The 57,671-nt window shown below is 37.6% G+C and carries 48 protein-coding genes (1 of these 48 running past the window's edge); 19 read left to right on the plus strand and 29 right to left on the minus strand.

Annotated features, from left to right (window positions below; genetic code table 11):
• Positions 1 to 243: 243 nt before the first annotated feature.
• The 6 genes from G440_RS0112290 to G440_RS0112320 form a co-directional block, all read right to left on the minus strand.
• On the minus strand, positions 244 to 2,025 hold the full coding sequence (locus tag G440_RS0112290) for a DGQHR domain-containing protein (protein ID WP_026451578.1): 1,782 nt from the start codon (positions 2,023 to 2,025) through the stop codon (positions 244 to 246).
• Between the two features lie 10 nt (positions 2,026 to 2,035).
• The gene (locus G440_RS0112295; protein ID WP_034259489.1) at positions 2,036 to 3,295 is read right to left on the minus strand and encodes a DNA methyltransferase; all 1,260 of its coding nucleotides are present in this window, start codon (positions 3,293 to 3,295) and stop codon (positions 2,036 to 2,038) included.
• Between the two features lie 239 nt (positions 3,296 to 3,534).
• Positions 3,535 to 4,113 carry a cytochrome b/b6 domain-containing protein gene (locus tag G440_RS0112300; protein ID WP_026451580.1) on the minus strand — a complete coding sequence of 193 codons (579 nt, stop codon included), beginning with the start codon at positions 4,111 to 4,113 and terminating at the stop codon, positions 3,535 to 3,537.
• 548 nt (positions 4,114 to 4,661) lie between these two features.
• Positions 4,662 to 5,828: an efflux RND transporter periplasmic adaptor subunit gene (locus tag G440_RS0112310; RefSeq protein ID WP_034259491.1), complete on the minus strand. Its 1,167-nt coding sequence runs from the start codon at positions 5,826 to 5,828 to the stop codon at positions 4,662 to 4,664.
• A gap of 10 nt (positions 5,829 to 5,838) precedes the next feature.
• Positions 5,839 to 10,170 (minus strand): CusA/CzcA family heavy metal efflux RND transporter, encoded by a 4,332-nt coding sequence (locus G440_RS0112315; RefSeq protein WP_026451582.1) that lies wholly within the window; start codon positions 10,168 to 10,170, stop codon positions 5,839 to 5,841.
• 155 nt (positions 10,171 to 10,325) lie between these two features.
• Positions 10,326 to 10,724, minus strand: a complete 399-nt coding sequence (locus G440_RS0112320; protein ID WP_026451583.1) for a hypothetical protein — start codon at positions 10,722 to 10,724, stop codon at positions 10,326 to 10,328.
• Between the two features lie 162 nt (positions 10,725 to 10,886).
• Between G440_RS0112320 and upp the strand changes: the two genes are divergently transcribed.
• Positions 10,887 to 11,543: a uracil phosphoribosyltransferase gene (gene upp, locus G440_RS0112325; protein WP_026451584.1), complete on the plus strand. Its 657-nt coding sequence runs from the start codon at positions 10,887 to 10,889 to the stop codon at positions 11,541 to 11,543.
• A 91-nt stretch (positions 11,544 to 11,634) separates the two neighbouring features.
• Here upp and G440_RS0112330 read toward each other — a convergent pair whose 3' ends face one another.
• The 9 genes from G440_RS0112330 to G440_RS0112375 form a co-directional block, all read right to left on the minus strand.
• Positions 11,635 to 12,087 (minus strand): methyltransferase family protein, encoded by a 453-nt coding sequence (locus G440_RS0112330; protein WP_084426757.1) that lies wholly within the window; start codon positions 12,085 to 12,087, stop codon positions 11,635 to 11,637.
• A 342-nt stretch (positions 12,088 to 12,429) separates the two neighbouring features.
• Positions 12,430 to 13,020 carry a methyltransferase domain-containing protein gene (locus G440_RS0112335; RefSeq protein WP_034259493.1) on the minus strand — a complete coding sequence of 197 codons (591 nt, stop codon included), beginning with the start codon at positions 13,018 to 13,020 and terminating at the stop codon, positions 12,430 to 12,432.
• 238 nt (positions 13,021 to 13,258) lie between these two features.
• Positions 13,259 to 13,759, minus strand: a complete 501-nt coding sequence (locus G440_RS19945) for a c-type cytochrome (protein ID WP_051285356.1) — start codon at positions 13,757 to 13,759, stop codon at positions 13,259 to 13,261.
• 114 nt (positions 13,760 to 13,873) lie between these two features.
• The gene (locus G440_RS0112345; protein WP_026451587.1) at positions 13,874 to 14,506 is read right to left on the minus strand and encodes a Crp/Fnr family transcriptional regulator; all 633 of its coding nucleotides are present in this window, start codon (positions 14,504 to 14,506) and stop codon (positions 13,874 to 13,876) included.
• Positions 14,507 to 14,551: 45 nt separating this feature from the next.
• Positions 14,552 to 15,517 carry an MlaD family protein gene (locus tag G440_RS0112350; RefSeq protein ID WP_026451588.1) on the minus strand — a complete coding sequence of 322 codons (966 nt, stop codon included), beginning with the start codon at positions 15,515 to 15,517 and terminating at the stop codon, positions 14,552 to 14,554.
• Between the two features lie 4 nt (positions 15,518 to 15,521).
• Positions 15,522 to 16,274 (minus strand): ABC transporter ATP-binding protein, encoded by a 753-nt coding sequence (locus G440_RS0112355; RefSeq protein ID WP_026451589.1) that lies wholly within the window; start codon positions 16,272 to 16,274, stop codon positions 15,522 to 15,524.
• Positions 16,275 to 17,057 (minus strand): MlaE family ABC transporter permease, encoded by a 783-nt coding sequence (locus tag G440_RS0112360; protein ID WP_026451590.1) that lies wholly within the window; start codon positions 17,055 to 17,057, stop codon positions 16,275 to 16,277.
• Between the two features lie 148 nt (positions 17,058 to 17,205).
• A complete protein-coding gene (locus tag G440_RS0112365; protein WP_026451591.1) occupies positions 17,206 to 18,429 on the minus strand; it encodes a metallophosphoesterase in 1,224 nt (407 codons plus the stop codon).
• A gap of 600 nt (positions 18,430 to 19,029) precedes the next feature.
• A complete protein-coding gene (locus tag G440_RS0112375; protein WP_026451592.1) occupies positions 19,030 to 19,872 on the minus strand; it encodes a universal stress protein in 843 nt (280 codons plus the stop codon).
• 184 nt (positions 19,873 to 20,056) lie between these two features.
• Between G440_RS0112375 and G440_RS0112380 the strand changes: the two genes are divergently transcribed.
• Both G440_RS0112380 and G440_RS0112385 read left to right on the plus strand, forming a co-directional pair.
• The gene (locus G440_RS0112380) at positions 20,057 to 20,836 is read left to right on the plus strand and encodes a patatin-like phospholipase family protein (RefSeq protein WP_034259496.1); all 780 of its coding nucleotides are present in this window, start codon (positions 20,057 to 20,059) and stop codon (positions 20,834 to 20,836) included.
• Positions 20,837 to 20,841: 5 nt separating this feature from the next.
• Positions 20,842 to 21,450 (plus strand): hypothetical protein, encoded by a 609-nt coding sequence (locus G440_RS0112385; protein WP_026451594.1) that lies wholly within the window; start codon positions 20,842 to 20,844, stop codon positions 21,448 to 21,450.
• A 405-nt stretch (positions 21,451 to 21,855) separates the two neighbouring features.
• On the opposite strand, the gene G440_RS0112390 is transcribed toward G440_RS0112385, so the two are convergent.
• From G440_RS0112390 to G440_RS0112415, 6 genes are all read right to left on the minus strand, one after another.
• Positions 21,856 to 22,173, minus strand: a complete 318-nt coding sequence (locus G440_RS0112390; protein WP_026451595.1) for a YtxH domain-containing protein — start codon at positions 22,171 to 22,173, stop codon at positions 21,856 to 21,858.
• 216 nt (positions 22,174 to 22,389) lie between these two features.
• On the minus strand, positions 22,390 to 23,154 hold the full coding sequence (locus G440_RS0112395) for an exodeoxyribonuclease III (protein ID WP_026451596.1): 765 nt from the start codon (positions 23,152 to 23,154) through the stop codon (positions 22,390 to 22,392).
• A gap of 69 nt (positions 23,155 to 23,223) precedes the next feature.
• On the minus strand, positions 23,224 to 24,765 hold the full coding sequence (locus G440_RS0112400) for an acyl-CoA carboxylase subunit beta (protein WP_026451597.1): 1,542 nt from the start codon (positions 24,763 to 24,765) through the stop codon (positions 23,224 to 23,226).
• 77 nt (positions 24,766 to 24,842) lie between these two features.
• On the minus strand, positions 24,843 to 26,282 hold the full coding sequence (gene accC / locus G440_RS0112405) for an acetyl-CoA carboxylase biotin carboxylase subunit (RefSeq protein ID WP_026451598.1): 1,440 nt from the start codon (positions 26,280 to 26,282) through the stop codon (positions 24,843 to 24,845).
• Positions 26,278 to 26,769, minus strand: coding sequence for an acyl-CoA carboxylase biotin carboxyl carrier protein subunit (locus tag G440_RS0112410; RefSeq protein WP_026451599.1), 492 nt, complete (start codon positions 26,767 to 26,769; stop codon positions 26,278 to 26,280). The genes accC and G440_RS0112410 overlap by 5 nt, the downstream gene beginning before the upstream one ends.
• Positions 26,770 to 27,384: 615 nt before the next feature.
• A complete protein-coding gene (locus tag G440_RS0112415) occupies positions 27,385 to 32,913 on the minus strand; it encodes a CHAT domain-containing protein (protein ID WP_026451600.1) in 5,529 nt (1,842 codons plus the stop codon).
• Positions 32,914 to 33,652: 739 nt separating this feature from the next.
• Here G440_RS0112415 and G440_RS0112420 point away from each other — a divergent pair.
• From G440_RS0112420 to G440_RS0112440, 5 genes are all read left to right on the plus strand, one after another.
• Complete coding sequence (locus G440_RS0112420) at positions 33,653 to 36,013, plus strand: TonB-dependent receptor (RefSeq protein ID WP_034259499.1); 2,361 nt, start codon at positions 33,653 to 33,655, stop codon at positions 36,011 to 36,013.
• Positions 36,014 to 36,016: 3 nt separating this feature from the next.
• Positions 36,017 to 36,817, plus strand: a complete 801-nt coding sequence (locus tag G440_RS0112425) for a DUF4249 domain-containing protein (RefSeq protein ID WP_026451602.1) — start codon at positions 36,017 to 36,019, stop codon at positions 36,815 to 36,817.
• Between the two features lie 78 nt (positions 36,818 to 36,895).
• On the plus strand, positions 36,896 to 37,711 hold the full coding sequence (murQ, locus tag G440_RS0112430) for an N-acetylmuramic acid 6-phosphate etherase (protein WP_026451603.1): 816 nt from the start codon (positions 36,896 to 36,898) through the stop codon (positions 37,709 to 37,711).
• Positions 37,704 to 37,931 carry a DUF6095 family protein gene (locus G440_RS0112435; protein WP_026451604.1) on the plus strand — a complete coding sequence of 76 codons (228 nt, stop codon included), beginning with the start codon at positions 37,704 to 37,706 and terminating at the stop codon, positions 37,929 to 37,931. Before murQ ends, G440_RS0112435 begins: the two co-directional genes overlap by 8 nt.
• A 230-nt stretch (positions 37,932 to 38,161) precedes the next feature.
• Positions 38,162 to 38,458 (plus strand): helix-turn-helix domain-containing protein, encoded by a 297-nt coding sequence (locus tag G440_RS0112440; protein ID WP_026451605.1) that lies wholly within the window; start codon positions 38,162 to 38,164, stop codon positions 38,456 to 38,458.
• A gap of 82 nt (positions 38,459 to 38,540) precedes the next feature.
• Here G440_RS0112440 and G440_RS20755 read toward each other — a convergent pair whose 3' ends face one another.
• Both G440_RS20755 and G440_RS21240 read right to left on the minus strand, forming a co-directional pair.
• A complete protein-coding gene (locus G440_RS20755) occupies positions 38,541 to 39,185 on the minus strand; it encodes a DUF6266 family protein (protein ID WP_051285358.1) in 645 nt (214 codons plus the stop codon).
• Between the two features lie 63 nt (positions 39,186 to 39,248).
• Complete coding sequence (locus tag G440_RS21240; RefSeq protein ID WP_157417975.1) at positions 39,249 to 39,392, minus strand: hypothetical protein; 144 nt, start codon at positions 39,390 to 39,392, stop codon at positions 39,249 to 39,251.
• Between the two features lie 704 nt (positions 39,393 to 40,096).
• Here G440_RS21240 and G440_RS0112455 point away from each other — a divergent pair.
• From G440_RS0112455 to G440_RS0112490, 8 genes are all read left to right on the plus strand, one after another.
• The gene (locus G440_RS0112455; protein WP_026451607.1) at positions 40,097 to 41,977 is read left to right on the plus strand and encodes an ABC-F family ATP-binding cassette domain-containing protein; all 1,881 of its coding nucleotides are present in this window, start codon (positions 40,097 to 40,099) and stop codon (positions 41,975 to 41,977) included.
• Positions 41,978 to 42,209: 232 nt separating this feature from the next.
• Positions 42,210 to 43,394: an aspartate aminotransferase family protein gene (locus G440_RS0112460; protein ID WP_026451608.1), complete on the plus strand. Its 1,185-nt coding sequence runs from the start codon at positions 42,210 to 42,212 to the stop codon at positions 43,392 to 43,394.
• A 140-nt stretch (positions 43,395 to 43,534) separates the two neighbouring features.
• Positions 43,535 to 44,935, plus strand: coding sequence for a tetratricopeptide repeat protein (locus G440_RS0112465; protein WP_026451609.1), 1,401 nt, complete (start codon positions 43,535 to 43,537; stop codon positions 44,933 to 44,935).
• A gap of 35 nt (positions 44,936 to 44,970) precedes the next feature.
• Entirely contained in the window at positions 44,971 to 45,966 is a 996-nt protein-coding gene (locus G440_RS0112470) for a DUF368 domain-containing protein (RefSeq protein ID WP_026451610.1), read from the plus strand.
• A gap of 60 nt (positions 45,967 to 46,026) precedes the next feature.
• Complete coding sequence (locus G440_RS0112475; RefSeq protein WP_026451611.1) at positions 46,027 to 47,052, plus strand: DUF368 domain-containing protein; 1,026 nt, start codon at positions 46,027 to 46,029, stop codon at positions 47,050 to 47,052.
• Complete coding sequence (locus tag G440_RS0112480) at positions 47,045 to 47,776, plus strand: shikimate dehydrogenase family protein (RefSeq protein ID WP_026451612.1); 732 nt, start codon at positions 47,045 to 47,047, stop codon at positions 47,774 to 47,776. Before G440_RS0112475 ends, G440_RS0112480 begins: the two co-directional genes overlap by 8 nt.
• A 102-nt stretch (positions 47,777 to 47,878) precedes the next feature.
• A complete protein-coding gene (locus tag G440_RS0112485; protein ID WP_034259503.1) occupies positions 47,879 to 50,200 on the plus strand; it encodes a DUF349 domain-containing protein in 2,322 nt (773 codons plus the stop codon).
• Positions 50,201 to 50,212: 12 nt separating this feature from the next.
• Positions 50,213 to 50,464 carry a hypothetical protein gene (locus G440_RS0112490; protein ID WP_026451614.1) on the plus strand — a complete coding sequence of 84 codons (252 nt, stop codon included), beginning with the start codon at positions 50,213 to 50,215 and terminating at the stop codon, positions 50,462 to 50,464.
• A 331-nt stretch (positions 50,465 to 50,795) separates the two neighbouring features.
• On the opposite strand, the gene mazG is transcribed toward G440_RS0112490, so the two are convergent.
• The 4 genes from mazG to ruvX all read right to left on the minus strand — a co-directional run bounded on the left by mazG (position 50,796) and on the right by ruvX (position 53,550).
• Positions 50,796 to 51,569, minus strand: a complete 774-nt coding sequence (gene mazG, locus G440_RS0112500) for a nucleoside triphosphate pyrophosphohydrolase (protein ID WP_026451616.1) — start codon at positions 51,567 to 51,569, stop codon at positions 50,796 to 50,798.
• Between the two features lie 210 nt (positions 51,570 to 51,779).
• Positions 51,780 to 52,340, minus strand: a complete 561-nt coding sequence (locus G440_RS0112505; RefSeq protein WP_026451617.1) for a DUF5606 family protein — start codon at positions 52,338 to 52,340, stop codon at positions 51,780 to 51,782.
• 65 nt (positions 52,341 to 52,405) lie between these two features.
• Complete coding sequence (gene def, locus G440_RS0112510; protein ID WP_026451618.1) at positions 52,406 to 52,996, minus strand: peptide deformylase; 591 nt, start codon at positions 52,994 to 52,996, stop codon at positions 52,406 to 52,408.
• A gap of 143 nt (positions 52,997 to 53,139) precedes the next feature.
• Complete coding sequence (gene ruvX, locus G440_RS0112515) at positions 53,140 to 53,550, minus strand: Holliday junction resolvase RuvX (protein ID WP_026451619.1); 411 nt, start codon at positions 53,548 to 53,550, stop codon at positions 53,140 to 53,142.
• 177 nt (positions 53,551 to 53,727) lie between these two features.
• Here ruvX and G440_RS0112520 point away from each other — a divergent pair, with 177 nt between their 5' ends.
• Both G440_RS0112520 and G440_RS0112525 read left to right on the plus strand, forming a co-directional pair.
• A complete protein-coding gene (locus tag G440_RS0112520) occupies positions 53,728 to 54,543 on the plus strand; it encodes a 2,3,4,5-tetrahydropyridine-2,6-dicarboxylate N-succinyltransferase (RefSeq protein ID WP_026451620.1) in 816 nt (271 codons plus the stop codon).
• A gap of 58 nt (positions 54,544 to 54,601) precedes the next feature.
• On the plus strand, positions 54,602 to 55,114 hold the full coding sequence (locus G440_RS0112525) for a hypothetical protein (protein ID WP_026451621.1): 513 nt from the start codon (positions 54,602 to 54,604) through the stop codon (positions 55,112 to 55,114).
• A 79-nt stretch (positions 55,115 to 55,193) separates the two neighbouring features.
• Here the strand turns inward: G440_RS0112525 and G440_RS0112530 are convergent, their stop codons facing one another.
• Positions 55,194 to 55,943: a lipopolysaccharide kinase InaA family protein gene (locus tag G440_RS0112530; RefSeq protein ID WP_026451622.1), complete on the minus strand. Its 750-nt coding sequence runs from the start codon at positions 55,941 to 55,943 to the stop codon at positions 55,194 to 55,196.
• Between the two features lie 150 nt (positions 55,944 to 56,093).
• Between G440_RS0112530 and G440_RS0112535 the strand changes: the two genes are divergently transcribed.
• A complete protein-coding gene (locus G440_RS0112535; protein ID WP_026451623.1) occupies positions 56,094 to 57,170 on the plus strand; it encodes a glycosyltransferase family 9 protein in 1,077 nt (358 codons plus the stop codon).
• Positions 57,171 to 57,265: 95 nt separating this feature from the next.
• On the opposite strand, the gene G440_RS0112540 is transcribed toward G440_RS0112535, so the two are convergent.
• Positions 57,266 to 57,671, minus strand: partial view of a glycosyltransferase family 2 protein gene (locus tag G440_RS0112540; RefSeq protein WP_026451624.1) — the final stretch only. Its footprint extends 416 nt past the window's final position; 406 of the gene's 822 nt are visible here — the last part of the coding sequence; the start codon falls outside the window, past its right edge; its stop codon occupies positions 57,266 to 57,268.

The following is a 57,671-nucleotide window of genomic DNA, read 5'->3' on the forward strand; positions in this document are numbered from 1 at the left end:
ACCATGATAAAATACTTTTTCAAGCAATTTATGAATCTTAAAAGTGTAAACTATGTCCCTTTAACTTTGTAAAGGATGTCCCTTTACCGTACCTTGCTTACTGGTAACGTTTGGTATAAGCGTAGTAGCGGGATTAACGTACTGATTTTTAATTTTATGGCTGAACTTTGTTTTATAAATTTATTTTTAATTAAGCCCTAACTCCGCTATTGCGTTTATACTCGTGTTAGGCAAAGTTTTTTATCAGAAATATTCCTTATAAATGGCTTCTCCCATTTTTCGATATTGGCTAGATTTATATTTTTTAAATTCAAATTTGTTAATGTTCTTTAGCTTTAATTTGTAATTTTCAACTGTAGAAACTTTATTATTTTCTATTAGCAATCTCAAAATATTCAATACGCCATTTATAAAAGTTACAGTTAGTAAACCTTTTGGATTTCCTGGACTATAAGTTTTCCATTGATCAGTATCCAAATTCCCTTTTAATGCTATTAATAAATCTCTAATTTTTTCTACTGAGAACATTATGTAATCATCAAGTAAATCAAATTGATTATTATCTTTTTGTTTTAATTTCTGTTTATCGGGATGGTTCCAAATAAAGTAAATACTATCTTTAGCCTTTATATCTTCAATTTTTATCAAAGGTCTTAATCCAAAACTAACGATTGAAGCGGTTTTAATTTTTCCCTTTTCGTACCAATATTGTTCTATTAAATTTACTAGCGGACCACTTTTATTTAAACCTGTCAATATTCTTTTGCCAATTGCAACGGATGAAAATGGACTAATCATCAATTCTATTTCTTGTTTTAGTTGAGATTTTACATTGGTTTGATTAGAATTAATTTCTAAGAATAAATTGGCTTCAAATTTTAATCTTGCTTGCTTACTTTCAACCTTAGGGAAAAGTATTCCTGTGACTAACAAATTTTGAATAGTTCGCATTTTAGATATCTTAGTCTCATATTGATCGTCTCCTTCGTGATAGGCATAAGTTCTGTGTTGTCCATCAATCAAACCAATAATATTACATTCGTCATTAATTTCGATTAAGGCCGGAGTCACTTCTGTTGCATTTTTCCCTATAAATTGACCATTTTCATTTACTGAAAGAAGATTGTCTTCTTTGTCGTAGAGTTTGATTTTATCAATTGATATTGTAGAAATTATATTATTTATAAAAACTCTATTCTTTTCAGTTAAATATCTTCTCATACTGGATATTTTCTTAGCTTCAAACATACGCTGATAGTGACCAATATTTTCAATATCTCGCCAGCCGTTTTGTCTTAAAACATATGATCTTTTAAGTAAAGAATCGGCATCTATATAAAATGATACTATTTTATAACCTTCATCAAAAGAGCTTTTTTCTTCTGGAAGTATGTGTCCTGAAAATTTATTAGAGGATCCTAATGATGAATTTTTAATATTTAAGCCGTAATCTTCAACTGGAATGTTTATAAATTCTAGAAATTCATATTTACTTGATTTTTTGATTACTTTAGTTAGACTTTTAAAGTACTGTACAATGTGGTAATCGAAAAATATCACATCAACTATTACATTTTTATGTTCTTCTGAAACGCTTTTTTTGGAACAATAAAGAATTTTTAATCTCAATTCATTTTTTGAATAATTACCGTTAATATTTTCTTCGTAGAACTTTTTGAAACTTTTTAGTTTTTCTTCATTTAATAAAAAATCTATAAAAGTTCGCTTATCCTGATTGACTTTATCATAGAATATCTTTTTTGAGAATAAATGATCTTTAGGGTCGCCTATTGTATATTCTACTAGCAGAATAACATTTTCACTTATGAAAATGTCATCCATTTCTGTTTTCCGATTATCATACTCAAAATGCTTTCCATCAATATATGGCAATCTTTGAAAACCAATATTTTTCAGGATGGTTGAGACTTCATTTCTTTGATCCCTTTTTTCCTTTCTTACAGCCTTTTCTTGTGGAGAAAGTTTTTTCCTAGTTACTTTTTTTTTAGTTTTACCTTTAGCCATAAGTGAAAGTTTATAAGTAATCATTTTCATTTAAGTCAACACAAATCTTGCTTATGACTTTTATTTTAGGCGAATTAAGATCAGCGTTTTTTACATATGAATACGTATTAGTTTTTGTGTAACCAAAATGATCTTTATTATTGAATTTTTTAGAAATTACAAATTTGAATATTGGCTCAATACCAAATTTCGATAAAGGTGCTTTGTTAATTAACTTTTTTGCTTCATTTAAAAAGATAGTTTCATCAATTTGTCCAATAATTTGATATTCCACTCGAAGTAGTTTGTTTTTTATCTTACTAGCTTCTTTTGGAACAACAAATATTTTAAAATTATCAAAGTCGATATTCTTCTCAATATTATTACCTAGAACACGTGCAAATTTCAAGGACCTTAAATTAAGAATACGTTTTTCGAAATCTCCTTGATCTTTATTCTGAGAAAATTGATCATACTCTTTTCGATATTTAGAAAATGTTTTTTCTAAATATTCTTCGAACATTGAAATGTATTTTTCATTTAATTCAAATCCAATATAATTTCTGTTCATATAGGCAGATTGTGATAGAACTGTTCCACTACCCGCAAAAGGATCAAGAATATTATCATTCTCATCGGTGCTTATTTGAATCATTGTTGCTACCATATCTTGGGGTAACGGACAAAAATGTCTGATATATTCGTCTCCCCAAGAACCTTGAGTTGGAATAGGAAATTCCCAGACTTCATCTAAAGCCTTCCCTTTTGGATTATATCTTTCGGGATATTTTATCCACCATTTCTTTAGTTGTGAAGTATCATAAACTCGAACGCTATCCTTATTGGATTTGTAATTTATGCTTTTCGAGAAGAATAAGATGTATTCAAATTTTCGTTGCATAAAGCCATTAGTGGACCAAGGAACTGTTTTATCTTTCTTCCAAATAATAACATCTTGTAAAAGCCAACCAACTTCTTTTAATTTGTCAGAGAGATCAAATGGTAGTGTGATTACTTGATTATTTCGTTTAAACGTATCGATTATTATCCATAAAGTACCGTTCTCTTCTGTGATTTCAAATACACCTGCAAAAATCGATTTTAAATCTTTCAAGTAATCTTCATAAGTTTGTCCGTAGCCTACTTGATTGTCAGAATCATAGTCTTTCATATCATAGTATGGTGGAGATGTAATAGTTGTAGTAACCTTTGTCTTAGACCCAATGGATTCCAAAATATTTCTAGCGTCTTGGTTATAGATTACGTTTAACAATTTTTTCTTAGTTTTCAATTTTATATAATATATATGCTTTATTTTTTTCAAATTTTGCCTAACATTTATATATAAACCATCGACGTATATACAACATAAGAATGACGTATATATTCCTAATATATCCTCTTAAAATGTTAATCAAGCCAAATATAACAGAAATTCGCAATGCAAGTTTACGGAATACCACAATTGAGGTAAAATTTTTAGAGTTTTTTAAAGAAGAGCTAATAAAACCCTAAGAAGTCTCACAATTTTCACTTCATCCTCTTTCCTCCATTTATTATCCTTGAAACAATTCCTTTCTGGTCCGTGAGTTCCGCGATTATGATCCCTGATATATGGACTACAATAAATGCCACCAAATAATAAATTCCCAGCACGTGTACTTCTTCCAAGGGTTTTTTCCAATCTTTTGGACCCCATTCAATCAAAATACCGGTTATTAAGGATATTATAACACAGACATAAAAAATAAGATAAGTCCATTTTTGCATCTTTTGTTTTGTTGTCAAACCAGTGGTAAAGGGACTTTGAAAATTCATCTCCCCAAACAAGGGAAGTATAAAGCGGATGCTAAATAATCCCGTTAAAACGTAGCCTAAATAAATATGCCAGTCCCACATAGGCTTTCTAATCTGTTTTGCTAAGACGATAAGCTGCTCACGCGAAAGGGATTGATCAGTACCACTGAGATACGCCCCAATGATATCTGCCATATTGTTTTTGTTCATCCAAGTCAACCGCAAAAAGATGGTGACCAACAGAAGCAGAAAAGTAATCGCCACTGCCCAATGGATGATTCGGTAAATTCTGGAATAGGTTGTTGTTTTCATCTATTATTATTTATTGTTATTTTTTATTAATATTCAAGAAAGGGAGGAATTGCAAAAAGCAAATTCCAAATACCAAATACCAAATAACAAATTCAAAAAACAAAATTCAAAAAGTGTAGAGCAGTTAATGGACTTTGGTTTCGGTTTCCCTTCTATGTCGTGATTCGCTTCAGTCGTGGTTCAAACCATCATTCGTCGCTCGTACTTCAACTTTCGTATTTCGTATTTCAACTTTCGCATTTCAATTTTTCGTCGTTCGTCGTTCCCTTCCCTTCAGTCGTGATTCCCTTCGGTCGTGGTTCAAACCGTCATTCGTCGCTCCTACTTCAACTTTCGTATTTCGTATTTCAACTTTCGCATTTTAATTTTTCGTCGTTCGTCATTCATCGTTCCCTTCCCTTCAGTCGTGGTTCAAACCGACATTCGTCGCTCGTACTTCACCTTTCGTATTTCAAATTTCAACTTTCGAATTTCAATTTTTCGTCGTTCGTCGCTCGTCATTCGTCGTTCCATTCCATCCTAGTTCACAACGTCTAGACTCATCTGAATCAATGACTATGCCCCCCGCCTCCTTCTTCTTGCAACAAAACAAAACCACCTTTGGTTAAAAAGCGGTCGTTTGCTTTAAATTGAGAAGCGTTTTCAATGGCTGTAAACCCATTGTAAGTGGTGCCGATTTTTACTGCTACCGGATGGATTTCAAATTCGTCATCGGTTTCATTTTCAATTAAAAGCACAAAGTTTTTGCCTTCATTTTCCACTACCGCGTCTTCGGGAAGTGCCATATGCTCTGAAGTGCCCGTTACAATTCCCGCTTCCACAAACATTCCAGCGGTGAAGTTTTGCTCATCTTTTTCGCCTATATGCCCGTGAATCATTGCATTTCTTTTGTTTGGATCAATGGAAGTGCCCACCAAATGCACCTTGCCTTTAAAAGTTTCTTTGGACGCTTCGGGTACTGTAAACAGTATTTCCTGATCCTTTTTAAGTTGGAGTAAATCCTTTTCAAAAACCTTTAACTCCAAGTGAATATGATCTGTATTCATAATTTCCATAATCTTATCAGCTGGCGAAACATAGGTGCCCGTGTTTACAAATACCTGCGTTACATTCCCGTCAATGGGACTGTAAATATTCACTTGTGAAACAATATTTCCAGCAGCAACGGAAGCTGGGTTTATGTTGAGCATTTCAAGGTTCTTTTTTAAGCTATTGCTCCGCGCCAAAGCCGTTTTATATTCGCTTTCTGCTTTTAGAAAACTTTTTTGCGAAGTGATTTTTTCGTCCATCATTATCTGCTGCCGTTCGTATTCCGAATTAAGGTAGGAAAGTTGCGCCACGGTTTCTAAATAACTTTGTTGCATCGCGATAAACTCAGGGTTTTCCAGCGTTACCAAACGTTGCCCTTTCTTGACTTTATCGCCAATCAACAAAGGCGTGTTTTTTATATATCCACCGGAAAAAGCACTTATCACCGCACGACTATGTGGCGGCACGTCAATAATTCCGCTGGTTTGTACCGTTTCGGCAAAAGGTTTTTCTGCGAGTTTGCCTATCTCCATCGCAGCATTTTCAAATTGCGCTCGGGAAAGATGGATGATGTCGTCGTGAGATTCTCCTGCGGTTATTTCCGCCGTATCTCCTTCCTTTTCTGAATTGTTGCAGGCCGTTAAAACAAGGGCCAAAAGCAACAACAATGATTTTATATAGTTCATAATTAATATTTTAAAGCGTTAAATAGTTGATAGCGATTACCGCTTGGTTGTAATTGTTTAGGTTTTCGAGATACTGCAGTTCAATTTCATAAGCGTTTTCAAGGCTTTGGATATATTGAAAGAAATCTATCTCGCCGTTTTTAAAACTGATATTCGCCGTTTTTAAAATTTCTTCGGAAAGTGATTTCCCCTCCGTTTCATAATATTTAAGGGCTTCTTCATATTTTGAAACCTCATTGAGCAACTGCGCTCTTCTGGAATTTAGGTGAACCTCATAATCTTCGGCTTGCCTTTGGCTGACGTCCGCTGCGATTTTCGAAGCCTTTATTTTTGAAGCGTTACCACTAAAAAACAAGGGGATTTTAAGTCCGATCTGATACGCGTATAAATTCTGACTCAAGCCTGAATTACTACCCAAGGAATAAGAAAAACTGATATCTGGGAGCAGGTTTTGCTTTTCAAGACTGCGTTTTGCCTCAAAAAATTCATTCCTGTTATCATAATAATCTATGGCTGGATGGTCTTCCAAACCAAGCAGCGAAAGTTGCAGTTTTTCCAATGCCTGTTCTGAAACCAACAAACTATCTTCAGACTGAACCACCGTTTTTAATCGTTCCATCGCAATCTGCACATCTTCTTTGATCTGCCTATAATCGGTTTCCAATTGTCGTTGTTTAGCACGGGCGGTTATTTTTTCCAAATAATTGGTTTCCCCAAGTTCAAACCGGCGCTCGGCGGCGTGGGCAAAATTCTGATATAAACTGTCCAGACTTTTATAAACACGCTCCTGATTTTTCTCAAATAGAAATTGATAATAGGCCGCTTCCACCAAACCTTGCGTTTTTCGTTGTTCTACTTCAAACTGACTGCTTTGCATTTCATATTGACGTTGGTTTACAGCTTTTTCAGCAAAATAAACCGTGGGAAACAGGATGCTTTGCTCTACCCCAAAAATGTTTAGTGGCATATTGTTTGGCCCCATATTATTTTCGTCAAACTCATAATACACCTTTGTTTTTTCGAAATTGAAAGCGCTTCCTATTAAGGCTTTCGCCTCGTCCTTTTGTAGTTCTGAAGCTTTTAGTCCGGCGTTGTTTTCCAAAGCCATTTGTTGTAAATCCCGCAAGGTTTTAGGATTTTGCTGAGCAAACCCCGTCACTCCAAGAAGTAGTAAGAGAAAGGTAATTGGCAAAGCCTTCCCAAGTTTTCTAGGTGATTTTTTCTTTTTATCAGAATCAAAAATCGAATACAACACTGGCAAAACGATCAAGGTCAATATAAATGCGCTCGCCATCCCACCGATTACTACGGTTGATAAAGGTCGTTGCACTTCGGCTCCCGCTCCAGTGGAAATCGCCATTGGCAAAAAGCCCAGCGCAGTAGAAGCAGCTGTGAGCAATACTGCCCGCAATCTATCCTTAGAACCTTGAATAATCATTTTGTTCGTGTCTTTCATCCCTTCTTTTTTAAGTTCCTTAAAGTGCTCTATCAAGATAATTCCGTTTAATACTGACACTCCAAAGAGCGCGATAAACCCAACGCCCGCCGAAATACTCAATGGCATATCTCTTATCCACAATAACAACACGCCACCCACCGCAGATAACGGAATGGCCGAATAAATCAGCAGGGCTTCCTTAACGGAGCGCAGCCCGAAATACAGCATCACAAAAATTAACAACAAGGCGATTGGCACGGCTATGAGCAATCGTTTTTTCGCGCTTTCCAGGTTTTCAAATTGTCCGCCATAATCAATTGTATAGCCTACGGGAAGTTTTACGTTTTCGTCTATCACAGTTTGCACATCGTCTACAACGCTTTGTAAATCGCGGTTTCGCACGTTGACGCCCACCACAATTCTACGTTTTGTATCGTCTCTGGAAATCTGTGCGGCACCTTTTGAATATTTAATTTCGGCCAGTTCACTTAAAGGAATTTTATTTCCAGAAGGAGTGTCCACATATAAGTTTTGCAAATGGGAGATATCATTTCTATGATCTTCGTCAAATCGCAGCACCAGATCAAAGCGCTTTTCGCCTTCAAAAACACTACCTGCAGCTCTACCCGCAAACCCCATCGCAATGGTTTGGTTTAAATCCTCTATATTAAGTCCATAGCGTGCAATTTTTGCTCTATCGAATTTGACATTCATCTCTGGCAAACCGACTACTTTTTCCACGGTAATATCATCAGCGCCATCTATACCTTCAATCAACTCCTTAATCTCGCGAGCTTTTTTATCGAGTATATCCAAATCCTCTCCAAAAATCTTGATGGCAATATCGGCGCGAACCCCTGTAATAAGTTCATTAAAACGCATTTCAATAGGCTGACTAAACTCCACTTCCATACCTGGAATTACGGATAAAGCCTCCTTAAATTTATCTGCCAGTTCATTTTTGCTCTTGGCAGAAACCCATTCGCTTTTAGGCTTTAGCGTAACCATTACATCCGTTTGCTCCATAGACATCGGATCCGTAGGGACTTCCGCCGCTCCTAAGCGGGTTACTGCCTGATCTACCTCTGGAAAGTTATCAACCAGTATTTTTTCTATCTGGGTGGTTATTTCGATAGTATTGCTCAGGGAAGTTCCCGTTTTTAATACGGGTTGAATCACAAAATCCCCTTCGTCCAAAGTGGGAATAAACTCGCTTCCCATCGTGGAAAAAACAAATCCGGTAATGATTAACATTAAAACAGCAATGCCTATTACTAATCGCTTAGCGCCCAAGGCCCAACGAATAATAGGATCGTAAACCCGATTGAGAAAGTTCATTATCCGAACCGAAATATTTTTCGGCGATACTTCCGTAGGTTTTAGAAACATAGCTGCCGCTACTGGCACATAAGTGAAGCACAACAACATTGTTCCCAGCATCGCAAAGCTGAAAGTCAGCGCCATAGGTCGGAACATTTTTCCTTCTACACCGCTCAAGGAAAGAATAGGGATAAAGACGATTAAAATGATCAACTGCCCAAAAATGGCGGCATTCATCATTTTAGAGCTCCCTTTTTCAGCAATACTTTCTTGGGCAATCCTTCTCTCCGCGGGGGGAAGTGCCTTTAGTTTTAGTACGTTTCTGTTGATCTGAAAGGCTACAAATTCAACTATAATAACGGCTCCATCTACAATAATTCCGAAGTCAATTGCCCCTAAACTCATCAGGTTGGCATCTAACTTAAACAGATACATCATTGAGAGGGTAAACAGCAGCGACAGCGGAATAACCGATGCCACAACCAAGCCTGATCTTAAATTCCCCAACAAAAGAACCACCACAAAAATCACGATCAATATTCCCAGGATTAGGTTTTCGGCAATTGTGTGCGTGGTTCTCTCTATCAATTCACTTCTATCTACAATTGGGTTGATATAAACACCTTCGGGCAGGGATTTCGAAACCTCTGCCACCCTTTTATGTACGGCGTCGATCACCTTATCAGAATGACCGCCTTTGATCATCATTATCTGGCCCATTACTTTTTCGCCTTCGCCATTCCCCGTAATAGCACCAAAACGCATCGCGCTTCCAAATTGCACTTTTGCAACGTCCTTTATATATATGGGAAATCCATCTTGGGTTTTAACAGCGATATTTCCAATATCCTCAAGAGAAGTGACCAAGCCTTCCCCGCGAATAAAATAAGCTTGGTTGCTTCTTTCAATATACCCACCGCCTGAAATACTGTTGTTTTTTTCTAAAGCGGTATAGATTTCGCCCGCGGTAATGCCCATCGCATTGAGCTTATTCGTGTTTATGGCGACCTCATATTGTTTTAGATTTCCACCCCAAGTGTTGACTTCCACGACTCCAGGAATTCCTGAGAGTTGTCTTTTAATAATCCAATCTTGGATGGTCCTAAGGTCGGTGAGGCTATACTTATCCTTATGTTCAGGCTCAACGTCCAGAATATATTGATAGATTTCTCCCAGACCTGTGGTAATCGGGCCCATCTGTGGCGTGCCAAATCCCTCTGGGATATTCTCGGCTGCAGATTGTATTTTTTCGGCGATAAGCTGCCGCGGCAAATACATTCCCATATTCTCTTCAAAAACGATGGTAACCACTGAAAGTCCAAATTTTGAAGTGGAACGGATCTCCAGAACGCCCGGTAAATTCGCCATCTCCAGTTCTACGGGATAGGTGATGAATTTTTCCATATCCTCGGTGGAAAGATTTCGCGAGGTGGTAATAACCTGAACTTGATTGTTGGTAATATCGGGCACTGCCCCGATGGAAATTCGGGTAAGTGAAAATATCCCGAAAACAATGAGCGCCAAAGTGAACAGCCCAACAATCAGTTTATTTTTAATACTGAAATGAATGATTTTTGATAACATAATTAAATGATGACCTTAGAATTTCAACATAAAAAAGGGGAATGTTGAAAAATTAAACTAGGATTATAGGTTTCAAACTGTCCAGAAATTCAGACAATGAAAAACGACTACAGATGTAGCTTAGAAACTGAATTCTAAACAATACTGCTATTTAATTATGCAATTTTAGGGGGTTGAAAGATAGAAGCTCTTTCCAGGAAGTAATAAAGATCCTGATAGTAAAAATGTGGATTGGCAGTATAAGTAACCACCGATTTTTCAAACGGAAATTCGTATCCCATTACTATTACTTCGGCCAATAGATGATTACAGTGATTATGCTGAAATGGGAGATTCTCGTGTTGCGATTTTTCATCTTGATGGCTTTTTTGATGCTCCGTTTTTAGATCGCCGTAGTGCTTTTCAAAAAAGGTAAAAAAATCATCACCAAATTCTTCAGAATGAAATTTTGCGTGCTCTACCAAATCGTTAAGCATAAAAACATCAGACATACTAAGACCCACGCTTTGAACAAAGACGAGAAGGGAAAGCGATATGGCAACTAGAGTTTTCACTTAGACCCCAAAAATATACAATATTTTTGGAATTGTATATGACTTGTGACAGCTTAGTATCTTAATTTTCGAGTTCCACAGTTTCCAAATCGGAAAAAATATCGACTCAAGTATAGCATTCGTCATCAATTAATTTTAACTTCGTAGCAATTCCTTCCAATTATGACTATACACGACTTCAGCAAAGAGAATTCCCTTATCAACAAATACATTTTGGAAGTTCGGGACGTATCAATCCAGAAAGACCGTATGCGTTTCAGAAGAAATATTGAGCGCATTGGGGAAATTTTGAGCTACGAAATGAGCAAAACCTTGGAATACAGCTCGAAAACAGTACAGACTCCTTTAGGTGAAAAAACTGTCAACGTTCCCAATTCCGACATTGTTTTATGTTCCATTCTTCGCGCAGGAATTCCGTTGCACCAAGGAATTTTAAATTATTTTGACGGCGTTGAAAATGCTTTTATCTCTGCTTACAGATACCATCCAGATGGTGGGGATGAATTTGAAGTACATATAAAATATCTGGCCTCCCCTTCTCTTGAAGGAAAGACCTTGATTCTTGCCGACCCTATGCTGGCAACAGGAAAAACACTCGAAAATGTTCTTAAAGCCTTTGAAAGTCACGGAACACCAAAACAAATCCATATAATCTCCATACTCGGCGCCAAACCCGGAATCGATCTCGCCGATATTATCTACCCTAAAAACACCCATTTGTGGATTGCCGCTGTTGATGATGCCCTTAATGAACGAGGCTATATTGTTCCCGGACTTGGCGATGCAGGGGATCTTTGTTATGGGCCGAGACTTGATTGATTGTAGACGGTAGTTTCTAGACGCTAACTTGAGTCAATTAATACCTTAAATAAAAATCTCCGTGTCCTCCGTGCCTCTGTGGTTCTCCTTATTAAACCCAAGGAAAAAATCTTCCTGATCTTTTTTTGTATTCTGAATAGTTTGGAAATTTTTCAATGAGTTGTTTTTCCTCATAACGGGTTTTGAAGTAAAACAAAAGAAAAAGTAAAGTAGTAATAAGCAATCTATATCCAGAATCACTGATAATCGAATATCCAAAAAAAGCTAAAATAAGTCCCGTATAAATGGGATGGCGCACAAATTTATAAACCCCTGTTTCAATAAGTTTCGCTCCCGGCAACGGACTCGGGAATGGCGATAAATTGACGTTGAGCTGCAATACCGCAACAACGGTTATTACAAATCCTAAAACAAAAATCCCCACGCCAAACCAAAATAGAATAGGTGGAAAAAGGATTGTCATAGATTCAATATCAAATGTAAATGCTATAAATAGCAGGAATTGAAGTAAAACGAATACTATATCTTTAAATGGTATTTTCAATTTTGAATTCTATTAATTATTTACTGATACTGCCACTGCCTACTGCCACTTATTTCCTCTCGCAAGGCTTCGATACAATTTTATGGAAGACAAATTCTGTGTTCTCGTTAAAACTTGGTAACCATAAAATCACTCAGCCACCTTGAAAATTAAGTGTAATTAAATCACTCTAAATAATATCAAAATTCCAAATTCCAAAAGGCTAGACTAATGAATTAACTTCGCTTTCACTTTCCGCCCTGGTTCCTATTTCTTTTAAACGAAAAATCAAAGGTGCCTGAGTATTTTGAAAGCACTTTAAATAATAAAAAACACTAATTAATCTTCTAAGGCTTTCAAAATTTATCGAAGGCCCATTATTATAAAAAGCTCATTACCCGCCCTCGACGGAATGGAATTATAGGCCGTTTCCATTTTCTCGATTATAAAACTTTCTTCAAAAAGAGAGCGGTATTCCTGTTCATTACCGCCAAAAGGTGGTTTGTCATTATTTAGAGGAATATTAAAAAGTAAGCCCACCAATTTACCATTAGGCTTTAATATTTCGTGCATTTTTGAAGCGTAATCTTTTCGAAATTTAGGATCCTGGGCACAGAAAAAAGTCTGTTCTAAAATAAGATCATAGGTTTCTTCTAAATCGTAAAAGTCGCGATGCAACAGATTTTCCTTGGGAAAAGAAGGAATTCGTTTTAATAAGTTTTCAAGTGGAATACTGGAAATATCAACGACGGAGACATTCGTAAATCCTCTGTTAAACAGATATTCGGCTTCATAGGAATTACCACCTCCAGGAATTAGAATCTTTAATTCTTTGTTGGTGAGTTGATCGATATACTCTTTTAAAGGAATGGAAACATAGCCAATATCCCAACCCATATCACCAGCAGTATATTTCTTGCTCCAAAAGCTTTCGTCTAATTTCAAGTTATTCATTTTCAAAGGGTTCTAACAAGGGTTTCAGGTTTCAGGTTTCAAGTTGCAGGATGCAGGTTAAAAGCAATAACTTTCTTGTTTCTATGCTCTTTGTCTCTTGTCCCTAAAAAAATAAACCACTCTCTCTCAACTACTGACTACTGACTACTGACTACTGACTACTGACTACTGACTACTGACTACTGACTACTGACTACTGAAAAATTAAATATCTCAAATTCCGTGCAATTCATTTTCTTTAGCTCTTTTTATCATTGGTATCCAATTTCTTCCCGTGCATTTTGTTATAGTGTTCCTCAAACCAAACAGGTTCTTCAATTTTAGTATCGAACATATAATCGGCAATCTTTCGGATGCTTGACTCTGGGTAGAATTGATACGGCATTAATCCAAATTTCTTAATAGCTCCTGGCATTTTCGATTTTTCTTCGGAAGGGCTTTTAGACCATGCCACCATATCATTGACAAAATCTTCTTTTGAAGTATCTTCTGAAATATAGTGCATTTTTATAGCCACCATTGGCGGAGCTGCCATATTATCTTCAGCGGCTTTTGGGCTATGACACGCGTAACAGTTGTTTTCCATCAATAGCTTTCCCGGATGTTCCTGAAAGACTTCCATTTCAGCATAGTCACTACTGTCGGCCATGGCCAAATAGTCCTTGCCATTGTTGTTGTTGTTGTTGTTGTTACAGGAAGCTAATAGAAGTACAGAAAATAACGTAAGAAATATCTTCATAATTTAAATATTTAGGCGGGAACACTTCAAAAATAAATTTAAATAACTTTTGTGGCAGTAACAAAGGTTACATTTCGAAAGCATTTTAAATGTTCAATTTAAAAAAATGATGTTCTAAAGTGAAATTATTTTGATGCTATTTCTAAAAAGTTCAATTTCACCTAAATTCTCCAGCTTTTTCAACAAACGCGAAATCACTACGCGCGAGGTGTTAAGCTCATAGGCAATCTCTTGATGTGTGGAATTGATTATAGTGTCTTTTGTTATCTTCTGCTTATTTTGAAGATATTTCACCAAACGCTCATCCATATTTAAAAAAGCAATGCTATCAATGGTTTCGAGCATTTCGGTTAAGCGTTCGTGATAGCTTTGAAGCACAAAATTGCGCCAGCTTTTGTACTTGCCCATCCACTCTTCCATTTTTTGAATCGGTACCATAATCAAGATTGTATCCAGCTCTGCCATAGCACGGATCTCACTCTTTTTTTGTCCCAAACAACATGTCAAAGTCATAGCGCAAGTGTCACCACGTTCTAGAAAATAGAGCAACAACTCGTCTCCATTATCATCTTCCCTTAAAATTTTAATAGCTCCAGAAATAAGAAGTGGCATAGACCGAACATAATCGCCAATCTCTATTAGCTTATCCCCTTCCTTTACCTCCTTTAAAGTGCCTACATTATTTATTTCTTCTAGAAGTGCATCCTCAAAAAGATGGGAGAAGTTATCCTTTAAATTATTCAGCATTAGAAATTATTTATAGATTCGGATAGCTAAAATACAGCTTTTAGATTACTTTTCTTTCGCCTCTTTCTTCTTCTGCCGCTCCAATTTTCTAAAATATCCACGGAAGAAAAAATTGTGTTGCAAAGCCTCCATGTTTTGGTTTAGTTTTTCCGAAGCCTCCTTTATTTGAAGCATGGTGGAATCTATTTCCCTCACAAAAGTTTCATCTTGCGTAAGATGATTAAGAGCGCCTTTTCCTGACTTTATTTCCTTTATATAAGCATCTAGACTTTCGGTCATCTCATTAACATCCTTACTAGAATTTTCAAGATTGCTGAATACTGTTCTTATTTGATTTGCGGAAGCCGTATCGCTCAACAAAACTGCTGCAGCGCTTTCGTCATAGTTGACTTTTGAAATAATCTGATTGATTTTAGCCATAGCCACACCAGTTCCTTCCGAAGTCTTTCTGAGTTCAACAAGTGTTTGCTGAATGTTTTGCGCCATAATAGTGTCATTGATCAAGGTGCCTAAAGTACCTTTCCCCATCAAGATTTGTTTGGCTATTTTTGATAGATCTTCATTGGTTGTACTTAGGGTCTCAAGCATATCGTCCATGCTAACTTTATTGGATGTGTGAATGGTATCTCCTGAAACCACATTTGTTGCTTGCTGTTTATTTCCAGGGAAAATATTAACCACCATACTTCCAACCAAGCCATCGGAACTGACTGAAGCTTGAGCATCCTTTTTAATAAAATAAGCCGCCTTTTCGTCCACCGTCATTTCGATAGAAATCTCGCCTACCTGTATCATTTCAATGTTGGATACCGTCCCAACGTTGATTCCTGAGTAGCGCACATTATTGCCTAATTGAAGCCCGTTTACATTATCAAAAACCGCATACAACTGAATGTTTTTGCTAAACATATTCTGTCTTGATCCTATGAAATAAAGAGCAGCCACGAGAATTATAGTTCCCATGACCACAAATATTCCAACTCTTATTTTTTGTGAAGTTGATTTTGACATAACTTTAATTTTTAAAAAATGCTCGGGTCTGTGGATCGCTCGAATTTGAAAGCTCCTCAAAAGTACCCTCGGCATAATTGATTCCATCTACCAGCAAGATCATTCGGTTTGAAATAACCCGCGCGCAATCCACATCGTGCGTAATGATTAGGGAAGATGTGTTATATTGTTTTTGAATAGTTCGCATAAGCTGAATAATTTCGTATGCCGTAATAGGGTCTAAACCTGTGGTTGGTTCATCATACATAATAATTTTCGGCTTTAAGATCAACGCGCGAGCCAAGGCTACCCTGCGCTGCATTCCACCTGAAAGTTCCGAAGGCATCAAGTCAATAGCGTGCAAAAGTCCTACACTTTCAAGCGCTTCCGTTACCGATGCTTCGGTGCTCTGGAAATTTTCAACTTTATCCTTATGCCGCCTGAGTGGAAATTCCAGATTTTCACGAACTGTCATCGAGTCATACAATGCGCTACCTTGGAAAAGATATCCGATTTCAGTACGTAAAAAATCCAATTCCTCCTGCCCCATAGAAATAACATCTTGATCTTTAATGGTGATACTTCCGCTATCGGGTTGAATTAAACCCACAATACATTTAACCATTACCGATTTCCCAGAACCAGATTTTCCCATGATAACGAGGTTCTCCCCTTCATAAAGTTCCAAGTTGAATCCTTTAAGCACATGGTTATCACCAAAGCTCTTCTTAATATCTTTTAGCTGTAAAACAGGCTTTTTATTTTCTTGAGAATTCATTTATACTGTAAAAAATATATCGGTTACAAAAACGGCGATAAAGTCAACTACAAACACTAACATAGAAGCATAAACTACTGCTGCGTTTGAAGCTTCTCCCACGCCAACGGTTCCTTTGGCACAATGATATCCTTTGTAAGTTCCCACAAGGCCAATTGCGAAACCAAAGAAAAAAGTCTTTACGGTCGCTGGAAAAACATCACTAAATTTTAAAGCATCAAATGTTTGGTTAAAGTAAAGTGTAAAGGAGACGTCACCTTTTAGGTTTTCCACGATTGCTGAACCAACAAGTGCGACGGCATCACCCAAGATTACTAATAAAGGCAACATAAGAGTGACCGCGAGAATTCTAGTTACAACTAAGTATTTAAACGGATTGGTGCCCGAAACTTCCATCGCATCTATCTGTTCTGTTACTTTCATGGAACCCAACTCTGCTCCTATTCCTGAACCGATTCTTCCTGCGCAAATCAAGGCGATAATCACGGGACCAATTTCCCGAACTATGGAAAGACTGACCATTGAAGCCATCCACGATTCAGCCCCAAACTGCATCAAGGTGGGGCGCGATTGTAGCGTGAACACCAACCCTAAGATAAAGCCAGTAACTATCACCAACAACAAAGAGCGATTGCCCACATTATAACATTGGCGCATCAATTCCCTAACCTCAAAAGGTCTGCTGAACACTTCTCGAAAAAAGCGTCCTGCAAAATAGGTCATATCGCCAATTTCTGCGAAAAATGATTTGGTGCGGGCTAGTATGGTGTTTGATTTATTCATTTAAAAATAGGAAACTCAAATGTAAGTAGGTTTTTAGGGAATAGATATGATATAAATCAGCCTAGAGCGGTTATTGATTTAGGCAAAATTTTCACTATTGAAGAATTTAATAGATACTTTCTATTTCTGAAATATCCTTTTCAATGTTTTATTTTTCACGGCTTTTTAAGGTAATAAGCGTTATCTCCGGTCGCATTCCCAGTCTTCCCGGAAATCCCAGCCAGCCCAATCCTCTTGTAACGTATAAGTATTGATTTTTTAAATGATATAATCCTGCCCATCGTTTGTATTTATATTTTATAGGGCTCCACTGTTTTCCCATAATCTTGATTCCCGCTTGCATTCCGTGGGTATGGCCCGAAAGTGTAAGCGCAATATCTGTGTATTTTAACACTTCTTCATCCCAATGGGAAGGATCGTGGGAAAGTAAAATTTTAAAGGGAATAGCTTCCACTTCATTTAAGGCTTTAATTAAATCTCCATCCTGTCTGAAAGGCGGCAGTCCCCAATTTTCAATACCTATAATTGCAATGCTTTGATCATTTTTTGATAGCGCAATTCCTTCGTTTAGAAGTAACTGAAAATCGATTTTACCGAAGAAATCTTTTATAGAATTAAAATTTTCGCTTTTGGCTTCTGGGGAATCCCAAATACTGTAATCGCCATAATCGTGATTTCCCAAGATGGCATATTTTCCTTTTTTGGCGGATAATTTTCCTAGGACCTCATCCCAGCCGTTCAATTCCCAAGAAAAATTATTTACTATATCTCCGGTGAATAAAATAAGGTCGGCATCCAATTCATTTATAATCTTAACTGCCCGTTCCAAAACCTTGTATCGATACCCGAAACTTCCAAGGTGAAGATCGGAGATATGGACAATTTTTAAATTATCAAAAGCCTTCGGCAGCTCTTTATGAGGAACAGTAACACGGTAAACTTTAAATTTATAGACCGCTTTAGAAACGGCATATACAATAACGAAAAAAGGAAGAAATCCCGCTATTAAACCTACGACGGGAACAATGATTAAAGAATCGGTGTCGGAGAAAATATAATTTGAAAAGTATAAAATGCTAACAACTATAACGAAGATGATTTTCGGAATAAAAGAAGAAATGGTTAGTCCGTATAATGAAGATATCAGAGATTGTCTTCTAGTTACCGGCACAGAGTCCATTCGGATTTTAAGTGTTAAAATAGCAGTGACTAAGCCGATGGTAAAAGTCCAAAACAGTATATAAACAACCATTTTCACTATCGTAGAGTCAATAAACTGAGTGATGGATTGTAGCCAATAAAAAGTAAGCGCATCTACTCCCACAATAACGAGACACAACAAAAAGATTGCAAAAAGTGAATATGTACGCATTATTGGTTTTTATTATGGTGGCCACTATTTTTTTAGCTTTGCTTCACGCGTTGATAGCTAAATAAACTCTTTAGTATTGAATAAGCCAGCTTTAAAGTTCAACTTCAGTCTGGATTCTAATGTTTCGCTTTTATTCCTAAAAATAAAGAAATGAAGACTATTATTAAGCCAAGTACCAGTAATATTTTATTGGCCTAACACTTAAAAGTCCTTCCAAATTTTACCCGTAACCCCGAATCCCCAATCCCTCTTACGATGATAATGTTGAATTTGAGGAATAAATAATCTGGAAGATTCAGGGTTTTCGGAAGATTTTGAAGCCTGAGACGATTACAAATTTATTAACCCGTAAACCGTTGGCCACAGTTTAAACCTGATAGGTTTCAAAAACCTGTCAGGTTTGGGATATTCACGGATCATTCTCAAGAGTTGTGTGTGGATTGAAAAAAAAAACAGAACTCCTTTCCTCCTTCGCTCATATTTCCCTTTTCAAATTTATCCTTTCTACTTTCTACTTTCATTTAAATATCTTCAATCCCGAATCCCCAATCTGTCATACTGAGCGCAGTCGAAGTACCGAATCCCCAATCCCTAAAATTATTATTCTACTGCAGGCATTACCATAATTGGCACGTTGGTGTGATATACCATTTGTTTTACGACTGGTTTAAACAAGAGGTTTTCAAAAAACGAATGTTTATTTTGAACCATAACCAGAAAGTTCACCTTTTGTTTTATTTGAAATCGCTCTACAGCCTCCACTAAATCTACATACTCCTCTGTATGAAAAATGTGATTATTATCTTTGATAAACTGTTCAAATTGACTTTTTAACTGCTCTTGTTTCGCACTTAAAGACTCACCGAAGTAGATATTTAAAACATTAAGTCTCGCTTCATGGCTCGTACAAATAGACTTTAATTGCTTTAGACTCTTATTTTCCATAGAAAACTTAAAGTCCGTTGGAAACAGAATCTCTTTGGGTTTTTCATAAGAAAACTCGTCTGGGATCGCTATTACAGGACAGGTTACTTTTTTAATAGTAAACATAGTATTCGTTCCTAAAAATACCTCCTTTGCTCCTGTCGCTCCTTTGGTTCCCATTATAATTATATCAATGTTGCGCTCCTTGACCACAGCTATAATTTCATTGACCAATAAATTAAAAGAAGATAATCTTATAAAAGTGTGCTTTGAGTTTTTAAATTTTGACTTTAGCTTCTCTTCTATTTCCAGCAATTCACTTTCTGAAGTCTTTCTTGTAATTTCCTCTATCATCATGGCCGATTGACCATTTACATATGCTGAAGTATTATATGCGACTGGTGTATATGTGTTGAGTAAATAGAATGTGCAGTCTTCATCTTGAAAAAGCTGCACGGCATACTCCATAGCGTTAAAAGCGTTCTGGGAAAAATCTGTTGGAAGCAATATGTTTTTCATTTTGAAAGTGTTTATGTTAATACCTGTAAACAGCTAATTTAAATCACAAAACAGCATTTTACAATGACCTTAGTCATATCTGTCAATTTCTAAAAGTAGTTAGGCAATTGAAACTTAGATAAATTGACCTGACTTAGGATTTATTATCTTTGGGTTTTATTAATTTGTTGAATCAATTGTCACAATGAAAAATGTTGGTCTAGTACTATCAGGTGGAGGAGCACGCGGGGCTGCGCATATAGGCGCTTTAAAAGCTTTTGAAGAATATGGTATCTCTCCGACTCATGTTTCTGGTACTAGCATTGGAGCAATTGTAGGGGCTTTATATGCGGGAGGCGTACATTGGTCCGAAATATTCAGTTTTTTTAAAGAAACCTCTATTTTTCATGCCAAGAGATTCGCCTTTAACAAACCCGGATTTATTGATACCGAAAAGTTTTATGCGGATCTTCAAGTATTCTTTCCAAGAGATAATTTTGATGTTTTGGAAAAACCGTTATTTATTACCGCAACAAACGTGATATCGGGAAATTTAAAAATTTTTAGCAAGGGGCAGCTTATAAAACCCATTATAGCTTCTGCTTCTTTTCCAGGGGTTTTTACTCCTACCGAAATCAATGGTTCTTACTATATCGATGGCGGAATACTAAACAATTTTCCAGTCGAGCCTTTGAAGAAACACTGTGATAAAATTATAGGAGTTTTTATTAATTCGCTAAAGAAAGTAAGTATTGACGATCTAAAACACTCCTATTCTGTAGCCGATAGAGCACTAAAAATTGGGGCTGCAGCAGAATCGAAATTAAAGTTTCCAAAATGCGATTTAGTTATTGCTCCTAAAGATTTGGGCAGCTATGGCATCTTTGGAATGAGTAACGCAGATACCATCTTTGAATTAGGCTATTCCGAGACAATAGCAGTTTTAAAGGAGAATGAAAATCTTTTGCGTAGTAATTCATTTTAAAAACGATGTGGATTAAACTAGGAATATTGCTCATCGGGTTTATACAAGCTGGATTATTGCCTCACTTTGTACAAAAAGCATTAAAGCATGTTAGTTTTGATTTAAACAATCAGACGCTCAGTTTTTTTAGCAATAAAGATCTCTATGGCGAAAAATTTGTAAAAGGATATAAACGGCTACTTTTTGCAACGGCCATCCTCACCTATCTATTCTTTTGGCTTCTAACGGAATATTATGACCTTGGAGAATACCATAAGTTAATCCGGTATATCGATCTTGGTTTTGGATCATTGGCGCTGCTCGCATTTGTGCCTCATAATTTAAAGCCCTATAGTTTAAAAAGTCTCGCGCCATCTTTACAACGAATACTTCATAACCTGCTTGGAGTAGTAGTCTTTCTATCACTGCCAGCTTTAGTTGTTACTTTTCAAGTAGCAATTCTTCCCGAAGCCAAATTCCTTGGGATCTCAGGAATCATTATAATCGGACTCACTGTGCTATCCGTCGCTCTTTCTATTTTTAAAAACGGGATTAATGGGGCGACAGAATTATTGTTTATCAACGGAATAAGTTTCTGGACTATCTATGTGACTATAATTACTTTTTTAAGTTAAACCACTTTTCAATATGACCCTTTATGATGGTGGAAAGACAATAACCCTCTATTAAGGTTTTAAAAGAGAATGAAAATGTATTAGGAAATAGTGAGTGTCTGGTAACTAATAGTTTATATCAACATCGCTTTCCAATCATCCAAATTGAATTAAAGAAGTTGCCCGTCTTTTGATCTTTGGTTAGTTAATAGATCAAAAGGCTTAGGTTCTAATACCAATTAAACATTCAAATGTCGCATAAAATTAGTTTCTTTCCCGCCTGCCGGCAGCCAGGTTAACTCATCTGTTGTTATAAAAATCAATCGTAGGCTTTGACTATGCTCGATTTTTCTTCCTAAACTGAACTAAAAATAATTCAAATTTTTAATACGACATTTAAAAAATCTAATTGGTATGATATTTCAATTAAGCGTTTTTCTTTTTTAATCTTTCTAGCTTATCTTCCATATCACTAATGATATCTTCGGCTTTACCGCTCATATTTGCGACGGAATTTTTAATCTTTTTCTCAAATTCAGCTTTATTCTCGTTGGCTGTTTTCACAAGCTCCTTTTTGGCTTCGTTTAACCAATCTGAAACATCTTCCGTAGTATCGGCAGCCGCACGCTTTAGTTTCTTTCTAGTTTTACTCCCTTTATCAGGAGCATAAAGAATTCCCACTCCTACCCCGATCGCGACACCAGTTAATATTCCGATAAGCATTCCTCCATTGTTATTTTTCATGATATTGGTTTTTAAATTAGTTATTATGATATAAAGTTAAGATGATAAAAGGCTTTACAAAATGATTTATGTCACTCTTATAAAATATTTATCTTTTTCTTATGATTCTGATGTGAAAAATTAAAACTCACTCTCTCACCGGCAATCAACTCGCTACCCTCTAAAAAGTATTATAACATGAAATCAAATTGAAAGTCAATGTAGAATTAAACCTAATCATAATTCAAGTTCAAGCTGAATGGGACAATGATCGGAACCGTAATAATCAGATAATATTTCAACCTGATTTATTTTGTCCATTAAAGGATTGCTGACCAAAAAATAATCAATCCGCCAACCTGTGTTTCTTTCTCTAGACTTAAATCGATAGCTCCAAAAAGTGTAAGCAACTTTCTCTGGATTGAAATGTCTAAACGAATCTACAAAACCTATATTGAGAAGATTATCCATTCCGTCAATTTCTAATTGCGTATAGCCCGCAGTTTTGTTGTAGTTGGCTTTGTCGTTTTTAAGGTCAATCGCTTGATGCGCAACGTTTAAGTCGCCACAGAGAATAACAGGTTTATCTTTTTCCAGATTTTTTAGATAAACCAGAAAATCTGCATCCCAAGTTTTTCTATAACCCAGCCTTACCAATTCACTTCCAGAATTAGGAACATAGGTGTTTACCAAATAGAAATCCTCAAATTCTGCACATAGAACGCGTCCTTCCGTATCGTGCTCCGCAACGCCCATATCATAGGTTACAGCTATAGGTTTTGTCTTGCTTAAAATCGCAACGCCAGAATATCCCTTTCTTTCGGCAGAATTATAGTATTGATGATAATCAGTTATTTTTGACAAAGCTTTCTCAACTTCGTCGTCTTGAGCTTTTGTTTCCTGAAGGCAAAGTACATCAGGATTCAGTTTAGAGATATCCTCAAAGAAATCTTTTTTAGTTATTGCTCTTATGCCATTTATGTTCCAAGAGATTAGTTTCATGGTTACTTTATCTTTTTAATTAGGAAGAATTATCGATGGAAATACGTCATCCATATTTCTGATTAAATTTTACAACGGAATATTCCCATGCTTTCGGTTTGGTCGCACTACATCTTTCGTTTCCAACATCGCAAACGCTTTCAACAACTTTCTACGTGTTTCTCGTGGCTGGATTACCTCATCAATAAATCCACGTTGAGCAGCTTTAAAAGGATTAGCAAAAGTTTCTGCATATTCAGCTTCCTTTTCTGAAAGTTTTAGCTCTGGGTTTTCAGCTGCAGCAATTTCTTTTCTGAAAATAATCTCACTGGCGCCCTTTGCTCCCATCACAGCTATTTCAGCCGTTGGCCAAGCATAATTCATATCTGCGCCAATGTGCTTGCTGTTCATAACGTCATACGCGCCACCATAAGCTTTTCGGGTAATTACGGTTACTCTTGGCACCGTTGCTTCACTTAAAGCGTAAAGTAATTTCGCGCCGTTAAGAATAATCCCGTTCCATTCCTGATCGGTTCCTGGAAGAAACCCCGGAACATCTACCAAAACCAACAGTGGAATATTAAAGCAATCGCAGAAACGTGTAAATCGCGCTCCTTTTTTGGAACTGTCCACATCTAAAACTCCCGCCAAACTCATCGGTTGGTTTGCGACTATTCCAATACTTCTACCGCCAAGTCGTGCAAAACCTACAATAATATTATCCGCGTAATCTTTGTGCACTTCAAAAAAGGAATCCTTATCTATTGTTCCTTCTATCACGTCGTGCATATCATATGGCTTGTTGGCAGAATCTGGTACGATAGTTTCCAATTCATCCCGAAACTCATCAGCAGCTTCAAACGGCAGTTTTTCAGTAGTGGTTTTATTGTTCTGCGGAAGGTAACTTAACAAGGTTTTTACCTGTTCTAAACAAACGATATCGTTCGCAGCAGTAAAGTGCGTAACGCCACTTTTGGTGGCATGCGTTTTTGCACCCCCCAATTCTTCCGAAGTTACATTTTCATTGGTAACGGTTTTTACAACGTTTGGTCCGGTAACAAACATATAGCTACTGTCTTCCACCATTAATGTGAAGTCCGTCATTGCTGGAGAATAAACTGCTCCACCCGCACACGGACCCATAATGGCTGAAATCTGCGGAATTACTCCTGAGGCTTGTACGTTTCTATAAAAAATATCCGCATAGCCGCCCAAAGATCGAACTCCTTCCTGAATACGTGCGCCCCCTGAATCGTTTAGACCAATTATTGGAGCACCAACACTCACTGCGTGATCCATTATTTTACATATTTTCTCGGCGTGTGTTTCCGAAAGTGCACCTCCAAAAACCGTGAAATCCTGTGCAAAAACATATACCAATCGTCCGTTTATTGTCCCGTAGCCTGTAACGACGCCATCACCGTAATACACTTCTTTTTGCATATCGAAATCGGTGGTTCGGTGAGTTACAAGAATACCCATTTCTTCAAAAGAGCCTTCGTCAAGAAGATATTCTACGCGTTCGCGAGCTGTGAGTTTTTTCTTTTCGTGTTGTTTTGCAATTCGCTTTTCTCCGCCGCCCTTTTTTGCTTCGGAAATTATTTCTTGCAGTTTTTTGTTGTTGTCGGTCATAGAATTAATTATTTCTTTGCGCCCTCTGCGTCTTTGCGGTAAAATTACACCGCAGAGCCGCAGAGAACGCAAAGTATTTACTTCGGTAATCGAAGTTTTTCTGAATCTTTTAAATATTGTTGCAATGCGAAGAGTGCTGCTATTTTTGCCTCTTCTTCATTGATTGCCTGTAATTTTTCTTCGGAATAGTATTTCTTTACAAAGTTGGTGTCGAAATTTCCACTGCGGAAAGCTTCGTGTTCAAAGACAAACTTTCCAAACGGAAGTGTGGTGCTCACTCCTTCCACATCGTATTCCGCAATAGCTTCCAGCATTGTTTGCATCGCCTCGTTTCTAGTTTTTCCGTAGGTAATCAGCTTAGAAAGCATCGGGTCATATTGAATTGGCACTTGCATTCCTTCTGTAAACCCATCATCCACACGGATGTTTTTTCCGCTCGGTGGACGATAAACTTCCAATTTACCAACACTAGGCATAAAATTGTTTAATGGATCTTCAGCATACACACGGACTTCAAAAGCGTGGCCAGTGATTGTTAAATCTTCCTGAGCAAAAGCAAGTTTTTCGTTATTAGCAACTTTTATCTGCTGCTCTACCAAGTCCAGTCCTGTTATCAATTCGGTAACGGGATGTTCCACTTGTAAACGGGTATTCATTTCGAGGAAGTAGAAATTGAGTTTGTCATCCAAAAGGAATTCCACCGTTCCAGCGCCAACATAATCGCAGGCTTTTGCAACTTTTATAGCTGCTTCCCCCATTTCTTTTCGCAATTCCGGAGTCAAAACCGAAGACGGAGCTTCTTCAACCACTTTTTGATGACGCCGTTGAATACTGCATTCCCGTTCAAAAAGATGAACTGTATTTCCAAAATTATCAGCTAAAACCTGAATTTCGATATGTCGCGGGGAAGTAACAAACTTTTCAATAAAAACCGAACCATCGCCAAAAGCATTTTCGGCTTCGCTGATAGCACGCTTCATTTGATCTTCAAATTCTTCGGCATTTTCAACAATACGCATTCCTTTTCCACCGCCACCAGCTGATGCTTTTATAAGAATTGGAAAACCAATCTCTTTGGCGATTTCCTTTGCTGCACCAACATCTGTAATTGCTTCGGCAGTTCCAGGGACCATCGGGATATCGTATTCTTTTACGGCATCCTTTGCTGCGAGTTTGCTTCCCATGATACGAATTGCGTGCGATTTTGGGCCGATAAAAATCATTCCGCTTTTCTCTACACTTTCGCCAAAGTCAGCATTTTCACTTAAAAATCCGTAACCTGGGTGGATGGCATCAACGTTTAATTCCAAGGCAACTTTTATAATCTTGTCACCTAATAAATACGATTCATTGGAAGGTGGTGGACCTATACAAACGGCTTCGTCTGCATATTTTACGTGTGGTGCATCTCTATCTGCTTCGGAATAAATGGCAACCGTTTTAATTCCCATATTTCGGGCGGTTTTCATTATTCTAAGCGCTATTTCGCCACGATTGGCGACTAATATTTTTTTAATCATTTGTCTCTAATTCAATTAACAGCATTCCTTTATCCACCGTCTCACCTTTAGCGATGTTTACGGATTTTACAATTCCATCACGTGGTGCTGAAAGTGTATTTTCCATCTTCATTGCTTCCAGAACACAGAGGAAATCGCCTTTTTTTATTGTGTCTCCTTCGGAAACATTTACTTCCAAAATCAATCCAGGCATCGGAGCATTAATTTCATCTTCAACCGAAGCATTCCCCAGAGAAAGTCCCATTTTAGAGATAAGCGCATCAAGTTGGTTTTCTAGCTTAACTTGATAACGATTGCCATTTATTGATACGGTGTAGCTTCGTTTAACATAATCTGCATCAAGAGTTTCAACCTCAACCGATTTGTTGTTATATATGAGATTGGATTTTTTATTGTCGGAAATAACATCAAGAGTTTCCAAATCTTTCGAAGTCATTGAAAATTCAAAATTATCATTGACAATCGCTTTATATTCTTCTGCCATAAATAGAAATTTTGATAAAGGTAATATTTGTGGAAAGATTATGCCAATAGGAAATCCTTATATATTAAAAAGGTGCCTAAAAGTTAGTCGTCTCCAACTACGGTTTACGACCCTCCTACGGCGGGCGGGCCACTTCTGAAAGACGTAAAACATAAGTCCTTCACTCGGGACCGCCCAAGATCACGAACTTTATCTAACATGGAATTAAAGTACTGCCACGAATGGCACTAATTAACACTAATACATTCTTTCTTGAAAATAGTGGCGCAAACGGGACGCTTTAGATTTCACGAATGAAACAGACTTTCAGTCTGTTTTGAATGTCTTATAGCATTAATACAGAGCGCTTTAGTCATATCTTTATCTTTACAAATATAAACCATTAAACATTAGGTTATTACAAAGTCAGTTAGATGATAGGCTTGCTCCCTGAATAATTTAAATTAAATCTTTTAAGTGCTTATAATCTTTTCGCTGAGATGAATTTTGTAATGTTTTTAATTGTTCACTAGTGACAAATAGTATTCTCTACGGAATATTCGCGCAACTGGTCCGAACAAACTAATAGTCACTATTTCATAGAGATCACATGATTCAAATAATCTGATCTTTCAATTATTTTTTCGTTTTCGATTCCGATTCCGTTTTCGATTTCGGTTTCGGTTTCGTCCCGATAGCTATCGGGATCGTTTTCGGGATCGTTTTCGATTTCATCTGCTTTGTTTTAGCAAGCATCTTTGGCCTCAATTTATCTCTTACCCCAGTCAAGGCCGTTCTCAATTCACTTATCCGGGTTTCCAAATCTTTGTTCGGCTTATGAGCTCCGCCGTTTAAACCGGCAACTATATTAAGCGATCTGGTTAAAAAATCAAGATGTTCCAACTCCGTGGTTCTTTTTGCTTCGGAGCCGGCTTTTTGCCAGATCGTCTTAAAGTTTTGAATTACTTCTTCCCATTTTGCTTCTATTTTTTCATCTTCAATAACAAAGAGAAGGCATAAATCAATGTTTGACGAGGCAATCATGTCCCAATAATCAAGATCTTCTACATCAGACTTTTCTTTTAATTCATTCTCTAGCTCAATAAGTGTTTCTTTTGCTTCAGAAAAAGTTCTCAATTTATATTTTTCCCCAGCTACAATAAATTCACCTCCATCTTTTATTGCTTCATTAAAAACCAATAAGCAAGCAATTTCTATAGAATTCACCAAAGAATAGGTTTTTTTTGAATTAAAGTCTTTGCTGTAAGCGCTCTCGTAATGGGAGATTGCCGTTTTATAGGCACTGATACGCTTTTTAGAATCGGGTGCCAACATAGCCAAACGTTTATGGACACTTCCCAATAAATTATGACGTTCTGCCGTTTCTCCCGCAAATAGTAAAACACTAAGATCCTTCACTACATTTACTGTTTTTTGGTAGGCTTTCTTTTTGGAATTTGGATCGATTTCTTCGATATCAAAAACTTCCCTGATATATAATTTTGAACGTGTGTTGCAGTATTTTTCCATACAAGAAAAGGAGAAATCAGCATTCTCCATTTTTAGCAACTCTTCATAATTCCCGGTAGCTTCAATATACATTGCTAATTCCTGATAGATTTTAGCCACTCGTTCTATAATTTGCGGAGTTTTTAAAACATCCCGCTCCACGGCCGCCATAATGGTGTTTAAATCTGCTAAATGATCTTTATCTTCTCCTGACTCCATCTGCAACTGATTGAGCAGGTTATCTAGATCAATCTCCGCCTCCTGTGGAACAATATATTTTGGAGACCAAGAACCTTTTCCACTGGAGATGCCTTTTAATTTAAAGAAAGGGTCTCCATAACATTGATAGGCACCCCAAGTGTTATTTCCCGGATGTTTTTCGTAAATATAATTTCGAGCATTTTTCACGGCATCTCCAAAACTATATCCAGCGAACATACTGCTGTAAAAGACCTGTGCAAAATCTAATGCTGCCGCATCATTAACAGCCCATCCAGCGGCGATTACAGCTTTTACACCAATACTTATCAATTGGGTACCAATGTTTGCTGCCAGCTTATATCTATCGCGATAAAATTTTTCATCTTCCGAATTAGTATATCCAAGATGACAACAGTTTACAAAGACGAGTTCAGGAACTACGGGCATCTGCTCTATTTCGAATACCGTTAGGAAGACATCCTTCCCGATAACCATCCCCGATTTTTTTGGAAATTTCGGATTAAAAACCCCATGCCCTGCCAAATGAATTATGGAATAATCATTACAGAAAAAATTCTTGACAATGCTTTCGGCATCTGTTCCAATGAGTTCGGTTGTAGGATAACCCACATTTCCCAAGGTGTCCTTAACCATCATTCCTTCTTCTCTGGCACCGGGCAATTGGGAAATAAAACCATTCAGAATAGGATCGGCAATAATCAAAGCGCCTTTTTCCGCAACGCGTTTTATATTAATTCTGTATTCCTTGGTGGATAACTGTCGGATCATTCCAGCATTGATGCAAAGTGGTTTGGCATTGGTAGTATTGTCCTGAAGCAATTCCCAGGGATAGGAAGCGGTTTTAGTATCCAAAATCCAGGAAATATTTCCTTTTTGCTTCAATTTCTCCTTTAAATTATTAGGAATCAATAACTCGAAAAGTGTTTTTGCCGTGCAGCTAGACCACTGATTATTGCTGGAAGCTTCTGATATAAATAAGTCTATTAACGGCGTGCTGCTGTAAAGTTCGTTCTCTTCTTCTCTAGAATCACCGGTGGAAGATCCAAAAACCATACTTGCAGGATTCCCTGTTTCCTCGTTGCCTTCTTTGTATTTAATGGTTATACGGTTCCACCAATCCTCCGCATTATCCAATGGAATTCTTTTTTGGATACCCAATAAATTTTTGATTCGCTTGTTGCCAATAATGATGTTGTAGGTTGAATTTTCTTTATTAGCAATTTTATTGAGAATATACATACAGTTTAAGGCTCTGTTTGCGTATCGCTCCACAATTTCAATGTGTTGAACGGTTCTATAACTTTCATCGGATAGAATCTTTATTTTTTCATTCGCTCGGTTCACCCCATCAATAATAGCTTTAATTGAACCTTCCACGGAAAGTCCACCATATCCTGTCGCTACAATTAAGGAGGAAACCCCAATCCCCTTTTTGGGAATCTCATCACCCCGAATGATTAACAAATAATTCAAAACACCTTGTTCTACCGATTTTGAAAGCTGAAAGGAGGTAAGCTGATCTGGTTCTCCCAGTCCTACTATAATTGCGCCTTCAAAGTCTGTAAAACTCCTTTTAACAAATATAGCATTGGTGCCAATTTCTCCTGGATAAAGCCCTAATCTATGTTTTGCCGTTAGGCTACCGCCAAGATATTTGTCTATTGACTTTTCGGCGTATAGCACGCCATCATTTAAGAAATGCCCTGCAATAACAGGATATTCTATATAGCGTAAATCGCCATTGCTCACGGTAACCGTAAGTGGAATCTGGCTGCCCACAGGATCAATTTCATCTCCAAGTCCAAATATGGTTTTTTCCAAGCCGCTTTGGGAAAGATCGAAATCTATATCGGGTTCTGCACGGAATATTTCTTCCTCACCTCGTAATAAGGGTTTTGTATTTCGAAGCAATTTGGTTTGTCCGGTGGAAAGTATTTCCTCAATAGCATTAAAAAGATCCGGTTCATTGGCCAATGCTCCATGGGTTACACGCGAATAATAAACGGCATTGGCTTCCACAAGCTGTTTTGGAATCCCGGATGCCCAAGTTACACTTTGATCGCCTTCACTGGTATAAAGGAAATACAATTGTTTTTTCGGCGGAATTTCATCCAAATAATACCCGCAAGGAGTCATTTTATCCTTCCCGGCGATATACACCATACTTGAATAATCTATTTCATCTCTTTTCTTCAGAATATTATCCCGATAGTTTTTAAAATAATCCAGATCGGATTGAAGCGGTAATGGCCAATCGGATTGTCCGAAATAATTCCGCATATTCTTCCAGGTTTCCATTTTAGCGAAATCGTTTTTAGGGTCGGTTGTTAATGGCAACAAAGCCAATATTCCCGGGAATTGGGAGAACATTCTAAGCAGCCCTTTTTTGGTGTGGAAAAGATCCAATTTGCTCAGCTTTTGAATGATGGCATCTTCTCCGAATAACACTGAAGGAATTCTAAACGAACCCCCAAGCGGCGACCCAAGAAAGAGCATCCTAAAGCCTTTTGAAGCTTTTAATTCTTGCCAAGTATCGTCGTGATTAAGAATAAAATCACGCGCCAAAAGTCCGCCCATCGAATGTCCGATGATTTTTATCGGCTGCCCTACTTTTAGCAGACTTTTAATTTTTATGTTGAATTCACTCGCACATTCCGGAAGAGGTTTTCGCCAGTCAAAAGGAAATACTACAACATCATATTTACCCGAAAGCCATCTGTAAAGTTTGTAATACGAAGTTTTTACCACAGAATCTGCTACCACTTTGTTGACATTGGAATATCCCAATTTTATCAATCCGCCGGTAAGGATCCGTCCGTAATGAAGCCATATTTCCTTATCTTTTTGTGTGAGGTTAGAGCCCATAATTCCAGGAAGCATAACCACAATCGGTTTGTTGCCTGAAGGTGGCGAAGTTGAAGGATATAGCTCACCAGATTCTATAAGTGCTCTATCGCTTCCGGGAATTTCATACTGCGGAATACATTTAAATCCGGGAATGAGTTCTCCTTCCACCGTTGTTAACACTAAGCCTATTGCTTCCCTAGTTTTATCATTTTCAAAATACTTTACGTGGTTTACCTCTGCCCCTTGATCAAAGAAATACTGAATGTTATCTTTTCGTCTAGCACCTAAATACATGGAATCTGTATTTACAACCAAATCATTTCGTTGCCAGTAGAACAATTTTCCTAGTATAACAAATAGCCCTTGCCCCGAAAAGCTCACTCTTCCATTTCCTGAAATAACCGCCAAGGGTTTTCCGCTAATTGCAGTTTCTGGTGAAGGATCGTTTAATATTTTTATAAAAGGAGATTCCGGGCGTTGCGCTTCCACACCTGGAAGTACATTTACATCATCCTTGCTTTCAACGGCTGCAGAGAGCAATTCTTTTAAAATATCACCAAACAAACCTCCAGATATGGTTATCAAATTAAAAAACACATTTAAGATATGATCCAATCGTTTTGAAGCCAATTTGGTTCCTGCGGCAGGACAGCCAACTCTTATAAATTTAGCAACCCTTATATTTTTATCCCTAAAGATTTTGTTGAGCGCTTCTATATTCTCAATGTCTTCTTCCCTGTCGCCTTCTTTTTCCAGCAATGCGATGTGGCTGCCAGTAAATCCAATAGAAGAATCATCATTATCACTACTGTATTTATTTAAAATATCTCCTACGATTCCACCTCTGGAATGCGTAAGCAAATGCACTACGGAATGATCCGGAAGCATTTGGGCAAGTTTTACAACGTTCAGCAATGGGCTTTCGGTAAGGGTTCTGTGTTGAAAAGCGAGTACGTTTTTACCGTAAGTTTGATGTAGCGTATTCCAAGTGGGGGAAGCTTTTAAATCCTGAAACGCGCCAAAAGTATCTGAGTTTGTTCCATGGATAAATAGAAAAAACGGATTGTTGGAAGCTTTTCCATCAAAAACCCCAAATTTGAAGTCTCTGTCAACAGTAAACAGGCCAGCGCCTAGAGCCAAAAAGTCTTTTGGAATTACATTCGCCGGAATTTCATTTTGTAAGTGTTTGTCTTCCAATTTTATTGAAAGCTCTGCCACTCCTTTCCCGATGGCCTTTTTTGCAAATACTTTTAAAAGTTTTACAGCTATTTTACCAATAATTCCCCTTTCTGTTGCAGGCGCCTCTACCGAATCAGGCAGTACAAAAACATCGGGCTGCAGGTCGCGACTGCCAGGTGGTTTTAGAGCTGGATCGAGCTCTGGAAAAACCTCGTGCATGGTTGAAGCATCACACATCCAAGACGTACCATCATCAAGAACCAATTCCAATAACTTATCATTTTCTGCTAGTTGTATTTCGTGTTGGTTGGAAGCATCTCTAAAACTGCCCTCCAAATTATACACTACAGCTCCTTCTTGGTCGGTTTCCTTTTTGCCATAAACCACGAGTTTTTTGATTGGTTCCATATTATCAGGTATTAGGTTATTTTAAAAAATAGGTAAGCCTTTCTTTTGAATAAAAGTTTATATCACGGCATATAACACTCAGATACAACAGCTTAAAGAACATTAAATATAAAGCTAAATTAATTAATTTAACTTTTAGCCACTGAAAATGAGTTAATTAAGTAAAAAGGGAGCTATTTGTGAGGAGATTAAAAAGTTACGATATTTTTTTAAATTCCATTATAGTTTTAGCAACGGATTTTTTAAACGAAAAAATGAAGGTTTTTTACACCTTATGTTATAATTAAGCTTCCGGCTTTTTGATCGTAATTTTAGTATCTAACTGAAATCTAAATAAATAACAAAATTACTTCTGCAAAATATTATTGATTGGTAAGAAGGAAACTATTTTGAAGGTTGTCTTTGGGTTTTTGATATATATCTACAAGGTCCAAAGGAGACCTTGCAGGAGTGGAATAATGACCTTGCAGGAAGATTCAAAAAAGATCTTGCGGAATGTCCAAAAGAACAGCAATAAAATGCTGCGTTTTGCCTAGATTCCAAAGTGCAGCAATTGTATATCTTTGTTCACGGAAAATTTGGCTGAAACAGCAATTTTTAGAAAGAAGAATAAGACAAATAATGTCCTTTCAAGGGTTGGAAGGAAAGACTCCTTTATTTATTCTGAAGAGGTTTAAAAAAGTATTATTCTGCTAAAAGTTGCGTTTATAACTTGAACTTAGTACCCAAAACATCGCTTTTGAAAAAAATTCTGATTATTTTATTCTTCTTCGGAAGTATCTCTCTTTTTGCTCAAGAAAAATTCACGTTAAGTGGAACTATTTCAGAAGGAGCTTCTGGAGAAACTCTTTTTGGAGTGAACGTCATTATTCCTTCGCTACAAACCGGAACGGTTACCAATCAATACGGATATTACTCCATTACGCTTCCAGAGGGAGATTATGAAGTCTTTTTCAGCAGTATTGGTTTCGCTACACAAAAAACTCAAATTAGGCTTTCCGAAAATGTTAGACATAATCTGAAGATGGCTGAGGATACGGAAAGTTTGGATGAGGTTATTTTACAGGCAAATGGTGAAAAACTAAATATCAGAAGCTCGCAAATGAGCACCAATACGCTTTCTGCAAGTACCATTAAAAAGATTCCCGTGGTTTTAGGCGAAGTGGATGTAATCAAATCCATCACCCTCTTGCCAGGAGTTACCAGTGCAGGTGAAGGCGCCAGTGGTTTCAACGTTCGAGGCGGCGGTGCAGATCAAAATTTGATATTATTGGACGAAGCCACACTTTATAACTCTTCCCATTTGTTCGGTTTCTTTTCCGTCTTTAACCCAGATGCTATCAAGGATCTAACACTTTATAAAGGAGGAATTCCCGCACGATATGGCGGCCGCATTTCTTCGGTTTTAGATATTTATCAGAAAGATGGAAATAAGCGGGAATATCACGCCAGTGGCGGCATTGGCCTAGTTGCAAGTAGGCTGTTGTTAGAAGGACCAATTAAAAAAGATGAAGCCTCTTTTCTGCTTGGCGGTCGCAGCAGTTATGCACATTTATTTTTGCCGCTATTTGACAATGACAACGTTGCTTATTTCTACGATTTAAACACGAAGCTGAGCTATAACTTCGACAAAAACAATCGGTTTTTTCTCTCTGGTTACTTCGGAAGGGATGTTTTTGAAATCTCTGATACTTTTTCAAATAGCTTCGGAAATACAACCCTCAACTTACGCTGGAACCATTTATTTTCGGATAGATTATTTTCAAACCTTTCCTTAATTTATTCCGATTATTATTACGGTTTAGAACTGAAATTTATTGAATTTGATTTTGATAGCGGCATCCGTAACTTCAATTTAAAATATGATTTCACCCATTATATTTCAGACAATGTAGATTTACGTTATGGTATAAACAGTATCTATTATAAATTCAATCCTGGAAACGTAACTCCAACAACGGCGGATTCTGGAATAAACCCTTTTAAACTCACCGATAAATACGCTTGGGAAAATGCGGTCTATCTAGATGCTGAAATAGATGTTTCAGATAAAATATCAGTGCAAGCAGGGCTTCGCTTATCAACATTTAACCGTTTGGGGCAGGATGAGTTATTTGTTTATGAAAATGGAAACCCCATTCTTTACAATCCCAATTTAGATATTTATCAAAAAGCGAAACCAAGTGATACCATTTCCTTCGGAAGAAGTGAAACCATTAAGTCCTTCGCCAATTTGGAGCCACGCTTTGCAATTTCCTATTTGCTAAATGACGATTCGTCCATAAAAGCCAGTTATAACCGGATGGCGCAGTATGTACACTTAATAAGCAACACCACTTCCCCCACTCCATTTGACATTTATGCGCCAAGTGGAAAATATATTGAGCCGCAAGTGGCAGATCAAGTGGCCTTCGGATATTTTAGGAATTTTAAGAATTATTCTTTGGAAGTGGAGAGCTTTTACAAAAAAGTTAAAAACAGGTTGGACTATGTTGACGATGCCGATTTAATAGCTAACAATGCCGTGGAGCAAATTCTACTGAATGGGGAAGCTAGAGCTTATGGCCTCGAAATGCTCTTCCGGAAAAACACAGGAAAATTACAAGGTTGGATAGCATATACGCTTTCTAAAAGTGAACAACGAACTCCCGGAAGGACCGAATTGGAAACTGGTATTAATAATGGCGAATGGTACAATTCCCCTTGGGACAAAACGCACGATGTTTCCGTAACCGGACAATATGAGCTCTCTAAAAAATGGTCTTTTGGCGCAAATTTCATCTTTCAAACTGGGCAACCCACTACCTTTCCTATTGGACAGTATAAATACAATGGTTTGGTAGTTCCGGTTTATGAGGCACGAAATAGCAGTAGGCTTTCCGCTTTTCATCGTTTGGATTTGTCGGCCACGTGGACGCCCAAGCCCGAAAGCAAAAAGCGTTGGAAAGGCGAATGGGTTTTTAGTATTTACAATGCTTACAACCGAAAAAATGCGGCATCAATCTCTTTTCGGGAGAATACTGATATACGTCAAAACGAGGCAGTGCGGCTGTCTATATTTGGGATAATCCCATCGGTAACCTACAACTTTAAATTTTAAGGTATGAAGAAGTTATTTGCGATAATACTATGTCTCGGAGTTTTAACTTCCTGTGAAGATGTAATTGATGTTGAATTAAATGAAGCCCCACCACGTCTTGTTGTGGAAGCAAATATCAATATTTGGGAAGACGGCACTGCAAACTCCTTGGTCCGGCTGACCACCACTGCCGCTTTCTTTGATAATAACGTTCCCCCCGTTTCAAACGCCCTTGTAAGCATTATAGATGACAGCGGAAGGGTTTATCCTTTTACCTATTCTGAAAATGGGTTTTATGTAAGTAACCTTTCCCCACAATTAGAAACAGATTACACCTTAAAAATCATTTTTAATGATGAAACCTATTCAGCCACAGAGAGGTTGTATTCGGTTGCACCCTTAGAATTTGTAGAACAGCGCAACGACGGCGGTTTTACAGGCGAAGATATTGAGTTAAAGGCATTTTTTACGGATCCCGCTGGGGAAGATAATTTTTATTTTTTTGAAGGACTTTCAGATCGTGGTGACGTTTTGGATGTTTACAGCGACGCGTTTTTTGATGGAAATAGCATTTTTGCTTATTATTTAGTAGAAGATCTTGCTCCAGGTGACGACGTTCAATTCAATTTATACGGTGTTAATGAAGCATTCCACAACTTTATGTTTGTACTATTGCAACAATCAAATAATCAGGGAGGCGGTCCATTTGAAACCCAGCCTGCCACCGTTCGTGGTAATATTATAAATGAAACAAAAGCAGATGACTACCCACTTGGGTATTTCAGGATTTCTGAAGTTTCAACCCTCAATTATACCGTGCAGTAAAATAGCATAACTTTGCAAGACTTTATTTTGACGAAGACGAAACTGAACACTGAACACTGAATACTGAATACTGAAAAAATGTCTTTTATAAAAACCACAGAATCTGATTCAAAATACAATCATTTGGAAAAAATGAGTGTTTCTGAATTACTTGAAAATATCAACAACGAGGACAAAACAATCGCGCATTCGGTGGAAAGATCCATTCCTCAGATTGAAAAGCTAACTAAAAAAGTTGTGGAACAACTAAAAGCTGGCGGCAGATTATTTTACCTTGGCGCGGGCACCAGTGGCCGTTTGGGGATTGTAGATGCCAGTGAATGTCCACCAACCTTTGGCGTATCGCATAACTTGGTAATCGCTTTAATTGCTGGTGGCGATAGTGCCATTAGGGAAGCCGTTGAGTTTGCAGAAGATTCCGAAGATCAAGGCGTCATAGATCTCCAAAAAGAAAATATTTCAAAAAATGATATGGTTATAGGTATTGCTGCTTCCGGAACCACACCTTATGTTATTGGCGCATTAAAATACTGCAATGAAAACAACATCCCAACAGGTTGTATCACTTGCAATGAAGGAAGTCCTGTGGCAACAACCGCCCAATTTCCCGTTGTTGTAACCGTAGGGCCCGAATTTGTAACGGGAAGTTCAAGAATGAAAGCAGGCACTGCACAGAAACTAGTTTTAAATATGATTTCTACCACCGCCATGATTCAATTGGGGAAGGTAAAAGGAAACAAAATGGTGGATATGCAATTGAGCAACAATAAATTGGTCAATCGCGGCATAGGAATGATTATGGCGGAACTGGGAGTTTCTGAAGAAGAAGCAAAGACACTTTTACAAAAGCATAAAAACGTTAGAAACGCAATAAACAACTTTAAAAATGAGTAAAAACCACACAGATTTTGACTTATTGAAAAAGGGTTTAAAGTTTATGGCTTTTGCATTGCCATTGCTTTTTTTGAGTCCTTACCTCCTTACGCTGTCTTTTCTTAACAAAGAAACCTTTATGTTTTTCGTGTTTCTTTCCGTGGGAATAATTGCAGGCGCTGGCGCCATTTATCTTCTTTTTAAGGGAATCAACACTATTATGAAGGGACTTTTTAATTGAGAAAACAGATGCGCAATTAGCATTGTTTTATTTCACTAATGTAACAGACTTTCAGTCTATTTTGAATGGAATTTTCACATTATATAAAACAGTATACCTTCCTCCATTAATATGGCCAATTGAATATTCAGTTTGCCAGCAGTTTTAGATAATCTAAAATAAGTTTCTTTTAATTTGTATATTTTTTATAAAACGCTTATATTTAATTAGTTAACCTAAATCATTTCAATATGAAAGCTCTAACTAAAAAAGTTAAGACCGGAAAGATTAGCGGCTTTAACATCAAGCGAACGTCAAGTGTATTTAATGAGCGCCCAGAACCTTATTTAAAAATCCTTGAAGATGAGAACGAACTTTTAACGGAAGCGGATATGATGCGAATCTTCCGAGTAAACCGTGTAACCTTGTACCGATGGCGCCTAAAGGGAATCCTTCCCTTTTTAAAAGTGAGCCGAAACGTGTATTATCTAAAACAACAGATTTGTGAAATATTACTCGCCAAATCTAGTGTTTTAATCGAGAGTTAATACCCTAAACCCATTAAAAGCAAAAGACCCGCAGTTATTAATTGCGGGTCTTTCTTTTTTAGGTTCGTAGATCAACCTAATTTTAAACGGCCGTTACTTCCCCCAGATAGCTACTGGTGGCGACGCGTTTGTCTTCGGCATCCACAAAGGTTGCCCACGCTTGGATGGCCTGTCCAGACCAATACGGGGGCAAAGGAAGGTTTACCGACGTAGCATCCCGTGTGCCTGCAGGATTGAGGGTTTGATATTCCCCCAGGTTTTCTACAAAAAGCACCACCACCAATTGGTCATCGGCTTGTGCAAATCCCTGCCCACTATTGTCCGTATAGTCCAACTGCAATAGGTTCGTCGAAGGCGCTGTTAATGCAGGAGACTGCAAGCCGCTAAGGTCGCCTTTGCTAATGAGTACCTTTGGGTAGTCCATTACAAAGTCCGTCCCCACTTCCAGCACTGCCTCCAGAATATGGTAGGAAGTGGCCAGATTAAACGGCGATTTGTCCTTTTGCTTCTTCCCGAAATACTTCCCTACAATAGGTTTAATCGGGTTTAAAAAACGGGCTACAAGGCCAAACCTTTCCCGTACCTTTCTTTGTTTATCCGTTGGAGTGCGATTCTCATCAACTTCAGGTACAGAACGCATCACGTACTTCCCTCTCCAGCGTGCTCCTACCACGCTGCCTACTTTTCCACGGAATCCACCTAGGATTCCTTTTTTAAATGTTCCCATGATGTTATGGTTTTAAAGATTAATACTCCGTTAATTATCTAAATATAATGGCGCTTTTTTGTATTACCAAGAAGCTGCAACCAAGCGATACCATAAACTGCCTGAAACAACCAAATGGCATACCATTGCAACCTCCTGTAACAAACCGGCATATTTATTGGGGTTTGCTCCCAGTTTGGTTGCAGATTGGTTCGAGAATACGTGCACTGTTTTTTTTTGGGAAACGTCTTTTCTAGAACGAGGGGCTACTTAGTGTGGAGAGATGAGTGGGTATGCCGTGGTATACTTGGGACGCGTAAAAGCGATATAAAAAATGTCTTTTCAGTATTTGTTTTTGATAGATATTAGCTTCACGTTCGATATAGTTTACAATTTCGTTTTCCATTTGCGTCAACTTCATATTCATCTTCAAAATCATGTACGCTTCTTCCCTTCAAATAATGTTAAAATAAAAAAACGAGTAATCTTTCATGGGAGAATGTTCAGTGTTAAGTATGAAATTTTGCACTTTCACGCCCTTTTCAAGAGAAAAAAGCAGCAATATTTAGTTGCTGTTGGCAGTTTATGCAGTAGTTTTTGGTCAGTTAAAAATTAAAAAAACTTGGCAACTTGGCAACTTGACGGCCTTGCGAGACAAAAAATTGTTCTAAGAAAATTCGTGTATTCGTGGCCAACCCCCACGTCCTCTGCTATCCCAATTTCCTTTTCGTCTTTAGCGGTGCCTGAGTGTTTTGAAAGCCCTCCAAATAATAAAAATTACAAATCAAACTTTCTTGCTTTCAAAATGTATCGAAGGCTCGATTTCCCTCCTACGGCGGGCAGGTCTTTTCGTTTTCGATTTCGATTTCGATTTCGATCTCATCTCAACATAACAAGCCTCAAATTCACTACATTTGCCGAAAATATAAAACGTGAATTATCTTTCAGTAGAAAATATATCCAAGTCTTTCGGGATGCGGGCTTTATTTGAAAATATTTCCTTCGGAATAAACGAAGGCCAAAAAATAGGTTTCGTCGCCAAAAATGGTACCGGGAAGACCTCCTTACTTAACATCATCGCCGGCAATGACAATGCCGATACAGGGAACGTGGTTTTTAGAAAAGGTCTTAAAATTGCCTATCTGCCTCAGGAACCAGATTTAGATCCTCAGTTAACGGTGGAGCAGACTATCTTTTCTGCAGACAATCCCATCTTGAAGATTATAGAGGACTATGAACACGCCCTTGAAAACCCAGAAGATGCGGAAGCCTTCCAAAAAGCATTTGATGCGGTAGACGCTCACAACGCTTGGGATTTTGAAACACGTTATAAACAAATTCTCTCAAAACTTAAGATGGACGACTTGCACGCCAAGGTTTCCAGCCTTAGCGGCGGACAGAAAAAACGGCTGGCACTTGCTAACGCGCTGCTCACCACTCCAGATTTGTTGATTATGGATGAGCCGACCAACCATTTGGATCTTGAAATGATAGAATGGCTGGAAAACCTCTTCGCAAAGGAGAACTTCACCCTTTTTATGGTTACGCACGACCGTTATTTTCTGGAACGCGTTTGTAACGAAATCGTAGAGCTTGATGAGGGAATACTATATAGCTACAAAGGAAATTACAGCTATTACCTCGAAAAAAGAGATGCGCGAATAGAAAACGAAGTATCAGAAACAGGAAAGGCAAAGCAACTTTTCAAAAAAGAACTGGACTGGATGCGCCGCCAACCAAAGGCACGTACCACAAAAAGTAAAAGTCGAATTGAAGATTTTCACGAGATAAAAGATCGCGCCAGTAAACGAAGAAACGACCATCAAGTGCAGTTGGAACTCAATATGGAGCGCATGGGGACGAAAGTGGTGGAATTCCATAAGGTTTCAAAATCTTTTGGTGACAAAAAGCTATTGAATAATTTTGAGTATAACTTCAATAGAGGAGAAAGAATTGGTATTATCGGAAAAAATGGTACTGGAAAATCTACGTTTTTAAATATTCTTACTGGAGGTCTGCAACCGGATGCAGGAAAAGTTATTGTTGGCGACACCGTTCGGTTTGGCTACTATACTCAAAGTGGTATCAACATTAAAGACGGTCAAAAGGTTATAGATGTAATTCGTGAATTCGGTGATTATATTCCGCTGAAAAAAGGGCGTCAGATCTCTGCTTCCCAACTTTTGGAACGCTTTCTTTTCGATCCTAAAAAACAATATGATTTTGTTGAAAAATTAAGTGGTGGAGAACGGAAACGTCTTTATTTGTGTACCGTTCTTATAAAAAACCCAAACTTCCTCATTCTGGATGAACCTACAAACGATTTGGATATTGTAACTTTAAATGTTCTAGAAAGCTTCCTGTTGGACTTTCCGGGTTGTCTTTTAGTAGTTTCCCACGACCGTTATTTTATGGACAAGATTGTGGATCACCTTTTTGTGTTTAGAGGAGATGCTGAAGTAGAAGATTTCCCAGGAAATTATAGTGATTTCAGAAGCTATGAGGATAGCCAACCTACCGTAAAAAAAGAAATTGAAACCAACTCAAAATCAAAAAACGATTGGAAGGACAATAAAAAAGACAATACAACAGCCGTTAAGCTAAATTATAACGAACAGAAAGAGTTCGGGAAACTGGAGAAAGAAATTGCCAATCTCGAAAAAAACCGGGAAACACTCCAAAATAAATTCGCCACAGAAAATTGGGACGGCGCCGAAATTGACAAGCAATCCATCAAGCTTCAGGAAATCATTGATATGATAGAATCCAAAACAGAAAGATGGTTTGAACTGTCTGGGAAGATGGAAGGTTAGACAGAGGTTGCAGGTTTAGAGTTTAGAGTTTAGGGTTTAGGGTTTAGAGTTTAGAGTTTAGAGTTTAGAGTTTAGAGTTTAGGGTTTAGAGTTTAGGGTTTAGAGTTTAGAGTTTAGAGTTTAGAGTTTAGAGTTTAGAGTTTAGAGTTTAGAGTTTAGAGTTTAGAGTAAATTAAAAAAACTTGGCGACTTGACGTGCATCTTTCCCGATAAAACCACGATTTAATATAGAATGAAAGAGGATTTTTATAAATATCAAGCACAAACTACATCGCATCCTTTGGCGATGGAGATTTCCCATGCAAAAGGGAGCTATATTTATGACACTTCGGGAAAGAGGCATCTTGATTTTGTAGCTGGAGTTTCGGCCTGCACTTTGGGACATTGCCACCCCAGAGTGGTTTCAGCAATAAAAACCCAGACGGAAAAATATTTGCACGTTATGGTATATGGCGAATATATTCAAGCGCCCACGGTACAACTTGTAAAATTGCTTTCTGAAAATCTTCCTGAAAGTCTAAACACTACCTACTTAGTAAATAGCGGCACCGAAGCCGTTGAAGGGGCTTTAAAGTTAGCGCGCCGAGCAACCGGAAGAACCCAATTCTTGTACGCAAACCACGCTTACCATGGTAACACTATGGGCTCCATGAGTGTTATGGGTTTTGAGGAACGTAAAAATGCATTCAAACCTTTACTACCAGACTGTTTCCCCGTAAACTTCAACGATGAGGCAGATCTTCAAAAGATAACTTCGGAAACCGCAGCCATTCTTTTGGAAACCATTCAAGGCGGAGCAGGCTTTATTCAGCCGGAACATGATTATTTAAAAAAAGTACGCCAGCGTTGTGATGAAACGGGAACTCTTCTCATTTTAGATGAAATCCAGCCGGGATTTGGTCGAACCGGGAAGCTCTTCGCCTTTGAACATTTCGGGATTGTGCCAGATATATTGGTTATGGGCAAAGGAATGGGCGGCGGACTGCCAATTGGTGCCTTTACTGCTTCCCATCAGGTTATGAAACTGCTTCAAGAGAACCCAAAACTAGGGCATATCACCACTTTTGGCGGAAACCCTGTCATTGCTTCAGCTGCTTTGGTCACCCTTCAGGAATTGACAGAAACTGACATCATTAAAGAAACACTTCAAAAGGAAAAGCTTTTTAGAAAACTTCTAAAACATCCCTTAATAAAAGAAGTTCGCGGTAAAGGCTTGATGTTAGCGGCAATCATGGAAACGCCAGAGATTGCTTCCGAAGTAATTCTAGCCTGTAAAGACCGCGGATTGATACTTTTTTGGCTTCTTTTTGAAGGCCGAGCAATCCGAATTACCCCTCCGCTTACAATCAGCAATGACGAAATTACAGAAGGCTGCAAAATACTGCAAGACGTTTTAAACAATATTCAAAGCTATTAATTCACTGCAACTACTTTGATTCCAGTATTTTATGTCGTATCTTTCTGTTGATAAGTCCGTTAACAAGAAACACGGCATAGGAATTGAACTTATATATTCATTATTATCTTTAAATAAGAAGAAACCGTTAAAATCTGCTTATGCAATTAAGTTCAAATGAACATAACAACTTCTCGCTGGAAAGATTCGAGTCTATGTTGAAAACCAACAGCGTTCTATTTTTTGATTCGGAAGAATTTGAAGAAATAGTGCACCATTATCTCGAAAACGGAAAGATTGCGCTGGCCAAGAAAGCTACTAAATTAGGCTTGGAGCAACATCCATCTTCCACGAACCTGAAGCTTTTCCGAATAGAAATGTACATTTTCGAGAATAAATTGGACATCGCCGATGAACTTTTGGACGACCTGCATTTGCTGGAACAGAGCAATGAGGAGATTTATATTCAAAAAGCAAATATTTTTTCACGTCGCGACAAACATTCCGAAGCAATCCAACTTCTAGAAAAAGCTTTGGAAATAACGGATGATGAAGCAGACGTACTTTCCCTACTCGGCATGGAATATCTTTTTATGGAAGATTATGTTCACGCCAAATATTACTTTATGAAGTGTTTGGAAGAAGATCAAGAGGATTATTCTGCTCTATTTAATATTATCTATTGCTTTGAATTTCTTGACGAATATGAAGCAGCCATTGAGTATTTAAACGATTTTCTGAACAAAAACCCCTATTGTGAAGTGGCTTGGCATCAACTGGGCAAGCAGTATTATGAACTTAAAGAATACAAAAAAGCACTCGCCGCCTATGACTTTGCTATCATTAGCGACGATCGTTTTATCGGCGCCTATCTTGAAAAAGGAAGGGTACTTGAAAAGTTGAAAAAATATGTTGAGGCTATTGAAAGCTATTCTATAACTTTAGGTTTGGACGATCCTACTTCCTACGCTTTGTTGCGCATTGGAAAATGTTACGAAAAATTGGGCAATGCCGAAATGGCAATTCAATTTTATACAAAATGTGTAAAGGAAGACACCTTATTGGACAAGGCTTGGATAGCAATTACCGATTTCTACATCAAAAGAAAGCAGTTTCAAAAAGCACTTTACTATATTGAAAAAGCAATCAGTATTGATGCTGAAAATGTGCATTACTGGAAGCGATATGCAAAAATCAGCAACAAATTAAGCCTTTATGAAGAAGCTGAAGTAGGCTATAGAAAAACCTTGGAACTTGGGAATTATGAGATGGAAACGTGGATTACCCGTGGTGATATTCTTACCAATTTAGGTGAATTTGAGGCTGCCGTAAATAACTTTAACCAAGCTATGGAATTCTATCCAGAAAATGCCGAACTAGAATACAGACTTTCAGGACTTTACTACACATTAAGTGAAAATGATAAAGGCGCATTTCATTTAAAAAATGCCCTTAAATCTGAACCAGAGTTTTTAATGATTATCGAAGAACTTTTTCCACAAGTATTCCATCTAAAGACGGTAGTTGAAATAATCAAAAAACACAAAAATCCTTCACTTTAAATTACGTATTTTTGGGGTTTTAGCAAAATTAGCTTATGCCTCAAAGAAATTTCCTCCAGTATTTAATTGTAACCGCTAAAGGCCTTGCCATGGGCGCTGCTGATGTAGTGCCAGGAGTTTCTGGCGGAACGATTGCCTTTATCTCGGGTATCTACGAAGAACTTATTGAGACCATTCACAACATTGATCTAGGTTTTTTTAAAATCTGGAAAAAAGACGGGTTTTCAAAAGCTTGGAAACACTATAACCTCGCTTTTTTATTGGCTCTCTTTTCGGGAGTTTTTATAAGTATCCTCTCCCTTGCAAAATTGATTACTTGGCTTTTGGAAGCCTATCCCATAATGGTTTGGTCGTTTTTCTTCGGCTTGGTAATAGCGAGTATTGTTTATGTGGGGAAACAGATTAGCAGCTGGCGGGGGGCTGTAATTATTTTTCTTATTCTCGCTTCGGGTCTCTCCTACCTTATCACTATTGCAGATCCCATTGGCTCTCCTGAAAGTATTTGGTTTCTTTTTTTAGCTGGTTTTATCGCTATTATAGCAATGATACTTCCGGGAATTTCAGGCGCCTTTATCCTATTGCTTTTAGGTGCTTATACCGCCGTGATTGGCATAGTAACCCAACTGACCGAGGGACTGGCAACCTTAAACAGTTCGATGTTTTTACAAGCATTAGGAAAATTACTTATATTCGGAGTTGGTGCTATTGTAGGCTTAAAAGTATTTTCCAAAGCATTAAATTGGATGTTTAAACACCACGAAAATTTAACCCTCGCGGTTCTCACTGGGTTTATGATTGGCGCCCTTAATAAAATATGGCCCTGGAAAGAAGTATTGCAATACAGAACAAACCACGCCGGGGAGCAGATTCCTTTTATTGAAAGAAGTATTCTCCCACAAAACTATGACAGTAACCCACAGATTTTATATGCTGTAGTCTTTGCTATTATTGGGTTTTTAACCATTTTCCTTTTAGAGAGATTTGCAGATAACAATAAAACACCCGAACCGCTAACGAAGAATGAAGCTTAATCCAGATGACGCATCTAGCAACCGAAAAGCTGGTTTTGAATATCAAATTTTGAATTAAAAATGTACGAAAATCGCTCCCTTTCCGATAAAACTTGGCTGGTACTGAAGGGATTGGCGATGGGCGCTGCCAACAAAGTTCCCGGCGTATCAGGCGGAGTGGTGGCTTTTGTGGCAGGATTTTATGAAGAGTTTATTTACTCACTGCAAAAAATAAACAAAAAAGCATTTAAGCTTCTGATTGGCGGTAGATTTAAAAGCTTATACCAATACACCAACGGACAGTTTTTATCGCTATTGATCTTAGGAATGATCATCAGTTACTTCAGCATTTCTAAGATCTTAGACTACTTAATTGTCCATTACGAATTATACGTTTGGAGCGCTTTCTTCGGAATGATAATAGGGTCCATTTATTTTATTGCAAAAGATTTTGGCAGTTGGAATCGCAAGTATTTGGCCTATCTACTTTGCGGAGTAATTGCGGGAGTTGGTATCAGTTTTCTGGAACCAGCAAAAGAAAACAGCAACCTGATTTTTGTGTTTTTCTGCGGAATTATCAGCGTCTCGGGAATGACTTTACCAGGTCTTTCCGGCTCCTTTATCCTGATACTTTTAGGAAACTACGTGTTACTCCTAGTTGATTCAGTAAATGCACTTTTTGACACTTTTGCCAATATATTTCAATGGGATTTTAGTTGGGTCTATAATCCGGAGCGTATCGAACTTTTAAAGGTTCTAAGTGTTTTTTCCATGGGTTCTTTGGTTGGTTTGGTCTCGCTTTCACATTTATTGGCCTACGTTCTTAAACGTTTTAAAAAAGCAACTTATGCGGTTATCATTGGGTTTATTGCCGGTTCATTAGGTGTAGTTTGGCCGTGGAAAAAGGAAATATATGAAGGTTTTGATTCTTTTGGAAAACCCTTGTTGGATGCAAATGGCAGAAAAATAATTACAGGTTATGACCGGTTTTTTCCTTCGGAATTTAGCAAGGAAACCATGCTTGCCATCGTTTTTATGATCATTGGCGCCCTGATTGTTCTAAGCTTGGATTGGTACGACAACCTTAAAAACAAACCACATGTCTAAATACGGACTACTGGGCAGAAACATCAGCTACTCTTTTTCAAAAAAATACTTTTCTGAAAAATTCAAAAGAGAAAATTTAGCGCATTCGTATGAAAATTTTGACATTTCTTCCATAGAATTATTTCCGAAGATTATTTCTGAGACTAGCAACCTCAAAGGTTTAAACGTTACTATTCCATATAAGGAAACAGTAATTGAATTTTTAGATAAATTAGATGAAGATGCCGAAAAAATCGGAGCCGTGAATACCATAAAAATCGCCAGTAACAAAAAACTGATAGGCTACAACACGGATCATTTTGGGTTCCGAAAATCTCTTGAATCCTTCTTACCTCTTCAGAAAAAAACGGCGTTAATACTTGGTACGGGTGGCGCATCAAAAGCGGTTGCGTTTGCACTTAAAAACTTAGGCTTCAGTTTCAAATTTGTAAGCAGGACAACATCTTCAGAAACACTCACTTATTCAGATTTAAACCAATCCATTATTGAAGACCACTTGTTGATAGTTAATTGCACACCGCTGGGAACTTCTCCAAATATTGCGGATTGCCCACCTATCCCCTATCAATATTTAACCGAAAACCACCTTCTTTATGATCTTATCTACAACCCCGCGGAAACTACATTTCTAAAACTGGGAAAAAATCAACAATCCCAAACCCTTAACGGGTTGGAGATGTTGAAAATACAAGCGGAAAAAGCCTGGGAGATTTGGAATTCATAAAATTGATGTAAAAACATTCAAAAAGATGCTGTGTGCTTTGCCATTTGCACAGTTGTTAGTATATTGACGCTCAAAGAAAAATGAACTTAAACATTGAAACAAATGTCCGACGAAAAATTGCCGCAAGAAGAAAACGAAAAAGAAATCCCTACAACAGATACTCCTCAGGACTCTCAAACTACTTCTGAAAACCCTGAAGTTCCAAAGGAAGCTTCTGAAAAAACCGAAACCGAAATTACTGCAGAAGAAAACTCAGTAGATGACGCAAATACAGAAAGGCCTTCTCCTGCTGAAGCTTCGGAGGACGATCCATCCTACGCTAAAGCTTCGGAGGACGAAGGTCCATCCTACGCTAAAGCTTCGGAGGACGAAGGGGGGGATGGTGTTGAGGAAGCGATGCTTGCTGAAAAGAAATCAGTAGCGGATAAAGAATCGACAGAAGCAACTTCTAACGAAAAGATTGAAGCTTCGGAGGATGATCCATCCTTCGCTAAAGCTACGGAGGGTGAAGACCCATCCTTCGCTAAAGCTACGGAGGATGAAGACCCATCCTTCGCTAAAGCTACGGAGGATGAAGAGGAGGTAGAATCTTCGGAAGATGATGAGGAAGATGAAGATCCGTCCTACGCTAAAGCTTCGGAGGATGAAGAGGAGGTAGAATCTTCGGAAGATGAGGATGAAGAAGGGGACGATAGCGAAGAAAAAGCTCAAAAAGATTACAGTACACTTTCAAAAAAAGAATTAGTTGCTGCTTTGGACACACTTCTAAAGTCCAAAAAAATACAAGAATTAAAACACGATGTTGAGGAAATTCGTTCTGAATTTAACAGTCAGTTTAATGAAGAATTAGAGCAGAAGAAAGAAGAGTTTCTTGCGGAAGGGGGAAATATCATCGACTTCCACTACACTACTCCACTTAAAAAGGATTTTAATTCACTTTATTTCGACTATAAAGAAAAACGCAACAACCATTATAAAACCCTTAAAAAGGATTTACAGTCCAACTTAGATAAGCGATGGGAGTTAATTGAAGAACTCAAGAGCCTTTTAAACACAGAGGAAAATATTAACACCACTTACAAGCATTTTAAGGATATTCAAGAAAAATGGCATCTTGCAGGAGCAATTCCACGAGACAAATACAATACGGTTTGGAATACATACCATCATCACGTGGAAAATTTCTACGATTTTCTTCACCTAAACCGTGAATTCCGTGATCTGGATTTTAAACACAACTTAGATGCCAAATTAAAGCTAATTACCCGTGCCGAAGAACTTGCACAGGAAGCAAACGTAAATAAGGCATTCCGCGAATTACAGATGCTCCATAAAATGTGGAAAGAGGAAATTGGGCCTGTTGCCAAAGAATATCGCGACGAAGTTTGGGATAAATTTAGCGATGCCACAAAAGTGATCCACGATAAGCGCCAAGGACAATTGGCCGAAATGGAAAAAGACTTTGAAGATAATTACGAAAAGAAAAAACAGCTTGTTGAGGAAATAAAAAAAGCAACCGAGGAGGCTAAACCAAGTCATCAATGGTGGCAAAATGCCATTAAGAAAACACAGGAATTTCGGGATGCTTTCTTTAATACAGGTCGCGTACCTAGAGCCAATAACAAAGAAATCTGGAAAGCTTTTAAAGATGCTACCGGAAACTTTAACCATCAAAAAAACAGCTTTTATAAAAATCAGAAAAAGGAACAGTACACCAATTTGGAAAAGAAACGGGAGTTGATAAAAACTGCCGAAGAGAACAAAGACAGTGAGGATTTTGATGTTACAACCCCTTTGATGAAAACTATTCAAAACGATTGGAAAAATATTGGTCACGTACCCCGAAAGGATAGTGATAAAATATGGAAACAATTTAAAAAAGCTTGTAACCATTACTTTGACCGCGTTCACGCAGAAAAAAACCAAGCCAATAAAGAAGAGGTTGTTCATTTAGAAGCTAAAGAAAAAATGCTGGAACAACTGGGTTCATTTGAACTTAGCGGCGATCATAAAGCTGATATAAAATCCATCAAGGAAAACATTACCGCTTGGAAAAATATTGGACGTGTTCCCTACAACAAACGTAATATTGAGCAAAAATTCAATAAGATTCTAGACGGACTATTTTCTAAATTGGATTTAGGTAAAAAAGAAACTGAGCTTATCAAGTTTGATAACAAACTAAACACGCTCGTCAACAGAGAAGATGATCGAAAATTAAAGAACGAACATTTCTTTATTTCAAAAAAGATTGACGAAACCAGAGACGAGATACGCCAACTGGAAAATAACTTAGGCTTCTTCCGTCACGTAGATGACGACAATCCAATGGTAGTTGAAGTTAATAAAAACATTGATCGCCATAAAGAACAACTTGAGGTTTGGAAAGCAAAGCTTTCGAAAATCAAGGAAGTTAGAGAGTAATAAAACTTAAAAATGCCGGATGAAAATTCGGCATTTTTTTTTACAATTGCGGGTGGCATATTTCTTGGATTTGGAAGAATAGCGTTGCGGAGGGCTGCGGATTTATTACCACGAATTCACGAATTTTCTTTGAATATTTTCTTCTCTCGCAAACCAGCCTCCGGCAGGCAGGGACGCCATGTCGCAAAGTATATTTTCAACTACCGACTCCCAACTGAAATTGAAATCGAGCCTTCGATACATTTTGAAAGCGAGAAAGTTTGATTCTTAATTTTTATTATTTGGAGTGCTTTCAAAACACTCAGGGACCTTTGAAGGTCGAAATTTGTTTTTTTGGATTTTGGAACCTGCCCGTCTGGTTTACCCGCCGTAGGAGTGCAGGCGGTTTTGCTCTTTGGAATTTGGTTTTTGGAGCTTTTTGTTGTTTGCTTTTTGAATTTTTATCCTTTGGTATTTACCTGCCCGTCCGGCAGGCGAGTTTGGAATTTGTCATTTGGAATTTTTAGTTTATAAACCTTAAATCTGGAACCTTGAATAATCTACTGCCAACTGAATACTGCGATTTCTTTCACTGATCACTGATCACTGACTACTACTACTTACTTTTAGCTTCATTCCAATAAACATCCATCTCAGCCAAAGTCATATCTTTTAAAGATTTATTCATTTCTTTCGCCTTGACTTCTAAATACTGAAAGCGTTTTATAAATTTTTTATTGGTTCGTTCCAATGCGTTTTCAGGGTTTACTTTTAGGAAACGGGCATAGTTTATCATGGAGAAAAGAACATCTCCAAATTCGGCTTCAATCTTATCTTGGTTGTTTTCATTGATTTCGTGCTGCAACTCTCCCAGTTCTTCCTCCAACTTTTCAAAAACTTGTTGGGGCTCTTCCCAATCAAAACCTACCCCTGCAACTTTTTCTTGAATTCGGCTGGCTTTAACCAATGATGGTAAAGATTTCGGAACACCTTCCAAAACGCTATTTTTACCCTCTTTTAATTTCAAATTCTCCCAGTTCCGCTTTACTTCTTCTTCATCTGCAACCACAACATCACCATAAATATGAGGATGGCGGGAAATTAACTTTTCACAGATGGAATTACATACATCGGCAATGTCAAAATCTTTGGTTTCACTACCAATTTTTGCGTAAAAGACAATATGTAAAAGCACATCACTTAATTCTTTTTTTACTTCATCCAGATCGTTTTCCAAAATAGCATCGCCCAACTCATAAGTTTCCTCAATAGTTAAGTGCCTTAGCGTTTCCATCGTTTGCTTTTTGTCCCACGGGCATTGCTCCCGCAGTTCGTCCATGATGGTCAATAATCTATCAAATGCTTGTAGTTGTATTTTGCGTGAGTTCATGGTATGCTGTGATTCGTTAATGTGAGGATTGTGATTTGTGAGTTACACCAATTAATCATTCAAATATAATTGGCACTACAAAGTTTGTCATTTACCGCCAATTCTCGAATAAATTTGATGGCTAACTTTTCAAAAAGAGAAAATCCCTTAAACCATATTGGATTAAGGGATTTTTAGAATAAATTGAATTAAGCAATAAAATACCTAATATTATTTTTTGCGTGCAGCAGTACTTTTTGCTGTGGCGCCTTTTTTGGCAGAGGATGCTTTAGGTGTTGCTGATTTTGGCGCAGCAGCCTTTTTAGGCATCACTTCCTTTTTTTCTTTAGATTTTACATCTGCTTCTGATCCTTCATCGGCAGTTGATGATTTTTCTTCTTTTGGTGCAGAGAAATCTGTAAGACCGTTTTTCACAAGCATATTGTACCATTGTACAACCTTTTTGATGTCGCTTACATAAACTCGATCCTCATCATAATCTGGCATAATCCCAAAGAAAAATTCTTCAAGTTCTTCCTTTGGAACTTTGTGGTTTATGGTTTCCTTACCTTCTTCTTTTTCAGAAATCTTTTTGAAAACCTCACGAAGTGGTACTTCTTCTGTCAACGTATAGATTGCGATCTCAGAGAGCAAGCTAACGTTATGACGACCACTTACATTAATGGTTTTGCCATCTAGAAGAGACTCTGCTATAAAACCAGCACGGGTCTGTGATTTAAGTTTATAAAGACCGGGCTTGCCGGCGATTGAAAGCACTTTTTCTAAGCTCATAAAATTCTTTTATAAATTTCTAACGCTTGCAAATATCTTTGGTTTCATTGATATACACAAGTCTGTTAACGTTTCTTTTTTGCATTTGGAAATTTCATTCTATAATCAATACTCACTTTCCCTTTAGAAATGTTGCTTAGCTTACTTTTTATTAAACGTTTTTTTAATGGGGAAAGCTTATCAGTGAATAGAATACCCTCTATATGGTCATATTCGTGCTGTATTATTCGAGCAACAATGCCTTTAAAAGTTTCTTTGTGTTTTTTAAAATTTTCGTCAAAAAACTCAATTACAATTTCCGGCTGACGAAAAACATCCTCACGTACATCGGGAATGCTTAAACATCCCTCGTTGAACGCCCATTCATCACCAGACTCCTCAACAATACGGGCATTGATAAAGACTCTTTTAAACGTGGCTAAAAAATTCCGTTCTTCTTCCGTAAGATCTTCATCGTCCCCAAAAGGAGTTGCATCTACTATAAAAATACGAATAGGCAAATTTACTTGCGGAGCCGCAAGGCCAATACCACGCGCTTCGTACATGGTTTCGAACATATTTTCAAGCACCGCATCCAACTTTGGATACTCCTTGGTTATTTCTTCGGTTTCTTTTCTTAAAACGGGATCCCCGTATGCAACAATTGGTAAAATCATTATATTATCTATTGTTATTTTTTATTCTTTATTAAAATCGAACTTTATCTTGAAAGTAGCCTAATTCAAATAATTCTTTCCAGTAACCTATTTCACGTCTACTGTAAACTGCCATCGCTACTGTAAACTCTTTCTTCTTTCTTCTATAAATTATAAAGATATTCCTGAAGAATAATCGTCGCACTAATCTCATCAACCAAGGCTTTATTTCGTCTTTGTTTCTTTTTCAGGCCGCTGTCTATCATGGTTTGGAAAGCCATTTTGCTGGTATAGCGTTCATCAACTCGTTTCACTTCTAAGTCGGAAAATATATTGGAAAATTTCTTTAAAAATTTTTGAATTTCTTCTTCGATGCTGGAATGGGTCCCATCTTTTTGCTTTGGTTCGCCTACTAAAATCAGCTCTACTTTTTCTGAAGCGATATATTTCTTCAAAAACTCCATCAATTCAGAAGTTGCCACGGTAGTCAAACCTGAAGCAATTAACTTCATTTCGTCTGTAATGGCAATGCCTGTGCGCTTGCTGCCGTAATCCAAAGCCAAAATTCTTCCCATATCGAATGCAAAAATAAGGGTTTAGGAAATAGTATGCTAAAAATCGCTACTTAATTGAATTGGAGGTTTTATATTTGTGGAAAATGGAAGCATGAAACCCGACTTGAAGAAACAAGACAGAAAAGTCTTTGTTGTCAGTCTTAGCTCGTGCCTCCCTATAATCTTGATTCAAAAAAAATGACCGAACTCCAACAAACTATAGAAAAAGCCTGGGAAGACCGTTCCCTACTTACCGAAACCGAAACAATAGTCGCCATTCGCGAAGTAGTTAATCTTTGTGACAGCGGTAAACTGCGCTGCGCAGAACCAACTCAAGATGGGTGGAAGGTGAACGAATGGGTTAAAAAAGCAATCGTTCTGTATTTCCCTATTCAAAAAATGAAGACTATGGAAGTAGGGATTTTTGAATATCACGATAAAATTCCATTAAAATCTGGTTATGAAGCCAAGGGAATCCGTGTAGTGCCTCATGCTGTTGCAAGGCACGGCGCTTACATTTCCAGAGGCGTCATCCTCATGCCTAGTTATGTAAACATTGGGGCTTATGTAGACGAAGGCACGATGGTAGATACTTGGGCTACTGTGGGTAGCTGCGCACAAATCGGTAAAAACGTACACCTAAGCGGTGGCGTGGGTATTGGTGGCGTATTAGAGCCATTGCAAGCTGCACCTGTAATTATTGAAGACAATGCTTTTATCGGCTCCCGTTGTATTGTGGTTGAAGGTGTTCGCGTGGGTAAAGAAGCCGTTTTGGGCGCCAATGTAGTGCTTACTGCTTCCACAAAAATTATAGATGTAACTGGTGAAAATCCGGTAGAAATAAAAGGATATGTCCCAGATCGTTCCGTAGTTATTCCGGGAAGCTATACCAAAAAATTTCCCGCTGGGGAATATCAAGTTCCTTGTGCGCTGATTATTGGTAAGCGAAAGGAAAGTACCAACTTAAAAACATCGTTAAATGATGCTTTGCGCGAATATAGCGTGGCAGTATAAAATTAATATGACTAATTTTAAAAAAAATAACAACTGACTTTAAACTAAAATAGAAATCATGAAAAAACTATCGACGCTAGTTCTACTTTTAATTACATTTTCCGTTTTTGCACAAAAAGACACCACTCCAACGGATAGCTTTACTGTAAACGGAGCACTGAAAAAAGAACTTAAATTCAGTCTAACCGATATTGAAAAGTATCAACCAAAAATAATCGATGAAGTTTCAGTTACAAATTATAAAAATGCGTCTGGAAGTACTGCAAAACAGATGAAGGGAGTTTTGGCAAAAGATATTTTAAAAGGGCAACAGTACAATTCCCAAAATCCAAAAGTACAAAGTGAATACACTATCATCTTTAAAAACGCAGCTGGTTCTAAACTAGTTTATTCTTGGGATGAGCTATTTAATTCTAGCCTTGGAGATTCTGTTTATATTATTACTTCAAATGATGGGAAAATGCTAAGCGATATGAAGGATCGGATTTTAGTAATATCAGCTTCCGATTTGAAAACAGAACCTAGCTTTATTAAAAACTTGAGTGAAATTACAATTCAAAAAGAAAATTAAGAAAGCACAGAGCGACATCTAGTTTTAAATGATTAGACTTATTATAGGGTTTAGATTTACTCCTTTCAATTAAGTTTAATCATTTTTTTCTTCTTCGTAGCTTCTTGCTATTTATTTTCTTTTGAAATTGTCGGCTATATTTCGACATCAGCGCATAAGTTTCGTCATAACTTTTGCCGTAAAGTTGGGCGTATTCAGTAGCCATCACCTTAATCATTGTTTTTGAAAGCCATAACCTTCTAAAATTGTGCATTCGTGCATTACAATCCATCGGTTCAAAACGCATTCGGTTTAAATCAATTAAATAGAATTCGTAGTTGTCGTTTCCGCGATCCACAATCAGCGTATTTCCTGGGGAATGGTCCAAAAAGTTCACGCCATTTTCGTGTAATTTAAAAGTGAATTGCGTAAACTGTCTTAAAATTTCGTCTCTATTTTCAAATTTCGGATTGTGTATTAATTCCCTGAAATCAAAATCGTAGCTAAGGTGTTCACTTACGTAAAAACTCTCTTTCAGACCTCCTGAAAACACCTCCAAATAAGCAACAGGAAAAGGAGTTTTTATTCCAAAGTCAATCAACTTTGAAGCATATTCAAAAGATCGTTTCGCCTTACTCTTCCGAAGAAATTCATATACTAAGGATTGAAACGCATTCGGAGTTTTAAACTTCTTGACGTTGACAGAGCTACCGTCAAGGTCTATTCTTTTTATCACATTTCGTTCCCCTTGGGTAACATATTCTCCCTTTTCTGAAAAATTGTGAAACACATCTCTTAGCTTTGCAGCCAATTGTGCGTAATTTGGGTGAATTTCAAAATTCTCTCGCATTTGTAAAGAAGATATTAGCAAAAAAGGTATTTTGCGAAGGTAATCTTTTAAAATCCTCGTCCCAAGCCTAAGGGGGGAGATTTTAATAACAAAACAACACTCCCGTTATAGTGAACAAGGATCGGGCGATGGTCTGAGCTGACAATATTTATGAAGAAAATACTCGTAATACAAAATAAAAGAATTGGTGATGTGCTAATAAGCTCTGTTATTGCTAATAACATAAAGAAGGTTTTTCCTAAAAGTGAAGTCACCTATTTTGTTTATGAATACACTGCGGGTGTTTTGGAAAACAACCCCAATATTGACCGTATTATTGCCGTAAAAGAAAATGAACTTAAAAATTATTCCACCTTTTTTCAAACCATTCTCGATATAAATAGAGAAAATTTCGACATTATTTTTGATCCGTATTCCAAGTTGCAAAGTAGGCTTATGTGCCTTTTTTCTCGCGCTGAATACCGAATTGGATTGAAACGTGCTCACAAGGAATTAAAGTTTCCTTTTTACACGCACCCCATTAGTTTGTTGGAAAACCGTTCCAAAACTTGTGGCAAGGCAATCGAGGATAGAATCAATATGATCACTTCAGTTTTTGAATTGATAGACCCCGAATTTACTCCAAAAATATACTTAACAGAAGAAGAGAATAACTACAATCGAATCGATTCGCTCCAGAGACCGATAATCATGCTTGGCATTTTGGGTAGCACACCGCAAAAATCAATGCCATATGAATATATGGTTGAAATAATAGATTTTATAACCAAAAATTATCAAGGTACCGTTCTCTTTAACTACATGCCAGATCAAAAAGCAGAAGCCCTTAAGGTTTATGAAATGTGTGAAGATAAAGACCAGATCAACCTAGATATTTACGAGGACAACATTCGTGGATTTATAAAGTTGATAAATAAATGTGATCTTCTGGTTTCAAACGAAGGTGGCAGTGTCCATATAACAAAAGCAGTCAATACGCCTACTTTCACCATTTATTCACCCTACGTAAACAAAGAGCATTGGTCAAGTTTTGAAGATGAAAATCAACACGACTCCATACATTTATTAGAGGAAAAACCGGATCTTTTCAGCAGTTTTACTTTGGAAGAACGAAGATCCATTGAAGAAGATCCAAACGCGCTTTACAAAGAATTGACACCAGAAATGATTCTTTCTAAATTGAAACCGTTCCTGGAGCATCATTTAAAAACGCATTCGAAAACATAAAATTTTGGAGACGTCTTCTGAAATTTCAAAGTGAAATCTACAGATTCTAAAGATGAAATGCTTTTTATAGATTTAAAATAAGACGTTGAAATAGCTTACTCTTTTACAATCCCAAACTGGGTCCATTTCTTTTTCTGCTCGCGCGTTTGCTTACGAATTGCCTGATTTTTATCAATCGATTCCTGATTTTTATATCCTCTAGGATGATCTAAGTGCAAAACCACGGCATTATAGCGAATCTGTTTACTTTTTATCCCCAAATTTGTTAGCCGCTCCCCGAGTTCGCGATCTTGCCCGCCGTACTGCATACGTTCGTCAAAACCATTTACCGCTAGTATATCTGCTTTCCATCCTGAAGAGTTATGACCGTTCCAACTGGGATTGGTAGGCGTAAAAGAATTTAATAGATCGGAACTTATAATCCCAGAATCCAATTTATTGTTACTAAAGGAGTATTTCAAACCGAGATTCTTTAACCATGAAAGACGAAAACATTTTTCG

Origin of the sequence: Aequorivita capsosiphonis DSM 23843 (assembly GCF_000429125.1) — a bacterium.
GTDB classification, from domain to species: Bacteria; Bacteroidota; Bacteroidia; order Flavobacteriales; family Flavobacteriaceae; genus Aequorivita; species Aequorivita capsosiphonis.

Bases quoted from the DNA above. Each gene is read 5' to 3' on its own strand.
- G440_RS0112290 (WP_026451578.1), bottom strand. From the start codon at position 2,025: ATGGCTAAAGGTAAAACTAAAAAAAAAGTAACTAGGAAAAAACTTTCT.
- G440_RS0112300 (WP_026451580.1), bottom strand. From the start codon at position 4,113: ATGAAAACAACAACCTATTCCAGAATTTACCGAATCATCCATTGGGCA.
- G440_RS0112310 (WP_034259491.1), bottom strand. From the start codon at position 5,828: ATGAACTATATAAAATCATTGTTGTTGCTTTTGGCCCTTGTTTTAACG.
- G440_RS0112315 (WP_026451582.1), bottom strand. From the start codon at position 10,170: ATGTTATCAAAAATCATTCATTTCAGTATTAAAAATAAACTGATTGTT.
- upp (WP_026451584.1), top strand. From the start codon at position 10,887: ATGACTATACACGACTTCAGCAAAGAGAATTCCCTTATCAACAAATAC.
- G440_RS0112335 (WP_034259493.1), bottom strand. From the start codon at position 13,020: ATGAATAACTTGAAATTAGACGAAAGCTTTTGGAGCAAGAAATATACT.
- G440_RS19945 (WP_051285356.1), bottom strand. From the start codon at position 13,759: ATGAAGATATTTCTTACGTTATTTTCTGTACTTCTATTAGCTTCCTGT.
- G440_RS0112345 (WP_026451587.1), bottom strand. From the start codon at position 14,506: ATGCTGAATAATTTAAAGGATAACTTCTCCCATCTTTTTGAGGATGCA.
- G440_RS0112350 (WP_026451588.1), bottom strand. From the start codon at position 15,517: ATGTCAAAATCAACTTCACAAAAAATAAGAGTTGGAATATTTGTGGTC.
- G440_RS0112355 (WP_026451589.1), bottom strand. From the start codon at position 16,274: ATGAATTCTCAAGAAAATAAAAAGCCTGTTTTACAGCTAAAAGATATT.
- G440_RS0112360 (WP_026451590.1), bottom strand. From the start codon at position 17,057: ATGAATAAATCAAACACCATACTAGCCCGCACCAAATCATTTTTCGCA.
- G440_RS0112365 (WP_026451591.1), bottom strand. From the start codon at position 18,429: ATGCGTACATATTCACTTTTTGCAATCTTTTTGTTGTGTCTCGTTATT.
- G440_RS0112375 (WP_026451592.1), bottom strand. From the start codon at position 19,872: ATGAAAAACATATTGCTTCCAACAGATTTTTCCCAGAACGCTTTTAAC.
- G440_RS0112380 (WP_034259496.1), top strand. From the start codon at position 20,057: ATGAAAAATGTTGGTCTAGTACTATCAGGTGGAGGAGCACGCGGGGCT.
- G440_RS0112385 (WP_026451594.1), top strand. From the start codon at position 20,842: ATGTGGATTAAACTAGGAATATTGCTCATCGGGTTTATACAAGCTGGA.
- G440_RS0112390 (WP_026451595.1), bottom strand. From the start codon at position 22,173: ATGAAAAATAACAATGGAGGAATGCTTATCGGAATATTAACTGGTGTC.
- G440_RS0112395 (WP_026451596.1), bottom strand. From the start codon at position 23,154: ATGAAACTAATCTCTTGGAACATAAATGGCATAAGAGCAATAACTAAA.
- G440_RS0112400 (WP_026451597.1), bottom strand. From the start codon at position 24,765: ATGACCGACAACAACAAAAAACTGCAAGAAATAATTTCCGAAGCAAAA.
- G440_RS0112410 (WP_026451599.1), bottom strand. From the start codon at position 26,769: ATGGCAGAAGAATATAAAGCGATTGTCAATGATAATTTTGAATTTTCA.
- G440_RS0112415 (WP_026451600.1), bottom strand. From the start codon at position 32,913: ATGGAACCAATCAAAAAACTCGTGGTTTATGGCAAAAAGGAAACCGAC.
- G440_RS0112425 (WP_026451602.1), top strand. From the start codon at position 36,017: ATGAAGAAGTTATTTGCGATAATACTATGTCTCGGAGTTTTAACTTCC.
- murQ (WP_026451603.1), top strand. From the start codon at position 36,896: ATGTCTTTTATAAAAACCACAGAATCTGATTCAAAATACAATCATTTG.
- G440_RS0112435 (WP_026451604.1), top strand. From the start codon at position 37,704: ATGAGTAAAAACCACACAGATTTTGACTTATTGAAAAAGGGTTTAAAG.
- G440_RS0112440 (WP_026451605.1), top strand. From the start codon at position 38,162: ATGAAAGCTCTAACTAAAAAAGTTAAGACCGGAAAGATTAGCGGCTTT.
- G440_RS20755 (WP_051285358.1), bottom strand. From the start codon at position 39,185: ATGGGAACATTTAAAAAAGGAATCCTAGGTGGATTCCGTGGAAAAGTA.
- G440_RS0112460 (WP_026451608.1), top strand. From the start codon at position 42,210: ATGAAAGAGGATTTTTATAAATATCAAGCACAAACTACATCGCATCCT.
- G440_RS0112465 (WP_026451609.1), top strand. From the start codon at position 43,535: ATGCAATTAAGTTCAAATGAACATAACAACTTCTCGCTGGAAAGATTC.
- G440_RS0112470 (WP_026451610.1), top strand. From the start codon at position 44,971: ATGCCTCAAAGAAATTTCCTCCAGTATTTAATTGTAACCGCTAAAGGC.
- G440_RS0112475 (WP_026451611.1), top strand. From the start codon at position 46,027: ATGTACGAAAATCGCTCCCTTTCCGATAAAACTTGGCTGGTACTGAAG.
- G440_RS0112480 (WP_026451612.1), top strand. From the start codon at position 47,045: ATGTCTAAATACGGACTACTGGGCAGAAACATCAGCTACTCTTTTTCA.
- G440_RS0112485 (WP_034259503.1), top strand. From the start codon at position 47,879: ATGTCCGACGAAAAATTGCCGCAAGAAGAAAACGAAAAAGAAATCCCT.
- G440_RS0112490 (WP_026451614.1), top strand. From the start codon at position 50,213: ATGCCGGATGAAAATTCGGCATTTTTTTTTACAATTGCGGGTGGCATA.
- mazG (WP_026451616.1), bottom strand. From the start codon at position 51,569: ATGAACTCACGCAAAATACAACTACAAGCATTTGATAGATTATTGACC.
- G440_RS0112505 (WP_026451617.1), bottom strand. From the start codon at position 52,340: ATGAGCTTAGAAAAAGTGCTTTCAATCGCCGGCAAGCCCGGTCTTTAT.
- def (WP_026451618.1), bottom strand. From the start codon at position 52,996: ATGATTTTACCAATTGTTGCATACGGGGATCCCGTTTTAAGAAAAGAA.
- ruvX (WP_026451619.1), bottom strand. From the start codon at position 53,550: ATGGGAAGAATTTTGGCTTTGGATTACGGCAGCAAGCGCACAGGCATT.
- G440_RS0112520 (WP_026451620.1), top strand. From the start codon at position 53,728: ATGACCGAACTCCAACAAACTATAGAAAAAGCCTGGGAAGACCGTTCC.
- G440_RS0112525 (WP_026451621.1), top strand. From the start codon at position 54,602: ATGAAAAAACTATCGACGCTAGTTCTACTTTTAATTACATTTTCCGTT.
- G440_RS0112530 (WP_026451622.1), bottom strand. From the start codon at position 55,943: ATGCGAGAGAATTTTGAAATTCACCCAAATTACGCACAATTGGCTGCA.
- G440_RS0112535 (WP_026451623.1), top strand. From the start codon at position 56,094: ATGAAGAAAATACTCGTAATACAAAATAAAAGAATTGGTGATGTGCTA.